This window comes from Variovorax sp. DXTD-1, assembly GCF_003984625.1.
In the GTDB taxonomy this organism is placed as follows: Bacteria; Pseudomonadota; Gammaproteobacteria; order Burkholderiales; family Burkholderiaceae_C; genus Variovorax.
The window spans coordinates 1-56905 of record NZ_RWKH01000026.1; the positions used below are offsets into that span (position 1 = coordinate 1).

Here is a 56905-nt window from a genome sequence, read left to right on the forward strand (position 1 = left end):
CTAGATGCTCAGTCCCGGCATTTGATGGATCGAATCGATGAGTGGCCGCATTGTGCAATGCAGATTTCCAATTACTGGAAACGTTCGACGCGCAAGCGATCGGATCGTGGCAATCAAACAATCGGGGAGTCAGAAAATTCAGCACCGCAGCGGGCCGGGTGAACTTCTTCACGATCTTCGGTGGCCGTTGTGCAAAGCGATCGGTGCGTCATCCCGATTCGGTCATTTCGCACACAAAGCGCCGACCCAGTAGTGATGGCAACGCATATCATCCCGGCCCCGGCTACCACGGCCGTTCGAACAAATAGAGAGCATCTTGAAAACCGCCATCACTGTTACCGTCTTCGGGATTGCTTTGATCCTGATCTCTGCGCTTCCCTCCACAGCACCCTTGTCGGAACCAATAGACTTCACCGCCTCGTCGACGCAGACGCAGACGCAGACGCAGACGCAGACGCAGACGCAGACGCAGACGCAGACGCAGCCGTAGTTGAACGCCGTTGATTGCGCCTGATGTGCCACATCAAACAATATTGTCGATCAGCGGCAGTTCCATGAAGACCCCTTGTGCTCGTTCACGAGAGGGCGTTACTTCGGCAGCAACCAGTGCGATTGAACACTTCGTGCGAAAAATGGAGGGTTCGGTCGCAAGGAGAAAACCTCTTCTATTTCTATCGGCCGCCGGGCTGTGTGGCGTCTTGAGCGGATGTGCTCAGTTGCATCCTGAAGGGGCGAATGTCCAAGCGCAGGTGGCGTTGGCTGATCAAAATAGCCAGAGTGCTGTGGCAAATGCCGTCGTGCCTTCGGTCCAAGACCCTGAGCCGTGCATTGCCCCTCTGCCTGAAGAGGCGGTGTCGCCTCGGGCCGACGTGCAACGCGCAGTGGAATTGAGAACTGCTCAGCGCGGCATCGCCTCATGGTACGGCAGACCATTCCATGGCCGTCGAACAGCGAGCGGGGAGGTTTTCAACATGAATGAGTTGACGGCCGCACATCGCACGCTTCCATTGGGAAGCTATGCCCGCGTATCGACATCGACCGGCGACCAGAAATCGGTGGTGGTTCGAATCAATGATCGCGGGCCATTCATCCGCAATCGCATCATCGACCTGTCGTATGCGGCGGCCTTGTCGCTCGGTCTTCAGCGCGTTGGCACGATGCAGGTGGAGGTTGTTCGTCTTGGCAAGGTGCGGGCTTTGGACTGAAGTTCCTCAGGACGAGTTTCCAAGTCTCGGACCTTGTGCGTGAGAATGCCGATCCGGGCGTTCGACTCCACCATCAATGAGGCCGCGGCATCGCGCTGTGCCTTCAGGTCCCGGATAGTCTCCTGTGCAGTACGGGATCGCTGCCGTTGCTTCAGAAGGCGTTGACGCTCGGACGGAGCTCTTTCGCCGACTTGGTTCTTCACGTATGCCTGGATGTCCGCAACAAGGACGGGAAACTGGGCCTTCTTGAGCGCGGTAGGGTCGCAGCCGCCTCCTTGGCCACATTGTTCTGACTAACGGGCGGTACCCATCGGGACTAGCTTGTCTGCGTCCACCTTGAGGGTGGACGGTTCTCAACTGTTCGTCAGTCCTCAAGAGGTCCGTATCGCAGGCACTCTGCGCAGTTCAGGCTGCGGCTGTGCCATGACATTCGCTCTGGCGTTCTAGGTCGGCGAGATGCCCAGCGGAAGTACACCCTCTCAGCCACCTCATCCAGATGTGGCTGACGCAGTTCGACCGCGGCGAGCTCAGCAACGAGGAGGTCGAGGCGGCTCTTGTGGCTGGCTACGAAGCGAAGATCGCAGCCTTGGAGCGCAAGGTTGGTGAGCTCCGAAAGACAAGAAATCTCGATGTACAGGATCGATTTCACAACCCGTGCGGTGCCATCTTTAACTCCGTGTTCAGATCGACAGATGGCGACAAGGGCTTCGGCGCCAGACGCCTCACGCTGAAGGCCGAGTCGGGCCGCAGGGTGTCGATCGTGGTGTCGGCGTCGGGCCGCGCCAGGGTCTGCAACCCGGATGTCCGCGGTGAGTACGGAAGCGGCGTGTGCGGCAGCGTCGGCAAATGAGCGGGCGCCGTGGCTTGCCGCGACGCCTCTTGATCAAATGTCCCGCAACAGCTGCCTGAATTCGTCCACGTCCTCGAAGCTGCGGTACACCGAAGCAAAGCGCACGTAGGCCACCTTGTCGAGCTTCTTGAGTTCGCGCATGACGAGCTCGCCGACCTTGGTCGAATCGATTTCGCGCAGGCCGCTGGCCAGCAACTTCTGCTCGATGCGCAGCAGTGCGTTGTCGATCTGCTCGATGCTCACCGGCCGCTTGCGCAACGCCAGCATCATCGACGCACGCACCTTGGTCGAGTCGAAGTCGGCGCGGCTGCCGTCCTTCTTTACGACGACCGGAAAGTTGACGTCCGGCCGCTCGTACGTTGTAAAGCGCTTGTCGCAGGCGCTGCACTGGCGGCGCCTGCGCACGAAATCGGCGTCCTCCGAAACGCGGGTCTCGACGACCTGCGTTTCAAGATGACCGCAAAAGGGGCATTTCATGCGGCCAGGTCTTGCGGACGATCAGCGGTAGACAGGGAAGCGGCTCGTGAGCGCGTGCACCTTGGCGCGCACTGCGTCGATGTTGGCGGCATCGCGCGGGTTCTCGAGCACGTCGGCCACCAGGTTCGCCGTGATGCGGGCCTCTTCGTCCTTGAAGCCGCGCGTCGTCATGGCGGGGGTGCCGATGCGCACGCCGCTGGTCACCATCGGCTTTTCGGGGTCGTTGGGGATCGCGTTCTTGTTGATCGTCATGTGGGCGGCGCCCAGCACGGCTTCGGCTTCCTTGCCGGTAATGCCCTTGGAGCGCAGGTCGACCAGCATCACGTGGCTTTCGGTGCGCCCGCTCACGATGCGCAGGCCGCGCTCGGTGAGGGTGTCGGCCACGACCTGGGCGTTCTTGACCACTTGCTGCTGGTAGGCCTTGAACTCGGGCGTCATGGCTTCCTTGAACGCGACGGCCTTGGCGGCAATCACGTGCATCAGCGGGCCGCCCTGCAGGCCTGGGAAGATCGCGCTGTTGATGGCTTTCTCGTGCTGCGCCTTCATCAGGATGATGCCGCCGCGCGGGCCGCGCAGGCTCTTGTGGGTGGTGGACGTCACCACGTCGGCGTGCGGCACGGGGTTGGGGTACACGCCCGCGGCCACAAGGCCGGCGTAGTGGGCAATGTCGACCATGAAGATCGCGCCCACATCCTTGGCCACCTTGGCGAAGCGCTCGAAATCGATGCGCAGCGAATAGGCCGAGGCGCCGGCGATGATGAGCTTGGGCATGTGCTCGTGCGCCTTGCGCTCCATCGCGTCGTAGTCGATGGCTTCGTTGGCGTCCAGGCCGTAGCTCACCACGTTGAACCACTTGCCGCTCATGTTGAGGGGCATGCCGTGCGTGAGGTGGCCGCCTTCGGCCAGGCTCATGCCCATGATGGTGTCGCCGGGCTTGAGGAAGGCCAGCATCACGGCCTCGTTGGCCGAGGCGCCGCAATGCGGCTGCACGTTGGCGGCGTCGGCGCCGAAGATCTGCTTGATGCGCTCGATGGCCAGCTGCTCGGCCACGTCGACATGCTCGCAACCGCCGTAGTAGCGCTTGCCCGGGTAGCCTTCGGCGTATTTGTTGGTGAGCTGCGAGCCCTGTGCGGCCATGACGGCCGGCGAGGCGTAGTTTTCGCTCGCGATGAGCTCGATGTGGTGTTCCTGGCGCGCGTTTTCGGCCTGGATGGCAGCCCAGATTTCGGGATCGGTCTGTTCGACCAGGATATTGCGTTGGTACATGGCAGTCCTTTGAAGACGAGGTCCTTGTTCTTCAACCAAACAAGGGCTGCCCAGGCGAACGGCTGAACGCCTGAATGGATGCCAGGCGGCACGCTTCCCAGTGGTATTCCACGTCAGCGCGTGGCACCTTTGAGGGTGCTGCGCCTATCGCCAGTCGCGTACGGAACGGAGTGTAGCTCACCCCATGGTTTTGCCCATGGGGCAGGGGCTCAGGAAACCTCGGAAAGCAGTGCGACTTTTTGAGGATCGGCGACCACCGGCTCGGCCGCTTGCTCCGGCTTCGGCGGTACAGCGATGGGGATCGGCTGTGCGCGAACGATGGGCGCAGTCGTGGTCGGTAGGTTTCGGCCGTTCGCCACCTGCAGCAGCCGCTCGTGCTCGGCGAGGACCTTGTTGGCATAGCCGCCGTCGTCGTCGAGATTGGCTGCGCCCACGTAGTAGCGCAGGCCGCCTTCGAGCGAGCCGGCGCGGGCGATGCATTCCTGCAGCACTTTCACGCCGACGCGCATGTTGGTCACGGGGTCGAAAGCGGTGAGCGTGCCGCCGGCGCTTTCATATTTGTCGCCGTGAACGCGGGTCATGACCTGCATGAGGCCCTGCGCGCCGACGTGGCTTTGAGCGAACGGGTTGAAGCTCGACTCGACCGCCATGATGGCCAGGATCAGCGTCGGGTCGAGCTTGGTGCGCTTGCCCAGTTGGTACGCCTCTGCGACGAGCACGCTCAACGGCTCGGCCGCCACGCGGTACTTCTTGCTGAGCCAGTAGGCCACTGCGGCCTGCTGCTTGGGCAGGTCGCCGGGGCTTGCGGCCGTGGTGCGCACAATGGCCGTCGGCTCCAGGTCGGTGGGCTCGGGCGCGGGCTTGCGCGACTGGAGCCAGCCCATGAGCTGCTCTTCGCCGGTCTGGCGCAGATCGGGCCGCGCCACCAGGGCGAGAGCCGCAAACACAATAGCCAGGCCGACCAGTGCAAACCCGTTGTGGGTGATCTCAAAAAAGCCGTCTGCCACATCGGACGCAAAGGTCCTTAGCCCGCGGGCTGTGGCATCAAACGCCTTGTTCATCGCTCTTCCTTTCTATGCGGCACCTGATCGCAGCGCCCGGAGGGCGATGGATAAGGCAGCGGCGCTTGATTGGTACGAATCAGGCTCCGCGCATGGAGGTGTAGGGGGTGAGGGCGCGGCGACCTGATCAAGCCGGGGGAATTCGGCAGCGGGTTCAGGGGCCCCTGCTGGGTCTGGGGCAGGCCAGGGGCAGGCGGATTCTAGCTTGGCCAAATACTCGGTCAAGCATAAGGATCTATTTCTTTATATGATTGCATATTTAAACAAATTCAACTTTTTGATTCGAAGCACAAGGGAAATCCCTTGGGGGCAGGCATTGCAATGCAGGCGTGCGGCGCCTAATCTGAATACGCCTGAGTTCTCAGGCGGTTTTCCGAAATCCGGCAGCCCGAGGTGCAAGTCAAGGGCTCGAACGATGGAGGATCCATGGCGGCAATCTCTTGCTGCCAGCACGGCAGGAACCATTGACTTCCGGTCGCGCGAAACGATGGCATGGGTCTTATGCCCGCCATCAAGCCCGGTAATGAGACTTTCGTCGAATTGCCGGGCTTTCTTGTTTCTGGCTTTGCTTCTCTTTGCGGCACACTCCCGCGATGGATGTAGCTTCGCTCAAACAAAACAAATGGACGCGGCGTGGGATCGTCGCCTTGCTGGTTCTTCTGGCGCTGTGGGCCATCGCGTGGCTCGCTGTTCCGCCCATCGCCAAGAGCCAGATCCAGAAGGTCGCAAGCGAGAAGCTCGGCCGGCAGGTCACCGTGGGCAAGATCGACTTCAAGCCCTGGACCCTCGAACTCGCGCTGAACGATCTGAGCATTGCCACGGCCGACGGCAGCCGGCCGCAGGTGGCCATCAAGCGCATCTATGCCGATGCCGAGCTGCAGTCGCTCTTGCGCCTGGCGCCGGTGATCGATGCGGTGTTGGTCGAGTCGCCTGCCATCCTCCTTACGCATCTTGCCGACGGCAAGTACGACATCGACGACATCGTGGCCAAGCTCGCAGCCGGCCCGCCGCCCGATCCCAAGGCCGAGCCGGCGCGCTTTGCGATCTACAACATATCCATCAAGGACGGCGCGGTCGATTTCGACGACCAGACCGTCAAGCGCAAGCACGAGCTGCGCGACTTCGTGCTCAACGTGCCGTTCCTGAGCAACCTGGCTTCCAAGCGCGACATCAACACCGAGCCCAAGCTTGCCTTCACCCTCAACGGCAGCAAGTTCGACTCGGCAGCGCTCACGACGCCGTTCGCCGAAAGCCGCAAGACCGACGCCCATGTGCAGTTCAAGGGGCTCGACCTGGTGCCCTACCTGGGCTACATACCCGGCGGCTTGCCGGTGAAGCTGCAAGCCGGCAGTCTGGACGCAGACCTGAAGATCGACTTTGCCCAGGCTCCCGCGGCCGGCCTGAAGATCACCGGCACCATCGAAGCCCGCGGCGCCAAGCTGGGCGATGCAAGGGGCCGCGACTTGCTGGCGTTCGAGTCGCTCAAGCTGGCGCTGGCCGACGTGCGGCCGCTGGAATCTGTATTCCACCTGAGCGAAGTCGCGCTCTCCAGTCCGCAGCTTGCGGTCGCCCGCGATGCCAAGGGCCAGCTCAACCTGCTGGCCACCGATCCGGCCACCGGGGCTGCCGAAAAAGTAGCGGCCGCTCCCGCTGCCCCGGCAAGTGCTCCGGCCGGCAAGGCACCTGAAAAACCGAAGCTCAAGGTCCAGGTCGACAAGATCGCGCTCAGCGGCGGGCGCATCGGCTGGCGCGACGAAACCGTCAAGCCTGCAGCGGTGGTCGACCTGAGCGCGCTCGGCCTCGATGTGACCGGCGTGACCTGGCCCATGGAAAAGCCGGCCCAGTTCAACGGCAGCACCGCCGTAGCGGGCGCAACGCTCAAGTTCAAGGGCAACGCCACCGACAAGGCGGCCGACGTACAGACCGAAGTCGAGGCGCTGCCGCTGTCGCTGGCGGCTCCTTACCTGGCGCAAAGCCTGGAGCCCACGCTCGACGGCAAGCTCAGCGGACAGATCGACATCGCCTGGGCCCAGCCTGACCTCAAGTTCAAGGCCCGGCGCCTGGCCGCCGACGGCCTGGCGCTCACCCAGGCGAAGACAGCCCTGGCGAGCGTCGGCCGCTCCGAACTGGTCGACGCCGAGGTCGACATGACGAAGCACACGCTGAACGTGGCCTCGTTCACCGCCACCAATCCGAAAGTACATATAGAACGCGACAGCGAAAAGCGCTGGATGTTCGAGCGCTGGCTCAAGACGCCCACCGGCGGCGCGGTGGCAGAGGCCAAGGTGGCCGCGCCCAAGCCGGCGGGCGCCGGGACCGCGGCGACATCGTCCGCCGCCAACACCAAGCCGTGGGTATTGACCATCGGCACGCTCGCGGTCGGCAACGGCACGCTTTCCTATGCGGACAAGGCCAGCGCAACGCCAGTGGCGGTCGAGATCACGGCGCTCAACCTGAACGCGCAGAAGGTCGCGCCCGAGACCAGCACGGCGTCGCCGCTGCAGATTTCAGGCCGCATCGGCTCGCGGCGGGCCGAGCCGGGGCGCTTCGACTACAAGGGCCACGTGGTGCTGAAGCCGCTTTCGGCCGAAGGCCGGCTCGAAGTGGCATCGTTTCCCGCCCACGCCTTCAAGGCTTACTACGCGGATGCCCTCAATGTGGACATCCGCCGCGCGTTCGCGAGCTATCGCGGCACCGTGCGCTACGCAAGCGCACCGGCCGGCATGACGCTTAAGCTCGCCGGGGACACTGCGCTCGACGACTTCCGCGCCAACAGCATCTCGCTTACGCAGTCGCCCGGTTTCGACCGCAACACCAACCAGCTGCTGAGCTGGAAGACCCTGAGCCTGCGAGGCCTGCAGGTGAGCATGGCGCCCAATGCGGCACCGGCCGTGGACGTGCGCGAAACCACCCTGACCGATTTCTTCGCCCGCGTGATCGTCGACCCCACCGGGCGGCTGAACCTGCTGAACCTGACCAAGAAGGGTGAGGCGGAAGCCAATGCCGCCGCGGCAACCAGTGCCGAGGCAAAGACCCGCAGGAACCTGGGCGGAACCAGCACCACCACGGCGCCCCTGCCGCAGTCCGGCGGGGCCCCGGCGTCGGCCGAAGCCATGGTCGGCGGCAGCCCCGAGCCGGCCAGGCCGGCCTCGGCGCCTGCTGCAACGGCGCAGGCCGGAGCCGACGCCGGGCTCAACCCGGTCATCAATTTCGGCCCCATGAGCCTGATCAACGGGCGGATCGACTTCACCGACCTGTTCGTCAAGCCCAACTACTCGGCCGACCTGAGCGAACTGACCGGCAAGCTCAGTTCCTTCTCGTCGAACCCGCCCAAGGGCGAGAGCGGCCGCCCCGCGCTGGCCGACCTGGAACTGCGCGGCAAGGCGCAGCAGACGGCCGCGCTGGAAATCGCCGGCAAGCTCAATCCGCTGGCCAAGCCGCTCGAGCTCGACATCACGGCCAAGATGCGCGATCTCGACTTGGCGCCGCTCTCGCCCTATTCGGTGCGCTATTCGGGCCATGGCATCGAGCGCGGCAAGATGAGCATGGACGTCAACTACAAGATCGCGGCCGACGGCCAGCTCACGGCCACCAACAAGCTGGTGCTCAACCAGCTGCAGTTCGGCGACGAAGTGCAGGGCGCGCCCAACAGCCTGCCGGTAAAGCTCGCGGTGGCGTTGCTGGCAGACCGCAACGGCGTGATCGACGTCGACCTGCCGCTGCGCGGCTCGCTCAACGATCCGCAGTTCAGCATCGGCCCGCTGATCTTCAAGGCCGTCATCAACCTCATCGTCAAGGCGGCGACGTCGCCGTTCAGCCTGCTGACCGGTGGGCTCGGCGGGGGCAGCGGCGAATCGAGCACCATCACCTTCGAGCCCGGCAGCTCGGTGCTCAGCGCGAGCGCCAAGGAAAGTCTGGACAAGGTCGTCAAGGCCCTGGTGGAGCGCCCGACCCTCCAGATGACGGTGGTCGGCACTTCCAGCCTCGAGCAGGAGCGCGACGCCTACCAGCGCCAGCGCCTGCGCCAGCTGGCCCAGGCCGAGAAGCGGCGTGCGGCCGTGCGCGGCGGCCAGGCGGGCACCGACGTGCCGCCGGTCACCGATGCCGAATACCCCGAGCTCCTGACCGCCGTGTACAAGCGCGCCGACATCACCAAGCCGCGCAACATGGTCGGGCTGGCCAAGGACCTGCCGGTGAAGGAAATGGAAAACCTGCTGATCACGAGCATTCCGGTCGATGAAGAGTCGATGCGGCAGTTGGCCGTGGAGCGCGGCGCCGTGGTACGCGACTACCTCCTGGCGCAAAAGCTCCCGAGCGACCGCCTGTTCCTTGGCGCCGTGAAAACCAAGGCAAGCGGCGCTGACTGGAAACCGGGCGCCGAACTCAACTTGGCCATGAAGTAGGGCAGAAGAGCACTTGGTTTTTTGCGCCGGCCCGCTATATATGTAGGCCGCCGCCCGGGCCTTCCGGCAGCTATTTGGCTGCTGTCCCGGCATGGAATTCAACCGCCCGCCACAACTGGGTGAAAATGTCGATGTGCGCCGGCCTTTGCCGGCGCCTTCGCTTTCTCTCTTCAGACAACGATCTCGCGCAAGTGACCTCTACTTCTTCCAAGCCACACGACCTCCAGGCCCTCGACACGCTCACCGGCGGCGCCTTCACCGCGCCAACCTCGGGCGAGCGCGCCGCGCGCATCCGCGACTGGCTCGCGGGCAACCCCGCGCCCGAGCAGATGCAGGAAGTCTTCAAGGAGCTGAGCGGCCGCGACAAGGGCGCGGCGCGCCTCTTGCGCGAAAAGCTCGACGAACTCAAGCGCGCCAAGGGCCAGGAAGCCATTGCCGCCGAATGGGCGCAAAAGGCCGAGGCGTTGTTGGGTCAGTCCAAGCTCAACATTGCCGACGCGCTCGCCTGGCAGCGCGATGCCGCCAAGGCCGGTGCGCCGCTCTCGCGCGAGCCGCTGGCCGGTTTCAAGGTGCAACTCGCCGAGCGCGTGAAGGGCATCGAAGACCTGCAACACCGCGCCCAGGTGCACCGCGAAGCCGCCGTGCTGCTTGCGCAGCGCTTCGAAGTGCTCTCGACCAAGGGCTGGCAGGACGCCCAGGCCGCCGAAGAATCGCTGCGTGCCGACGTGACCCACTGGCAGCAACAGGCCGCCGACATCACGTCCGATGCCAACTGGACCAGCCTGGACGCCAGGTTTGCCCCGCAGCTCGAATCATCGAAGGCCCAATTGCTGGTCGTGTCCGATGCGTTCCATGCGGCGCTGGCCCAGGCGCAAGCCGCGGCTGCAGACCCCGCGGCACCCCTGCCGCCGGTGCCCGTGTGGGCCGACGAGCTGCGCGCCGCGCGCGGTGAGGTGGTGGCGCCCAAGGCCGCACCCGCCAAGCCGGCTGCACCCAAGGTCGACCCCGCAGTGCGCGCAGCTGCGCAAGATGCCGTGCAAGTGGCCCTGGCCAAGCTCGAGCAGGAAACCGCCGAAGGTCACGGCAAGGCCAGCGCAGGTGCGGCCTCCGCGCTGCGTGCGGTGCTGAAGGAACACGGCAAGCTTGTCGATGCCCCGCTCGAAGCACGCGTGCATGCGGCGCTGGTGGCGGCCGGCGAACTCGAAGGCTGGCAGCGCTGGAGCGCTGACAAGCTGCGCGAAGACCTCGTCGCCAAGGCTGAGGGCCTTCTCAAGCGCCCCGAAGGCCAGGCCCTCGGCGGCCGCAAGATGCAGGAAACGCTGCGTTCGCTGCGCGACCAGTGGAAGCAGGCCGACCAGGGCGGCGTGCCCAACCATGCGCTGTGGAAGCGCTTCGACGAAGCCTGCAACGAGGCCCACAAGGTGGTCGAAGCCTGGCTCGAAAAGGTTCGCGCCGATGCGGCCGAGCACCGCGCCCACCGCGTGGCGCTGATCGAAGAGGTCAAGGCCTGGGCGGCCGAGCACGCCGAGCCTTCCGATCTGAAGGCGCACAACCGCGCACTGCACCAGTTCGCCGACCGCTGGCGCGATGCCGGTCACGTGGGCGAGAAGCTCTTTGCCGAGCTGCAGCCGCAGTGGAACGAAGCATTCGGCGCCGCGCGCGCCCCGTTCGAGACTGCGCAAAAGGCCAGCATCGAACGGCGCCAGGCCATGATCGCCGAGGCCGCCGAGCTTGGTGCCCAGCCCATGCTGCGCATCGACGCCGTCAAGGCGCTACAGCAGCGCTGGCAGGCGGAGGCCCAGAGCGTGCCGCTCGACCGCCGCCACGAACAGAAGCTGTGGGACGCCTTCCGCGCACCCATCGACGAAGCCTTCAATCGCAAGACGGCAGAGCGCGAGAAGTCTGCGACCGCGATGAGCGAACACGACCGCCATGTGCTCGAGGCGTCCAAGGCGCTCGACGCTGCCAACGCCGGCGGCGACGTGCAGAAGATTCGCGCCGCCATCGCCCGGCTCGAAGCCGCGCTGCGCGGCGAGGCGCCCCCGCCGGCACCCGCGCCCTCCAGCGACGGACCTTCGGTGGGCGCTACCGAGGTGGTTGCACCTGGGCAGGCCGCGGCCGAATTTGGCGAGAGCGCCGAGCAGGCCCCCGGCTCGAGCGATGCGGAAGCGTTGCCGGGCACGCGTGCCGAATCGGCACCTGCTGCCAATCCCGATCTGGTGGCCCCTGCCGACGGTGCAGATGCATCGGCGCGAGCCGACAGCGCAGCACACGAAGGCAGCGAGCCTGCTGCGGCCGAAGAAGCCAAGGCCCCGCCCGCACCGCCGAAGCCGGCGCCCAAGCCGGTGGTTGCCGTGCGCGGCGACGACCGCCCCGGCAACAGGAAGGCCGAAACAGCCCCGACAGGCCGTGCAGGCGGCAGGTTCGGTGATCGGCGCGATGGCGCCCGTCCGGGCCCGGGCGGCCCTGGTCGCCCGGGCGAGCGTGGAGCGCCTCGTCCCGACGGCCGTGGCGACCGCGGCGATCGCGGCGCACCGGCCGGACGCTTCGGCGACCGTCCGCCGCGCTTCGAAGACCGAGGTCCGCGGCTCGGCGACGCGGCCTTCCGCGCGCAGCGCGAAGCCCTTGAGCGTGCGGACATGGCGCTGCGCAAGCTGGCGGCCCAGGCCCACGGTGAGGCGCTCACGCAAGTGCTCGGCGCATGGGAGCAGCGAGATGCATCCAAGCTGCCCAGCGTTCAGGAGTTGGGCCGCGCGGTCACGCCCGCGGTGCGCAGCGGCTGGTCTCAGGCCATCGGTTCGGCGCCCAAGGCCGCACCCGATGAAGCCGCCGAAGCACTGCTGCGCCTGGAAATGGCCGCCGAAGTGTCGACGCCCGCCGAGCAGCTAGACGCACGCCGTGCGCTGCAGCTCAAGCTGTTGACGAAGCGCGGCGATCCGCCGCCGGCCCAGACATGGGGCCAGGACGCCGGCAAGGTGCTGGCTGCCGCGCACGATGCGGCCAGCGCGCGACGTTTGCAGAACGCGTTGAAGGCGCTGCTGCGAAAGTAGGCGAGTTCTCCCTCATTAAAAAGGCGCCCGGCAGGGCGCTTTTTCTTTTCTATTCGCTCGACGATCAGGACTGGCTGCTTCCGAAGAATTCGTCGAAAAGCCCAAGCACCGAAGGAAAGTCCCGCGCCAAGAACGAGCGATTCACGAAGTAGGCCTCGCAGGCCACCGCGAAAAATTCGCTGATCGATGTCGCACCATAGTCGTCGAGCCATGGCGGCTCGGCGCCGAAGCGGTCGGCAAGGATCGTCTTCTCGCGAAAGTCTTCATACGCGGGCTGCAGCACCGAGAGCCATGCGGCGCGAGCCTCGCGCGCGCTTTTCTTGCCCGCAAAGCCCGGCGGCAGCGGGGGACAGCCGTCGGCATCGCCTCCGCGCATGTCGATCTTGTGGGCGAACTCGTGGATCACGACGTTGTAGCCGCCGCCCGTGGTGATGCCGCTGGCGAGCACGTCCTGCCAACTCAGCATGACCGGGCCGCGGTCCATGGCCTCGCCGGCCACTACCTCGTCGTATTCGTGCACCACCTGCGCTTCGTCGACGATCTTGCGCCGCGCAACGACTTCGGACGGATGCACCACGATGCCGACGAAATCGTCGTACCAGTCCAGGCCGCCCTTCAGGTTCAGAACCGGAAGCACCGCCTGCGCGGCAATCGCCAGCGCGACCTCGTCGGTGATGACGAAGCCCTGCGTGCCATGGAATTCCTTGTCGCGCAGGAATTCGGCGGTGAGGGTGCGCAGACGTTGTTGTGCGGCGTGAGGCAATTCGCCCAGAAAGGCATAGCGCTCGAGCGCTGCCTGCCAGGCAGCCTCCGGAATCGGGGGCAGGGCGCGCAACCGGCGCAGCCACTTGAACATTGCGGTGGTTAGCGCAGATCGACGCGTTGCGCGCCGGCGGGCGAAAGGCACAGCAACTGCGCGCGCGGCGGATGGGCGGCCACGTCCCAGTCGCTCAGCACCATGCGCTGGAGGCCGTCGCCCAGGTCGTGGTCGGCGGGCCGGTGCGTGTGGCCGTGCACCAGCGTGCGTGCGCGCGCCTGCTCAAGCCATTGGCGTGCGGCACCGCCATCCACATCGGCCCAGAGCGCCGCCGGGTTGTGCTTGCGGTCTTCGCTTTGCGTACGCATCGATCGTGCGAGCGCCCGGCGCTCGGCCAGCGGCCTGGCCAGGAACGCAGCCTGCCATTCGGGCGTGCGCACCTGGGCGCGAAACTTGAGGTAGTCGGTGTCTTCCAGGCAAAGAATGTCGCCGTGGCTCAGCAGCCAGCGTTCGCCGTGCAGCACCAGCACCGTGGGATCGTCCAGCAGCGTGAAGCCGCATTGGGCCGCCAGCGCCGGGCCCACGAGGAAGTCGCGGTTGCCGTGCATGAAGTACACCGGCAGCCGTTCGGCCGTGCGGCGCAGCAGCTCGGCGCACTGCGCCTCGAAGCCGGGCGGGGCGGCGGCATCGTCGCCCACCCACACTTCGAGCAGGTCGCCGAGGATGATCAGCGCATCGGTCGGCGTGGTCTGCAAATAGCCCCGCCAGGCCTCGAAGGTGGCGGGCTCGCCGGCCTGCAGATGCAGGTCGGAAATGAGGTCGACGGTGCGCCACGTGGGCGGGGCGAGCAGCTCCTTGAAAGCCGGATTTGCCGCCATGCCGCTGTCGCGCTCCTGCCTGCTCTTGCCGGTCGTTACTCGGAGACGACGACAGCCTTCTCGATCACGACGTCTTCGAGCGGCACGTCGTCGTGGAAGCCCTTGCGGCCGGTTTTCACGGCCTTGATCTGGTCCACCACGTCGGTGCCGCCGGTGACCTTGCCGAACACCGCGTAGCCCCAGCCTTGGGCCGAGGGAGCGGTGTGGTTCAGGAAGCCGTTGTCGGCCACGTTGATGAAGAACTGGGCGGTGGCCGAGTGCGGGGCGCTCGTGCGGGCCATGGCCACGGTGTAGTTGTCGTTCTTGAGGCCGTTGTTGGCTTCGTTCTCGATTTCGGCGCCGGTGGGCTTTTGCTTCATGCCGGGCTCGAAGCCGCCGCCTTGCACCATGAAGCCCGGAATCACGCGATGGAACACCGTGTTGTCGTAGTGACCGTTCTTCACATAGCTGACGAAATTTTCGGCCGACTTGGGGGCCTTGGCGCTGTCGAGCTCGAGCGTGATCACGCCGTAGTTCTTGATGTGCAGTTCGACTTTGGGGTTGCTCATGAGGGAGTCCTTCTTTCGGATGTGTTCGAGAAATTACTTCGCCAGTGTGGCGGACTTGATGATGATGGGCTCGAGCGGCACGTTCTGCATGCCGCCCTTGTTACCGGTTTGAACAGCGCGGATCTTGTCGACCACGTCGGTGCCGGCCACGACGCGGCCGAACACGGTGTAGCCATAGCCGTCCGGGTTGGGCGCGTTGAGCGAGTCGTTGTTCTTCACATTGATGAAGAACTGCGAGGTGGCGGAATTCGGGTTGCCGGTGCGCGCCATGGCAATGGTGTACCTGTCGTTCTTCAGTCCATTGTTGGCTTCGAGGGCAATGGGCGGACGCGTGGGTTTTTGTTGCATCTCGGCCGTGAAGCCGCCGCCCTGGATCATGAAGCCGTCGATCACGCGGTGGAACACGGTGCCGTCGTAGTGCTTGTCGCTGACGTACTGCAGAAAGTTTTCGACGGTCTTGGGTGCCTTGGCCTGGTCGAGCTCGACCAGGATGTCGCCGGCCGAGGTCGCGAGCTTCACGCGAGGCCCGGGCTGCTGGGCATGCACGGCACCGGCAAAGGCGAGGGCGGCGGCCAGCGCGAAGGCACCGCGGCGGCTGAATCGCGTGGACGGGAAATTGAACAAGGCTTGGATCGTCAAGGAAAGCTCCGTGTGCGAATGATGTGGGGTGCGGGCCGAGCAACGCAAGCTGCCGCGGCCAGGGTGGGCGTGCGGCCGGTTACTTGCTCGGGCGGCCGACCGGCTTGCGAACTTCCGCCGGGGGCGGCGGCAGCGTTGCGGCTTGCGCCTCGGACTTCGGGTTGAAGATCTGGCGGATCAGCGAGAGCTTGGGCGCGACGCTGGCGTTGGTGCTGGCGAATTGCTGCGCCCGCACATACTCCTGGGCAGCCAGGCGCGCATACACGTCGCCGAGATTTTCATGCGCGGTGGCGTAGTTGGGGTTAAGCCTGAGCGCTTGTTCCAGCGCGGCGCGCGCCTGGTCGAACTTACTCTGCGCCGCATACAGCGCGGCCAGGTTGTTGTAGGGCTCGGGCAGTTCCGGGAAGTCCTGCGTCAGCTGCGTGAACGCCGCGATGGCCTCGTTCTGCTTCTTCTGCTCGGTGAGGATCACGCCCCGCAGAAAGCGCATCTGCGGATCGCGCGGCTTGCCGGCAATGTAGGCATCGGCCTTGGCGAGTGCCTCGTTCGACTTGCCCTGGCGCAGCAGCGTGTTGACGTCGTCGTAGTCGTTGGCGTACGCGGCGGAACCCCACAGGCTGAAGAGCAGTGCAAAGGCGATGGAGAGTTTGGAGAACGCGACGTGCTTCATGAAGCCTCGGCAAGATTGGGAAGTGCGGGCCTCGAAAACACCCGGAATGTACACGGCAGCAGCCGTTTATACTGCGATGCATTGTAGCCGAGGGGCCATGTCCAACCCCTCGCGGCCACTGTCCCCGTCACCCCTGAAATTCAACGTCGTTCGCCCGTGCCGCACGTGCGCGAAGCGACGCTTTCCGAGCCTCATGAGTCTGCGCATCTACAACACGCTTTCGCGTGAACTGGAGGAGTTCTCCCCATTGCAACCGGGCCGGGTGCGCATGTACGTGTGCGGCATGACGGTCTATGACCTGTGCCACATCGGCCATGCCCGCATGATGATGGCCTTCGACGTGGTGCAGCGCTGGTTGCGAGCGAGCGACTACGCGGTGACCTACGTGCGAAACATCACCGATATCGATGACAAGATCATTGCCCGCGCGGTGCAGCGTGGCATCACGATTCGCCAACTGACCGATGAAGTCATTGCCGCCATGCATGAAGACATCGGCGCGCTTGGCATCGAGCCTCCCACGCTGGAGCCACGCGCGACTGAGTACGTTCCGCAAATGCTCGGCATCATCGAGGCGCTGGAGCGCAAGGGGCTGGCCTATCGCTCTCCCGATGGCGACGTGAACTACGCGGTGCGCAAGTTTCCCGGCTACGGAAAGCTGTCCGGAAAGTCGCTCGACGAGTTGCATGCCGGCGAACGCGTTGCGGTGCTTGAGGGCAAGCAGGACCCCCTCGACTTCGTGCTCTGGAAGGCCGCCAAGCCATCCGAGCCCGACGATGCCAAGTGGGACAGCCCCTTCGGCACCGGCCGTCCGGGTTGGCATATCGAATGCTCTGCTATGAGTTGCGCCACGCTTGGTGAAACCTTCGACATCCACGGTGGCGGGGCGGACCTTCAGTTTCCACACCACGAGAATGAAATTGCGCAAAGCGAGGGCGCCCACGGCAAGCCGCTGTCCCGCTTCTGGGTGCACAACGGCTTCGTGCGCGTGGACAACGAAAAAATGTCCAAGAGCCTGGGCAACTTCTTCACCATCCGCGAGGTGCTCCAGAAGTACGACGCCGAAAGCCTGCGCTTCTTCCTCGTTCGCACGCACTATCGCAGCGCGCTCAACTACAGCGATGCGCATCTGACCGACGCCCGCAACTCGCTCAAACGCCTTTACACGGCGCTGGACCTGGTGACGCCCGCGCCGGTCGCGCTTGACTGGACGAATCCGCACGCGGCTGCTTTCAAGGCTGCGATGGATGAAGACTTCGGCACGCCCGGCGCCATTGCAATCCTGTTTGAGCTGGCCACGGGAGTCCACCGTACGCAGTCCGCGGAAACCGCCGGCCTTCTCAAGCTGCTCGGCGGTACGCTGGGGCTGCTCCAGGGTGATCCCAAGGCGTTCCTGCAAGCAGGCAGCAGTCTCGACGATGCCGCAATCCAGGTGCTGATTGCGCAGCGCGCAGCCGCCAAGGCCGCAAAGAACTTTGCCGAGGCTGACCGCATCCGCAACGACCTTCTGGCGCAGGGCATCGTGCTCAAGGATTCGCCCACCGGCACGACCTGGGCCGCAGCGCAGTGAACGGAACCACCAACCCCATGCCTGCTTCGAAAAATCCGGCGGTCCAGATCTACACGCCCGATTATTGGGAAGAGGCCTGCAAGCACCTCGCCAAGAAAGACCGCGTGATGAAGCGGTTGATTCCGAAGTTCGGCGATGCCTGCCTCGAGTCGCGCGGCGATGCGTTCACCACGCTCGCGCGAAGCATCGTGGGCCAGCAGATTTCGGTGAAAGCCGCGCAAACGGTGTGGGACAAGTTCGCGGTGCTTCCGCGCAAGCTGACCCCGGCCAACGTGCTGAAGCTCAAGGTCGACGATATGCGCGCGGCAGGGCTGTCGGCGCGCAAGGTCGAATACCTGGTTGACCTGGCCATTCACTTCGATTCCGGCGCGGTGCACGTCGACGCCTGGAAGGACATGTCGGACGAGCTCATCATCGAAGAGCTCGTGGCCATTCGCGGCATCGGCCGCTGGACGGCTGAAATGTTCCTCATCTTTCACCTGATGCGGCCCAATGTGCTGCCTGTGGACGACCTGGGCCTGCTCAACGGCATTAGCGTGAACTATTTTTCGGGCGATCCAGTGAGCCGCAGTGATGCCCGCGACGTCGCCGTGGCCTGGGCGCCATTTTGCAGTGTGGCAACTTGGTATATTTGGCGCTCGCTCGACCCGGTACCGGTCGCATACTGAACAACAGGAGAAGACGTTGGCGAAACGAACCTTCCTCGACTTCGAGCAGCCCATTGCTGAACTCGAATCCAAGATCGAAGAACTGCGCTATGTACAGACCGAATCGGCGGTCGACATCTCGGAGGAAATCGACCAGCTGGGAAAGAAAAGCCAGCAACTCACCAAAGACATCTACAGCGACCTGACGCCCTGGCAGATCACCAAGATCGCGCGGCATCCGGAGCGCCCCTACACGCTCGACTACGTCAACGAAATCTTCACCGACTTCGTCGAACTGCACGGCGACCGGCATTTCTCGGACGACCTTTCGATCGTCGGCGGGCTCGCGCGCTTCAATGGCACGCCTTGCATGGTGCTGGGCCACCAGAAGGGGCGCGACACCAAAGAGCGCACCGCGCGCAACTTCGGCATGAGCAAGCCCGAGGGCTACCGCAAGGCATTGCGGCTCATGAAGACGGCCGAGAAATTCAAGCTGCCGGTCTTCACCTTCGTCGATACGCCCGGCGCCTATCCCGGCATCGATGCCGAGGAGCGCGGCCAGTCCGAAGCCATCGGCCGCAACATCTATGAAATGGCGCAGCTCGAAGTGCCGATCATCGTCACCATCATCGGTGAAGGCGGCTCCGGCGGCGCACTCGCGATCTCGGTGGGCGACCAGCTCCTGATGTTGCAGTACTCCATCTACTCGGTCATCAGCCCCGAAGGCTGCGCTTCCATTCTCTGGAAGACCAGCGACAAGGCGCAGGAAGCGGCCGATGCCCTCGGCATTACCGCGCACCGACTGAAGGCCCTGGGCCTGGTCGACAAGATCGTGAACGAGCCGGTCGGCGGCGCGCACCGCGACCACCGCCAGATGGCTGCTTTTCTGAAGCGCGCGCTCAACGACGCCTTCCGCCAGGTCAGCGACCTGAAGCCGAAAGAGCTGCTCGACCGCCGCTACGAACGCCTGCAAAGCTACGGGCGCTTCAACGACACCAAGGCCGACACCGGCAGATAAGCAAGCGCCCCATGAACGAAGCCTTCGAACGCGCGATGGCCGCGTTCGAGCCGGCGCATCTGCCGCTGGCGGTGGGTTTCAGCGGCGGGGCGGATTCCACGGCCTTGCTGGCCGCTTGCGCGTCGGCATGGCCGGGGCAGGTGGCGGCCTTTCACGTACACCACGGGCTGCAAGCCGCGGCCGACGACTTCGAGCGGCATTGCGCCGAGGTGTGCGAGCGGCTGGGCGTGCCGCTGGTGGTGCACCGTGTCGATGCCCGGCATGCGCAGGGCGACAGTCCTGAAGATGCCGCACGGCGTGCGCGCTACGAGGCCTTTGCTGCGATGGCGCGCTCGGGCGAACCGGTTGGCGCTATCAAATCGATAGTTCTCGGGCACCACGCAGACGACCAGGTCGAGACACTGCTGCTCGCCTTGTCCAGGGGTGCGGGGCTGCCCGGCCTTGCGGCCATGCCGGCCCGTGCGCAGCGCCATGGCCTCGACATCTACCGGCCGTTGCTCGCCGTGCCCGGTGCCGATATTCGTTCTTGGCTGAAAGGCCTCGACTTGCCCTGGATCGAGGATCCGACCAACCAGGATGAGCGCTACACCCGCAATCGCATCCGCGCCGTGCTGTTGCCGGCGCTGGCGCAGGCTTTTCCGCAATTCCGCTCCACCTTCACCCGCAGCATCGGCCATGCCGCGCAGGCGCAGGAATTGCTGGGTGAACTGGCGGCGCAAGACTTGGCCACGGTGGGCAATCCGCCGCGCATTGCGGCACTGCAGGCATTTTCGAAAGCGCGCCAAGCCAACGTGCTGCGGCACTGGCTGATGCAGGCGCACGGCTGCGCCCCCAGCACGGCGCAACTCGGCCAGTTGCTGAGCCAGTTGCAAGCCTGCACCACGCGCGGCCATCGCATCCACCTCAAGGTGGCCAACGGTTTCGTCGAGCGGCGGGGCGATTTTCTGCATTGGTACAATTCCAGGCCCTCGCCCAAGGCTTCGCGCTGACGGCTTGCAGGGCGCCGCGTTGGCACTTGGGAGTGCAGCGGCCCTTTCTTTTTCTCTGAATTCACCCATGGCATTGATCGTTCACAAATACGGCGGTACGTCGATGGGCTCGACCGAGCGCATCAAGAATGTCGCCAAGCGCGTTGCCAAGTGGGCGCGCGCCGGCCACCAGATGATTGTGGTCCCGAGTGCCATGAGCGGCGAAACCAATCGCCTGCTCGGCCTGGCCAAGGAGCTGGCCCCGAGCAAACCCGGCGACGCCCACGGGCGCGAACTCGACATGCTCGCCTCGACCGGCGAACAGGCTTCGTCCGCGCTGCTGGCCATTGCACTGCAGGCCGAAGGCATGGAAGCCGTGAGCTACGCGGGCTGGCAGGTGTCGGTGCGCACCGATAACTCGTACACCAAGGCCCGCATCGAGAGCATCGACGACGAACGCGTGCGCGCCGACCTTGACGCCGGCAAGGTGGTCGTCATCACCGGCTTTCAGGGCGTGGACGACAGCGGCAACATCACCACGCTGGGCCGCGGCGGCAGCGACACATCAGCCGTGGCCATTGCGGCCGCCATGAAGGCCCACGAGTGCCTGATCTACACCGACGTGGACGGCGTCTACACCACCGACCCGCGCGTGGAGCCCGATGCGCGCCGCCTCTCGACCGTGAGCTTCGAAGAGATGCTCGAAATGGCGAGCCTGGGCTCCAAGGTGCTGCAGATCCGCTCGGTGGAATTCGCCGGCAAATACAAGGTGCCCCTGCGCGTGCTTTCGAGCTTCACGTCGTGGGACATCGACATCAATGAAGAGGCCAAGTCCGGCACGCTGATCACTTTCGAGGAAGACGAAAACATGGAACAAGCCGTCGTATCCGGCATCGCTTTCAACCGCGACGAAGCCAAGATCTCGGTGCTCGGCGTGCCCGACAAGCCGGGCATCGCGTATCACATCCTCGGTGCCGTGGCGGACGCCAACATCGAAGTCGACGTGATCATCCAGAACCTCAGCAAGGACGGTCGCACCGACTTCAGCTTTACCGTGCACCGCAACGAGTATGCGAAGACGGTCGACCTGCTGCAGTCGAAGGTCATGCCCTCGCTGGGCGCGACCGAGATCGTGGGCGACACCAAGATCTGCAAGGTCAGCATCGTCGGCATCGGCATGCGTAGCCACGTGGGCGTCGCCAGCAAGATGTTCCGCGTGCTGAGCGAAGAAGGCATCAACATCCAGATGATTTCGACCAGCGAGATCAAGACCTCGGTCGTCATCGACGAAAAATATATGGAATTGGCCGTGCGCGCGTTGCACAAAGCCTTCGATCTGGACCAACCTGCCGCCTGACAGTGGCATAATCTCGGCTTCTTTCAGGAACTGTGACCGAGTGGCCGAAGGTGCTCCCCTGCTAAGGGAGTATGGGGTGTAGAGCCTCATCGAGGGTTCGAATCCCTCCGGTTCCGCCAAGCTGATGAAGCCCTGTTGATCTTCGGATTGACAGGGCTTTTTCTTTGGCCATGCACCCGAAGCATTTCGGGGGGGGGGGCGGGCATGCTGCATCCACTGTCGATCGTGACAAATTTCACATCCATTGATGCATAGCCCGTCAATTGTAAATTTTGGTCCTGCCGTATGACCTTCAGCACCTGATGCGACGGACCCTGCGGACCTAAGATCGGCCGCACCCAGCGATTCACCGCCTGGCTTGCGAACGCCGAATCTATGAACGCTATCAAGTCCACATCCCCACCCGAACCCGAGGCGCAGAGCACCGCTCTGCCTCGCGGGATCCTGGTGGTGGACGATCACGACCTTGTGCGCCTGGGCGTACGTGCGCTGGTGCAGGCGCAGCCCACATCGGCGGGCAGGGCCATCGAAGTCTTCGAGGCCGCCAACCTGTCGGACGCCCTGGCGCTCTATGGCCGCGTGCAGCATGACATCGGCCTGGTGCTGCTCGATCTGGCCCTGCCCGACACCCAAGGCCTGAGCGGCCTGGCGGACTTCCGTGCCCGTTACCCCTTCGCACGAATCGTGGTGCTCTCCGGTATCAGCCACGCATCCGCGGCGAAAGATGCATTGGCCCTGGGCGCCAGCGCCTTTCTGCCCAAGTCGGCCGATCTGAAGGAGGTGGTGAGCTTCATCCGCGCCTGCGGATTGCTGGGTGGCGATGCCGTGGACAGACTGCCTTCCGGGCCCAAGGCGGCACCCGGCAGCTTCGTACGGCATGCCTACGCCAACGCCTGGCAGCAACTCACGCCCCGCCAGATGCAGATCCTGGATTGGATGCTGGAGGGAAGGGCCACCAAGGAGATTGCGCAGCTCGCGCACCTCAGCGAAGGCACCGTCAAAAACTACGTCTCGATCATCCTGCTGAGATTCGGCATGCGTTCGCGCGTCCAGTTGATCAGCCGGCTGTGCCGGCCGGAGCCTGAGTGAACCGTCCTGTTGCAGGCACTCATTTCGAGCAGCTTGTGCTGCGTGAGCGCGTGGCCTCGGTCTATTCGACCTATACCGCATCGGTGCTGGCGCACATCTGCTTCGTCTTGCTGCTCGGAGCCGTCATGTACACGCAGTTGCACCATCCGCGTGTGGTGCTGTGGGTGGGCATGCTGCTGCTCTTCGACGCCTGGACACTCTTCACGCCGCGCTGGCATCCTGCCGTGCCTGCGTCGGACAGCCTGTACTGGGCGCGCAAGATCGCCCGTATCCTGACTTTCGTCGGCCTGATTGCAGCGGCCGGCCCCTGGCTTTTCTTTCCTTTTCACAACACCACGGTGACGTCCTTGCTGATGGTCCTGGCCGCAGGCAGTTGCGCCAGGGTTGCGCAGTCGTGCTGGGCGCTCAAGCCGGCGCTGCTTGGGTACTGCGTCCCCGTGATGACGAGCATGATCGCCGCGCTGGCCTGGCAGGGCCCCAACCTGCCGCTGCTCCTTGGCACCATCGGGACGATCTACCTGCTGCTCATGATGCGCGTCGGCCTGCAGGAGCACAAGCTGCTGAGCGATGCCCTGGCGCTGCGTTTCGAGAACGAAGCCCTGACAGCCAAGCTGGACGAGCAAGTCACCGTCATCGAGCGTGCCAGCGCCGAAAAAACCCGCTTCCTGGCCAGCGCCAGCCACGACCTGCGCCAGCCGCTGCATGCGATTGCGTTGTTCGGCGCTGCACTGGAGAACGAACTGCGCGACCGCCCCGAGAGCGAGAACGCCGAACGCCTGATGCGCGCCGTCCATGCATTGGGCGTCTCGCTGGACGCCATGCTCGACATCTCCCGGCTGGACGCCGCCGTGATCACCCCTGAACCACAACCCGTCCAACTCGACGAGTTGTTCCTCTCGCTCAACCTCCTGTTCTCTGCACAGGCCGAGCAGAAAGCGCTGGAACTGCGCATGCGCGCGAGCGGCTTGTGGGTGCGCAGCGACCCGCAACTGCTGATCCGCATGCTGTCCAACCTTATCGACAACGCCTTGAAATACACCCCCAAGGGGCGCGTCACGGTGACGGCGCGTGCGCGCGGCGAGGCCGTGTGGATCGACGTGCGAGACACCGGCATCGGCATCGAGCCCGAACAACTGGAGCGCATCTTCGGTGAGTTCTACCAGGTCGGCAACGCCGGGCGCGATCGCGCCCAGGGCCTGGGCCTCGGCCTCTCGATCGTGCAACGGTTGTCGCGGCTGCTCGATCACCCCGTGCAGGTGCGCTCGCGCCATGGTCGTGGCGCCTGCTTCCGGCTTGTGCTGCCGGCCATCGCGGCGGCGTCCGGCTCACCGGGCGACTTTGCACCATTATCGAATGCCGGGTCGCCCGAGCGGCCGCGCGCTGCGGTTCCAGCGCTGTCCGGACGCATCCTGCTGATCGACGACGATGCGGAAATCCGCAGCGCCATGACAGCCCTGATGCGCTCTTGCGCGATGGAAGTGCAGGCCGTCGCCGACGAGTCCGAAGCCGCCAGGGCCTTGCAGCAGGCCGGCGAACAAGGCCAGCCCTTTGTGCTGTTGATCTGCGACTACCGCCTGTCCGAGGGGGCGGATGGTCTCGAGGTGGGTCTGCGCTTGCGCCAGCGCTTCAACATCGACATTCCCTTGCTGCTGGTGACGGGCGAGACCTCGCCTGAACGTTTGCAGCGTGTGCGCGCCGCCGCCGTGCCTGTTCTCTTCAAGCCCGTGGATGCCACCACGCTGCTCCAAACCGTGACGGAACTCACGGCTGCAAGAGCCACCCCCGCTGTTTCGTAAACGTTCGAGCCCGGGCTGTGACCTTCGGCACATGGTGAGCCGAGGCCATGAAACCTAACCTTCCTGCATGGCTGATGCGTGGTCTTCGCGCATGGATATGCAAAGGAAAAAGGTTAGAACATGAAGTCTGGACTGTGCGTGGTGGGTATCGCTGTTGCCTTGACGGCTTGCGGCGGGGGAGGTGGCGGAGGCGGTAGTTTCGGCGGGTTCCCGGTGGTCGATGCCGGAACAACCCCGGCCCCTGCGCCGGCTCCTTCGCCGGCACCTGCGCCTGCGCCCGTTCCCTCGCCAGCTCCCGCTCCGGCCCCTGTCCCGGTGGTGCGCGCGATGATGTACGAACATCAGGCAAGCACCACCGGCGCCACCGCCGCCAAGTTCCTCGCACTGCTCAATGCCGAAGGCGCCAAGGGCTATCGCTACGTCAGCGACCTCGCCTATTCCACCGAGAACAACGTCACCAAGTCGCTTCTGATCAAGGACGCTGAAACCACCTACACCTACGAACTGCTGGAGGCAACGCCTGCCTCCGAGGCCGACTTCGTGCAGCAGGCCAATGCCCGAGGAGCCCGAGGATTCCAGTACATCGGCATCTACGCCCAGGGGCTCCTCTATCGCAAGAACAACTCGTCAGGGGCAACCTACAGCTACCTCACGAAGCCCAACCAGTTCCCCCGCACCAAGACGCGCGACTACTTTCTCGCGCAAGCCAACGAGCAGGGCGCCGACGGCTACCGCTACGTGCAGGAGTACCTGTTCGACAGCAGCGGCAACACCTCCGCCCTCTATGAGAAAAGCGCGCCCGGCGCCATCTACAGCTACGAAGTACCTGCTGGCACTCCGACCACGGGCGATGCATTCCTGGCCGAACTCAACGCCCAGGGCACGAAAGGTTTTCGGCTCCTGGAACCCTATTTGTTCGACGCCAGTTTTTCGACAGGCAACCACATCTACGTGAAGGACGCATCGCAGTCCACCACCTTCAGCTACCTGTTGCGCGACTACCTGCTACCCAGCGCCGAGATGCTCGCCCAGGCCAATGAAGAAGGTGCCAAAGGCAACGGGCTGCTCTTCGTAGTGCCGATCATGATTCCCGGCAAGAACATCTACTACACCCCTGCCAATTGCAGCGGTCCGTTGTGCGATGTGCACGCCCCGTTCATCAACTAGGCATTTGCTGGGGCGGCCAGTTGCTTTAATTTCGGTGGCCGCCGTTCATAAGTAAATTGATTTCGATAGTTTTTGGTATTTATGATTTTTTTAAAAGGAATGAGAGTATGAAAAAGATAGTGATTGGAGGAGTGATCTTTGTCGCTGCATTGTTGAGTGGGTGTGGCACTCTGGGCGGTAATACAGCGGTTGCCAATGCAACAACTCAGTCTTTAGAGCAACAGCTAAAAAAAGGCGTGACTACAACGGATGATGTTAAGCGCATATTTGGTTCTCCAAATAGCGTTCAAAATTATGCTGATGGGACGGAGTATTGGATCTACGATAGTGGAAGAAACAATCAAACAAGTGCCATTTTCAGCATGATTCCAGGCAGCAGTACCGTCGGTCGAGCAGAGGATATTGCTGGCACCAAATCAAAAAGTATGAGTATCTTCTTTGACTCTCGGAAGCGAGTGGTTCGCCACACATTAACGACGCGTTAACTAAAACGTTCGCGAAGCATCACGGTGAAGACGGGGTCTACCCTCTACCAGTTTCAGTAACCCGCTGTGCAATCTGCACGTCCCCTTTATCAACTAAGCATTTAATGCACTGGCCAGTTGTGCCAATTGCGATGATTGTGCGTAAAAAAGGCCAAGGTGTGCTGCACGCATCTTGGCCCGAACGCTTCAAATCATCAATAAAAAAATGAAAACACATTTCCTCCTTTCATCTCTGCTCGTCGGCGCCTTGAGCTTGACTGGTTGCATACATGCGGGCAGCCCCATTGGGGTGAATTTTCAGAATGGAAAGACGTATGAGCAGCTGGTCGCCGCCATGGGAAGAAATCCGACCAAGATCTATACCAACAAGGCTGGTAACAAGGTCGCGTCGTTTTTCTATTGTCGAAATTGGGAAGTATCGGGAACCTACGGCGGCGGTTATTTCACGCCGCCGTATGCAGAGGCTCGCATGTCGGAAAGCAGGTTCGAATTCAAGTCGGGGGTCGTCATCGATGCAAAACGCTTGGTGGGTGATCCAGTGAGAGGCTCGCCCAATACAGATCAATGCGGGCATTTCGACCACATCGATACGCAAGAATGATGTTGGAAGCAGGTGAGAGAAGACGGACAATTTCCTGCGCAAGAAATTATCAATGAAGATCCACAATTATCCGTATCGCCCGAAGCCGTTGCTCATGGCTTTTTCGGCTCTGCTATTTGGTCTTGCGGCGTACGGCCTGTGGGAGGCAGCCCAAACCAATGATCGCGGGCTTGTCATCAATAGGGTGTTTCGTTTTTCTTCTGGAGAAGCAACGATCATCTACTGGTGCCTGGCGGCGCTCGTTGCGGCACTCGCTGGCTCGGCAATCGCAGCGCTCCTGCGGGGCCAATTTTTCCCCCAGCGCGTCACGCTGACGGAAAATGAGCTTGTGGCGCCCCGTTCGGCGTTCTCCAAGGAGCCCACTCTTTTGAGGCTCTTCGACATCCAGCACATGTCCATCTGGGTGCTCCGGAAGAAGCGCTCCCTCAAGATCGTCCACTTCCAGGGGGAACTCGCCATTCATGAGTCATGGCTCCCCAGCGCGGCTGATTTCGATGAGCTATGTCACGAAATAGAAATTCGTCACTCCGAGATTGTGATTGCAACTCGCCAGAGGATGCAGGCCGAAGCCGCTAGACGCGAATCAGGTGTCCTGCAGTGAGGCGCTATCTTCTTGTTGCAGCAGCAATACTGAGTGCACTGACGACGAGCGCTGCAGCCGAATCAATTCCTGCGGAGCTTGTTGGTGTCTGGGCCAACGATGGTGCGGTCTTGAAGGGTTCACTCTTGTTCGAGGGACAAGCGCTTTACTTGGGCGCAGATGGGATTGGCGCATTGGTTGGCGGCCCGCCGCCAATCGGGATGAAGATACAAGCCGTGTTCGACACGGCCACAAACAGAATCAATTTCGATCTCATCGAGAACGAAAAAGTAATTGGCCATGGGCGTGCCATCTATGACCCTAATCGGAAGACCATTGGCTCCGGCGACGGCAGAAATGGGCTGTTATGGCGTCGCTCTAGAGAATTGACCAGGGAGATAAAAAATTCCCTGGGGCTTCATTGAAAGCCCAACGCTGAAAGCGTAGGGATTTTGGCCGCCTTCTCTCGCTGTCTATTTTTTCGAAAGTAGAGCGCGCCGCTCAAATTCGATTTAAACCACAAGATCCATCGAGACACAAAATCCAAATGAAATCCGCCCTGCCTCAGGAGCCGGCTCCTTCCATCGAGTCGCCCGCATCGCGACCCATTCCCGTCTGGCTGGGCCGCTACGCAGCTTGGGGAATGCCACTTGCCTACATCTTGATTGTCGCTCTCGCTGCGATCGGATTGAAGGTGCCTGCAATTGCGTTCAAGGTCTTCCTTGGAGGCGGAGCGTTCTGGCAACTGCGCGTGCTCCTGAAAAAGGAACCAGGGAATCGATATTTTTTGATTGCACGCAAGGTCGTTGGCATCCAACTGGGACTGATGCTCTGTGTCGAAGTTCTGAGCGGGGTTGCGGTTTTTGCGTTGCCATCGGCGATGTGGCCGATGGCGGGCGGGGCTTCGGTATTTGTGGGCTTCATCCTCCACATTCTGGTCGCCATCTGGGGCTCGTTCCGGTTGAGAGCCGTGGGCTGATGATCGTTTGCCTTGCCCCTGTTGCCCTCTGAAATCGCGAGGTAACTCCATGCCCCGGGTACGACGCATTGTTTTGACGCTTGCTTGGTTGCTTTGCTTGCCAGGCCTCTTTGGCTACTTCATGCTTTCGTTCGGTGCGCTGGCTACCCTTGGCGAGGGAGGGGAGATCGACGCGAAAGACATTCCTGTACACATCCTTGTCTACGCATCGTTCGTTTGCGGTTGGGTTGGATGGGGATGTTTGCTGGAAATGAGTGCGGCATAGGTGACTGATCGGCGACTACCACGTGCTTGGCCCATCGTCGGAACGGTTGCCGCTTTGATCGGCCTCTTGCCGCTGGTTCAGGGACTCCCCCTGCCAGCCGTTCTCGTGTCGCCGGGCATCCTGCTGGCAAGCTACCTGAGTTATTGGCATGTCCGCAAGCCAAACCGCCTTGCACCCCCTCCCTCACGCGACTAGCCGTTCCACCGAGAGGTCGAGGCATCTTTCTCGATGCCCGCGATGCCGTCGGTTGTCGCAGGTGTCAAGCACCAGTGTGTTCTTGTTGCAGGAGTGTTGAGATGCGATCCACTGCCGCGAATGTTTGCCGGCTTCTGGCCGTTGTCCTCTACCTGTCCTCGCTCGTACTGACGCCGTATCACACGAGGGAGCCGGAAATGGAAATGCGGGGGATTCTTGTACTGCTTGTGGGGTGGGCTGTGATTCCCGATACACACGTCTGTGCCTGGATCGCCAATCCGATGGCCATCTTCTGCTTTGTCTGGATGAAAAAGTCTCCTGTGTTGTGCGTGGGCCTCGCTCTGGCGGCACTCGCGCTCGCACACGACTTCAGAAGCGTCGAGACCCTGGGCTTCGATTCGGGCAGAGACATGGACGCGGGAACGGTGGTGGGATTCGGGGCCGGCAGCTATGTGTGGCTGTCCAGTCTGCTCCTGACGCTGATCGCTTCGATCATGAGCTTCATCACTCGCCCGACGATGAAACGCGGTGCGTAGCTGCGACCGGTGGGCTGCATCGAACCGTGCAAGAACTCACGTTTGCAATCTCTGCATCCAAGGTTGTGAATTTTCGATAGGGGGTTGTGACCTTCGGCATATGGCAGGCCGAGGTCGCCAGACCTAACCTCGCGCCCAACAAACTTGCTGGTGCCCATTTCCGCGCAATTGAAGCGGGGCGGGCCGCTGCCTGTGAGATCTTTTCAACATGAAGGAATAACTGAAATGCCCCGTCGATTGGGACCGGCTCGCCGACTGATTCCCCTGCAGGCCTTGCCTGCGCTCGCGCTGTTGTGCGCCCATGTATCGCTTCACCCCGCTTGGGCGGCCGACGGCGTTCCGGCGGCGGAGAAATACGGCTATCGCTGCCTCTATTCGCGCCATATCACCCAAGACCCGTCTAACTGCGTGGTGGGGTACTTCGACAAGAACGGCGTGCGCATCAGCGAAGAGATCACGGAGCGCAACCTTGCGCAAGTCGAGTACTACCGTGTATTGCTGGACAAGGATGCATCCGGAAGGCTCCAGATTGCTTCCTACTACCCCGGGGGAGAAAAGAAGGTGGATGCACTGGCTATCGGCAAGTCGGAGAACATGCTGAGCGAGTCCAATGTGGAAAACCTGGGTGCAGATGGCGTTTACCGAGGCTTTCATGCCAACGGAAAAGCCAAGGAGCTCAGCTCGTTTCGCCAAGGCCGGCTCGTCGGTTCTTCCACCACGTGGTACCCCGACGGCCAGATGCAGTTCAACGCCGACTATTTCGAAGGCGAATTCAATGGACGGGCGGTCACGTACTTTCCCTCCGGCCAGATGGATCAGGAGTCGTACTACGCATTTGGAAAACTCAACGGCGCGGTCAATGCATGGCATGACAACGGGGTGAAGAAGACCGAGGCCCACTACGACAACGGAAAGTCGGTTGGAGATTTCACCACCTGGTATCCGAACGGCAAGAAGCAGTCGCACAGCCAGCGCCTTTTGGGCGCCCTGGATGGCACCTACACCGAGTGGTATGACAACGGCCAGAAGAAGCTGCAGCAGCACTATGTTCGCGGTGTGAGGTCAGGTGAGAAGACACAGTGGTATGCCAATGGCCAACGCATGGAGGCGCTGAATTTCGTGCAGGGCGAGTTGGATGGCTTGTGGCAGTCCTGGTATGACAACGGCCAGATCAAGGGTGAGCGTCAGTACAAGAGCGGCCAGAGAACCGGTCCGTTCACGCATTGGTACTGGAACGGAAAGAAGAAGATCTCGGGTCAGTACGTGAACGGCAAGCTCGACGGCGTGATTACGGCGTACGGGCTTGATGGCACGTCCATCGAACGGGTCTATGAGCTTGGCGTGCAGCGCACCACCACCCGCAACGATGAAGACGCACGGCCCGCGACGTCTCCGCGTAGCGATGAAGATAGTTCCGCCGCATTGCCGGCATCGGAGCCGGAAGTGAAGTGAAAGCTCGAACGAGCCGAAAGGACTCGCGGGGCTAACCAAGTTCGTGCGCCTGCTTCCGGCGCACCCTTATCTAAAACACAGATTGAACCAAATGACGACCATCACCAGACCTACCCTCCTTATCAAGTTTCTATTGGCCAGCGCTGTCGCGCTCGGGCTCTCGGCTTGCGCCGGCAACTCCCAAGGCAGCAGCGCCCCGACCGACCAACCACCGCAGCGTGCAACGCCCACCTCGCAGGCCGCGAGCGATGCGGATGGCATGCTGAAAAAGCGTGCAGGGCAGACCTTGGGCGTCAGCCCTTCGCAAGTGACCATCAGCGACGTCGAGCGGGAGGGAGGCTTGAATGGGCGGATCAATTTCACGGCCCATGTGGGGCGTGCGCGATACGGTTGCTATGTCACCTCCGGCATCGGCGGCACCTCGGACGCCATCTGCACCCGCCCCGGTGGTGGAGGGATGGTCAACAAGAGCAACAACCCGCTGCTCAACGAAGCCAACAAACTAAACAAGAAGTAAAACCAATCGTGGACCAAGAATGCCAGCCGTTGATACGGGAGGAGAGCTGGCCCCGGAATCTGACAGATTGCCCGGTATCCATGACACTTTGAAACGCACCTTCGGGTGCGTTTTTCATTGGGAAGTCTCTTCTGCCTCCCCGGGCGCAACCATCCGCTGCAGCAAGGGCTGGCGCTTCAACACCGCATCGCGCGGCCCGGCGTCGAGCACTCTGCCGGCTTCCATCACAACCACGGTGTCGAAGCGGTCGAGCAGGCTCAGCCGATGGATCGATGCGACCACGCAGGCACGGGGGAATGCGTCGGCAATTCGCTCCAGCACGCGAGATTCGGTGCCGGCGTCCAGCGCGCTGGTGGGTTCGTCGAGCAGCAGCAGCGAGCTGCCCTGCGCCGCGAGCACGCCACGCGCCAGGCAGAGGCGTTGGCGCTGACCGCCCGAGAGGTTGAACCCGCGCTCGGACACGGGCGTGTCCAGGTCTCCGTTGGTCGCCTTGAGCACTTCGTCGAACGCGCTGGCGTGCAGCGCGGCGTGCAATGACTCATCGGTGAACGGCCGGCCGAACGAAAGGTTCTCGCGCACGCTGGCTTCGAACACTTCGGTTTCCTGTGGAATCAGTGTGGCGATGCGGCGCAGTTGCGTCCAATCCGACTGTTGCCCGTCGATGGCGAGCGTGCCTCCGTGCGGCGCGTACAGGCCTGCCAGCACGCGAAGCAAGGTGCTCTTGCCACCACCGCTCGGGCCGACCAGGGCGATGCGCTCCCCGCGCCGAAGGGTCAGCGCGACGGCCTTGAGTCCACCGCGTACTGGCTCTTCGTCGGCCACCGACGCCGGGCCGCGCAGCGCGTAGTTCCACTGCAATCCGTCGACCTGCAGCGTCGCCCACGCCGCATCGGGCGCGATGCGCTCGTGCTCGGGGACTTCATCGGGTGGTGTTTCTGCGGCGCTGCTCTTCGGCGCCTGCCAGATGGGCCCGGCGCTGCTGTAGTCGGTGTGCATGCGCGCAAAGAACGAGAAGTTGGCGGCAACCGATGTCACCACGCCAGCCGCCTGCTGTGCGTACTGGTAGATCATGAACACCGCGCCCAGCATCACCGCCTGCCCTGGGGTACGTGCCTGCCACACATAGATCACCACAAGGCCCCAGGTCAGCGCCAGGCCCATCAGGTCGACGGCAAACCACTTGCCTTCATTCAACACGACGGTGCGCTTGAGCGGCAGCGAGATCGCCGCCATGCGGCGGCGCAACAGCAGGCGCGAGGCGCCCTGCAGGCGCAGCCCGATGACGGTCGAGGCATTGCCCAGAAAGTCGAGCAGGGCGGACACATAGCGCCGGTCGGCGTCGTTCTCGGCGCGGGCCAGGCGCATCAGCGCCTTGTCGATCTGCAGGATGACGATGGCGACGAGCACATAGCCGCCCAAGGCGGTGAGCCCGCTGGTGCGCGAGAGCAGCGCGAGGGCGACCAGCGGCCCGACGAAGTTGACGGCGTTCGTGAGCCAGATGAACTGGTTCTGCGCAAAATCCGACAGCGCCCGGCTGGCCTGGTGCACGCGATGCTGCAGCTCACCCGAATGGTGGCTGTCGTGCCAGACCAGCGGCGCGGCGGCAATGCGGGCATAGAGCCGGTCGGCCAGCGCCTCGCGCACCGTCACGCCCACGTTGCGCTCGAGGATGCGGCCCGGCCCGTGCAGGGCCCACGCGCCGATGTAGACGCCGGCCAGCGTGGCAATCCAGCGGCCGGCTGCGCCGAATTCGTTGCGCTGCAGCGCGTTGATCGCCTGGCCCGCCAGATAGGGCAGGGTGAGCCGGATCAGCTGTGAAACGCCGAGCAGCGCAGTGGCGCCCACCAACTGCCCGCGGGCACCCGCGGCAAAGTGCCAGAGCGCTGCATAGAGTTCGCGGATTGCGTTGCCGGGGTTCGTTGTCTTCATGCGTGGCGCCGCTTCCTTCAAGAGGCCTGTCGGTTCGTGCTGGCATATCGTGGCACGGCTGAAAGCGCCATGAAGCGCGCCGAGCAAAAGGTTTTCCAAAGTATTCAAATTCGCTGCGTCGCCACTTGCGAGCGGGCGCATTGATCTGCCTAGATCAGAAACGAGCGTAAATAAATATCGTCCAACCACCCGAGCCGTAGCAGCTTTGCGACAAAACTGTGGCAAAAGTAACCATCTGTATGGTTAAATCGCCCGAACTATCGCGAAGAGGACGAGGGAATCTCCATGAAGCTGCTGCTGAGCGTCGTGTGCGCCGTTGTTGCATTGGCCGGGTGCGTCAGCACGCCGCCGACACCGACGGCGCCTGGAACAGGGTCGGGGCTTTCCTATGTGCCCATGGTGGCCATGCAAGGCGTCGACAAGGCCCGGTACGACAGCGACGTGGCCGATTGCCGCACCGCGGCGACCCGCATCACTGCACGCAGCGAAACGGGCGACGCCATGTGGCTGGCGCTGGGCCTGGGCCTGATCACCGTGCACGGCCAGGGCATCGTCGCCGCTGCAGCTCAAGGGGGCATCGCGGCCGCCATCATCGACATGTCGTACCGCCCTGATGCGGAGGTGATCGCCGAGCACCAGCAGACGGCCATCGTGCACTGCATGGCAAAGCGCGGCTACCGCAATCTCGACCCGAACGTGCGCGACACGTTCTACGGCCATTCCTTCAATCCCGAAGTTGTGCTGGCGCCGCGCCGCACCGGCGTGGACACCTACAACGCCGAAGTCGTCGCCAAGGCCAGGCAGTGCAGCATCCAGCCGCGGGCAGAGCTGACTGCAAAGGGCCCGGGCTACGAGGCGTACAGCGTGCCGTGCTCGAACGGCGCGCCGTTGGCCGTGCGCTGCGAATTCGGCAAGTGCCGCGCGCTAAGCCAGTCGGCCGTTCGCAGGTCCTGACTCCCGAGGATGCCGGCGCCGCGTGCGCCGACGACCTGCGCCCGCCGATCACTTGATGATCATTCCCTTCAGCGCCGGATCCGCGGGCGGCGCCTTGAGCTTCATTTCGCGCAGGGTCTTCATGAGCAGCTTGGCAATCATGAGATTGCGGTGCCGCTTGTGGTTGGCAGGTATCACGTACCAGGGCGCGTGTTCCGTCGAAGTGGCGCGCAGCGCCTTGTCGTAGGCCTGCTGGTAGGCGCTCCACTTGGTGCGCACCTCGAGGTCGCCCATGCTGAACTTCCATTGCTTGCCGGGCGTATCGATACGGGCCTGGAGCCGTTCGCGCTGTTCGTCCTTGTCGATGTGCAGCATGCACTTGACGACGACCGTGCCCGTTTCAACCAGCAGGCGCTCGAAATCATTGATCTGCGCATAGCGCCGCCTGGTCTCGGCCTTGTCGATCCAGCCTTCGACCGCCGGCACCAGAACGTCTTCGTAATGGCTGCGGTTCCATACCGCGATTTCTCCCGTGCGCGGCACGACCGCGTGGCAGCGCCAGAGGTAGTCGCGCGCGCGTTCATCGTCGCTGGGCGCCTTGAAGGCCGTCACGCGAACGCCCAGCGGCGAGGTGCGTGAAAAGACCCAGCGCACCGTGCCGTCCTTGCCGCTGGTGTCCATGCCTTGCAGCACCAGCAGAACCTTGCGGCGGCCTTCGGCATGCAGCAGGTCCTGCATTTCGTCGAGTTCGCCCGCCAGCTCGTCTATTTCGGCGATTTGCGCGGCTTCGTTGCCCTCGAGAAACGGCGTTTCGCCGGGACTCACCTGCGAGAGTTGGAAACTGCTGCCGACGCGGTATTTTTTAAGGCTGGCCATGAACCGGAGCTCCGTGCAAAAACACGCAGCGTACGCGATCGGCGGTCAGCGGTCGGACTCATCCGGATCGATGGACGCGCTCCAGCGGTTGTCCCAGTCGGCGTGCCGCGCCGCGCCGTCGAGCTCCCGGCGGTCGCGCTTGGTCGGCCGGCCCTGCTCGATGGCCAGTGCCGGCTCGCTGCCCATGCGGCGCTGTTCGCGCGCGGCGGCCTGCGCGGCAATGCTCTCCGCCGTCTCTTCATAGAGCTGCTGCGCCACTGGCGCTGGCCCGCGCTGACCGCTCAGGCCGCGCACCAGCACAGTCCGCGTGACGGCGCCCAGGCGAATGGCCACGGTGTCGCCCGCCTTGACCTCGCGGGACGCCTTGGCGACGTCGCCATTCACCTGCACCCGGTTCTTGCCGATCTCTTCCGCGGCCAGCGACCGCGTCTTGAAGAAGCGGGCGGCCCAAAGCCATTTGTCGATGCGCAAGCGATCCATATTCAGGAATTGTGGTGGTAGACAGGGAGCCGCACGACAGCGTCGAGCCCGACCACCTGTGCGGAATTTTCCTGCACGCCGCGGTTGTCGAGGTTGATGCGCCCGCCGAGCGCCAGCACGATTTCGCGGCAGATGGCCAGGCCCAGCCCGGAGCCGCTGCCGGTGTCGCCGGCGGAAAAGGGCGCAAACAGGCGCTGGCGAAGCTCGGCTGAAATGCCGGGGCCTTCGTCGCGCACCGTCAGCACTGCTTCGCCGCCGGTGGACTGAACCATGACCGACAAGGCGCCGCCCCGGGGGCTCTGCTTGATGGCGTTGTGCAGCAGGTTGCGTGTGAGCTCCTGCAGCATCCAGCGGTGTGCGCGCACCGTCACGGGCTGGTCCACGGCCAGTTCGAAGTCCAGCGCCTTGTCTGCGATGAGCGGCGAGAGGTCCAGCGCAATCTGCCGCACCACTTCGCCGAGCTCGAGAGGAACCGACTCCGGCTGTTGGCGCAATTGCTCCACCTTGGCGAGCGAAAGCATCTGGTTGGCGAGCGTCGTGGCGCGCTCCACGGTCTGGCTGATCTCCCTCAGCGCCTGTTCGGGCGCCACGTCGCCGCGCCGTGCCGATTGCACCTGCGCCTTCAGTACCGCCAGCGGCGTGCGCAACTGATGAGCGCTGTCGCGCACAAAGCGCTTCTGGTGGTCGAGCAAGCGCTGCAGCCGGCCCATGACCTCGGTGGTGGCGTCGACCAGCGGGCGCAGTTCTCGCGGCGCATCGGGCGCATCGATGGGCGAGAGGTCGTCGGCCGCCCGTTTCTCAATGGCCTCGCCGAGCTCGCGCACAGGCCGCGTGGCGCGCTGCACCACAAGCACGGTGACCAGCGCGGTCACGCCCATCAGCAGCAACTGGCGCCACAGCATGTCGGTAAGCAGCTTGCGCACCAGCGTCTCGCGCAGCTCGAGGGTCTCGGCCACCTGCACCACGGCCATGCCGCGGCCCTTGGCGCTGGCAACGGGTTGCAGCAACACGGCCACGCGCACCGGCTGGCCGCGAAAGCGCGCGTCGTAGAAGTCGACCAGCGCCGAATAGGCCCCGCGGTCAGGAATCTGGCCGCGCCAGAACGGCAGTTCGGCAAAGCCCGAAACCATTTCCCCGTCGAGCGCGGAAACCCGGTAGAAAAGCCGGCTGCGGTTGTCGGCCTCGAAGGCTTCGAGCGCGGAATAGGGAACGATGGCGCGCAGTCGCGCCGCTTCGTCGTAGCCTTCCACGTCGAGCTGCTCGCCAATGGTCTTGGCCGAGGCGAGCAGGGTGCGGTCGTAGGCCGTGGTGGCCGCGGCCAGGCTCTGCCGGTACAGGCTCACGCTGTTGATCACGATGAACAGCGCCACCGGCGCGAGAATGCCGAACAGCAGCCTCGCGCGCAGCGACAAGGCCTTCTTCATGGTTCGGCGCGCAGCAGGTAGCCCAGTCCGCGCAGCGTCATCAGCGCCGCGCCGGTGCCCGCCAGCTTTTTGCGAAGTCGATACACCACCACTTCCACGGCTTCGTACTGCACATCGGTTTCGCCGGGGAACACCAGTTCGAACAGGCGCTCCTTGCTCACGGCGTGGCCCGGCTTCATCATCAGTGCCTTGAGCAGCGCCAGCTCGCGCGGCGTCAGTTCCAGGATCCCGCCGCGGTGGTAGACCGCGCCGCTTTCGGGCTCGAAGCGCAGGCCGCCCACCTCCTGGGGGTTCAGGCCAACGTCGGGGCCGGCATTCTGGTGGCGCCGGCGCAGCGCCCGGATGCGCGCTTCGAGTTCGTCGAGGTCGAAGGGCTTGGGCAGGTAGTCGTCGGCCCCGGCATTCAGGCCCATGATGCGGTCGCCCACGGTGCCGCGGGCGGTCAGCAGCAGCACGGGCGTGCGCAGCCCTGCAGCGCGGGCCTGGGCCAGCACCTGGAGGCCGTCCAGGTTGGGCAGGCTCAGGTCGAGCGCCACCACATCGGGCTCCAGCTCGCGCCATTGCTCGACGGCCAGGGCGCCGTCGCCGCAGATGCGCACGTCGATCTTGCTGCGGGCGAGGGCGCGCTGCAGGGTGACCTGCATCGAGGGATCGTCTTCGACCAGCAGCAGCTTCATGGGGGGTGTGTGGCGGGGGAATGGTACTTCGGTGTTTTCCCCAGTCCGGCGGACAGCCAACTGACAGCGGGGCGGCGCATGATAGCGGCTCAGGTCCAAGTCAGGTTTTCTTTAGTTCTCAGGAGACAACGATGCGTCGCGACACCTTTTTGAAGTCATTGGCCGCGCTGGCCGCCGCCGGGGCCCTGCCGTTGTCGGCGCGCGCCGCTGCCAACGTCAAGATGATGATTCCAGCCAACCCGGGCGGTGGCTGGGACACCACGGGCCGCGCGCTGGGCAAGGCACTGACCGACGCCAAGCTGGCCGACACGGTCACCTATGACAACAAGGGCGGCGCCGCCGGGGCCCTGGGCCTGGCCCAGTTCGTGAACGGCTCCAAGGGCGACCCGAACGCGCTCATGGTGATGGGCTCCGTCATGCTCGGCGGCATCATCACCGGCAAGCCGCCGGTCAACCTGTCGCAAGCCACGCCGCTGGTCCGCACCACCACCGAATACAACGTGTTCGTGCTGCCGGCCAACTCGCCCTTCAAGACCATGAAGGACGTGGTCGAGCAGCTCAAGAAAGACCCGGGCAGCGTGAAGTGGGGCGGCGGTTCGCGCGGCTCGACCGAGCACATTGCAGCGGCCATGATCGCGCAGAAGGTCGGCGCCGATCCGTCCAAGATCAACTACGTGGCCTTCCGCGGAGGCGGTGAGGCCACCGCTGCCATCCTGGGCGGCAACGTCACCGTGGGCGGCAGCGGCTACAGCGAATTCGCCGAGTACATTGCCGCCGGCAAGATGAGGGCCATTGCCGTCACCTCCGCCCAGCGCCTGCCGGGCATCAACGTGCCCACGCTCAAGGAGCAGGGCATCGACGTCGAAATCGGCAACTGGCGCGGCGTGTATGGCGCCCCCGGCATTACCGCCGAACAGCGCAAGGCGCTGACCGACATGGTGCTGGCCGCCCTCAAGAGCCCGTCGTGGGCCGAGTCGCTCAAGAAGAACGACTGGACGCCGGCCGTGCTGTCGGGCGAGGCTTTCGCCAAGTTCGTCGACGACGACTTCGCCAGCCTGCGCGCCATCATGGCCAAGTCCGGAATGATCTGAATTTAGCTCGCCCCCAGTCTTCGCGCACTTCGGAGATTGGGGGCTCTTTCGATAGTGGGGCCCTTCAACGGGCCCCATTCCTTTCCCTGACTGTGGGAGAAAAAATGACAACTCCAGAATCCTCGGTCTCGCCGCAACCCGCGGCCACGTGGCCGCAAACCCTGGTCGGGGCGGGTGTGCTGCTGACCGGCCTGGCGCTGGGTTTCGGCGCAATCGGCATTTCTTCAGAAGCCGGCTACGGCGGCGTCGGCCCCAATTTTCTGCCTTGGCTGGTGTCGGGCGTGCTCACCTTGTGCGGCGCCTGGATTCTCTGGGAAGCACGCACCGGCGGCTTTCGTGAACTCGACGCACCCTCGGGCGCCGAGCATGCTTACTGGCCGGGTTTCGTCTGGGTATCGGCCGGCCTGCTGCTCAACGCAGCGCTGATCACCACGCTCGGCTTCATCCTGAGTTGCATGCTGTGCTACCTGCTCGCCGTGCAGGGCCTGCGCCGCGCGAGCGGCCAGCCTTCGGCCAGCTCGCCGCGCACCTGGTCCATCGATCTGCTGACGGGCGCGCTCATCTCGGCCCCCGTGTTCTGGATGTTCACCAAGTTCCTGGCCATCAATCTGCCGGGCCTCACGACCACAGGCTGGCTCTGACATGGAAATCTTCAACGCACTCATGGCGGGTTTCGCCGCGGCGATCACTCCCGTCAATCTGCTCTGGTGTCTGGTGGGCTGTGCATTGGGCACAGCCGTCGGCGTGCTGCCTGGCATCGGCCCGGCCGTTGCGGTGGCCATGCTGCTGCCCATTACCGGCAAGGTCGACATCACGGCCTCGATGATCTTCTTCTCGGGCATCTACTACGGCGCCATGTACGGCGGCTCGACCACGTCGATCCTGCTCAACACGCCGGGTGAAACGGCCAGCATGGTCACCGCGATGGAAGGCAACAAGATGGCCAAGAGCGGCCGTGCGGGCGCTGCGCTTGCCACCGCCGCCATCGGCTCCTTCGTGGCCGGCACCATCGCCACCGTCATCGTCACTTTGTTTGCGCCGTTTGTCGCCGAGTTCGCGGTCAAGCTCGGCCCGCCCGAGTATTTCCTGCTGATGCTGCTGGCCTTCACCACGGTGAGTGCGGTGCTCGGCAAGAGCACGCTGCGCGGCATGACAGCGCTGTTCGTCGGATTGGCGGCGGGCTGCATCGGCCTCGACCAGATCTCGGGCCAGGGCCGCTACACCGGCGGCGTTCCCGAACTGCTCGACGGCATCGAGATCGTGCTCGTGGCAGTGGGCCTCTTCGCGGTGGCCGAGGTGCTGTATGCCGTGCTTTACGAGGGCAGGGTGGTCGAGGGCCAGAACAAGCTGACCCGCGTGCACATGACAGCGCGCGACTGGAAGCGTTCGATTCCCGCATGGCTGCGCGGCACCGCCATCGGCACGCCGTTCGGCTGCATTCCGGCCGGCGGCACCGAGATTCCGACGTTCCTGAGCTACGCGACGGAAAAGAAGCTGGCCAAGGACGCGGACGCGAAGGCCGAGTTCGGCACCAAGGGCGCCATCGAAGGCGTGGCCGGCCCCGAAGCCGCCAACAACGCCACGGTGACCGCGGCGTTGATTCCGCTGCTCACGTTGGGCATTCCGACGTCGAACACCACGGCCATCTTGCTCGGCGCATTCCAGAACTACGGCATTCAGCCTGGGCCGCAGTTGTTTACGACCTCCGCCGCATTGGTCTGGGCGCTGATCGCCTCGCTCTACATCGGCAACGTGATGCTGCTGGTGCTGAACCTGCCGATGGTCGGCCTGTGGGTCAAGCTGCTGAAGATTCCCAAGCCGCAGCTCTACGCGGGCATCCTGATCTTCGCAACGGTGGGTGCCTACGGCATGCGCCAGAGCGCGTTCGACCTGTTCCTGCTCTACGGCATCGGCCTGCTCGGCGTGGTGATGCGCCGCTTCGACTTTCCAACCGCTCCGGTGGTGGTTGGCATGATCCTCGGGCCGCTTGCGGAAGCGCAGTTGCGCAATGCCATGTCGATTGGCGAAGGCAGCGCTTCGGTGTTCTTTCAGCGGCCGATGTCGATCACGCTGGTGGTCATCATCGTGGCGGTGCTGGTGTTGCCGCGCGTTGCCAAGCGGATGAGCGATCGAAAGCTGGCACGGTTGGCGGCCCAGTAATTTTTCTCGGGCGCGGGGGCGTGAATAGTCCCCGTGGCGCTTCGGGGTGCGCACCCGCCGACGGGGTACCTTTCTCCGCGAATGTCCCCCGCCTTCGGCTCCTCCTTTATTTCGCTGCGCAAGGCACCCCGCCAGCGGGTGCGTAGCACAGAGCAGTGGTTGATCAGCGGAACACCACGTGCGTGCCCCGGTGCACAGGGCATCGGGTGCTCCACGCAGCGAAATAAAGGAGGAGGGGCGCAGCCCCGGGGGACATTCGCGGAGGGGAGTACCCGGTGGCCTTTGCACACGCCCTGAACAGCGGCGCCAAAACAGCGGCGCCCCAAACAAAAAACCCGCAAGCAACGGCGTAAAAACCAACGCCCTCCCCGCAGTCAGCACAGGAGAGGGCGCAGCACATTCAAGTCCGTGGTGCCTCGACCAGGTCGTCGTCGATGTGCGGATCAGCCGGCTGCCCCCGCAACTTGCGCACAGTTCGCCGAATCCAGTGCTCGATGTCGTCCACATACGTGAACACAGCCGGCACCACCAAGAGACTCAACACGGTAGAGGTAATCAGCCCCCCGATCACCGCCATTGCCATCGGTGAGCGGAAGCTTGAGTCGGCCGTACCAAGGCCCACCGCAATCGGCAACATGCCCGCGCCCATGGCGAGCGTAGTCATGATGATGGGCCGTGCACGCTTGTGGCAGGCGTCGCGCAGCGCGTCCCAGCGGCTCATGCCGTGGTCGCGCCGCGCCACGATCGCGTATTCGACCAGCAGGATCGAGTTCTTTGTGGCAATGCCCATCAGCATGATCAACCCGATCAGCGACGGCATCGACAGTGCCTTCTGCCCGATCAGCAAACCGACGAACGCCCCGCCCAGTGCCAAGGGCAATGCGCAAAGAATCGTCACCGGATGCAGGAAATCCTTGAACAGCAGCACCAGCACGATGTAGATGCACAGCACGCCCGTGAGCATTGCAAGGCCGAAGCTGGCGAACAGCTCTGTCATCACTTCCGCGTCGCCGATCTCGGTCACGCGCACGCCGGGCGGCAGCTTCTGGATCGATGGCAGCGACGTGACCGCTGTCTTGGCATCGCCCAGGCCCACGCCCGAGAGTTCGATTTCGAAATTGACGTTGCGCGAGCGGTCGTAGCGGTCGATGACGGCCGGGCCGCCTTCCATCGTCAATGACGCCACCTGGCTCAGCATGACCGGGCCGCGTGTACCCGGCACCGAAAGGCGGCCGAGCAGATCGAGGTTCTGGCGCGCCGAATCTTCGAGCTTCACCACGATGGGCACTTGCCGTTGCGCGAGGTTGAGCTTGGCCAGCGCCTGGTCGTAGTCGCCCAGCGTGGCCACGCGCAAGGTCTCGGCAATGGCCGAGCTGGTCACGCCAAGATCCGCGGCGCGTGCGAAGTCGGGCCGCACCGCAATCTCTGGGCGAATCAGGCTCGCGGTGGAGGTGATGTTGCCGAGGCCGGGCACCGTGCGCAGGTCTTTCTCGACCGCGCTGGCCGCACTGGCCAAGGCCGCGGGGTCTTCACCGGTGAGCGCAAGAATGTATTTTTCGCCCGAGCCGCCAAGGCCCACGGTGCTGCGCACGCCGGGCAGCGTTTCGAGCGCGGCGCGAATCTGGTTTTCGATCACCTGCTTGCGCGGCCGGTCGCCGCGGTCGTCCAGCTTGATGGTGAGCGTGGCCTTGCGTGTTTCTGGCGTGCCGAAGTTGGCGAACGGGTCGCCACCCGCGCTGCCGCCCGCCACTGTGGTGTAGACGCTTCTCACGTGCTGGATCTTCATCACGCGGTTTCGCGTTTCTTCCGCGGCGGCGGTGGTCTGCGCGAGCGTGGAGCCGGGCGCGAGAGAGAGATAGATCTGCGTTTGCGAGTTGTCGTCGGGCGGAATGAAGCCGGTCTTCAGCAGCGGAATCATCGCCAGCGAACCGAAGAAGAAGAGGGTGGCGAACACCATCGTCTTGAAGCGGTGGTGCGTGCTCCACTCCACCGCGCGCATGTAGGCCGTGAGCCAGCGCGGCTCTTTTTCGGCGCCGACGACCGGCTTCAGGATGTAGGCAGCCATCATCGGCGTGAGCACCCGCGCGACCACCAGCGACGCGAACACCGCCAGCGAAGCCGTCCACCCGAACTGCTTGAAGAACTTGCCGGCCACGCCGCTCATGAAGGCCGTCGGCAGAAACACCGCAATCAGCGTGAAGGTGGTGGCAATCACCGCCAGGCCGATTTCGTCGGCCGCCTCCATCGCCGCCTCGTACGGCGACTTGCCCATGCGCAGGTGGCGCACGATGTTTTCCACCTCCACGATGGCATCGTCCACCAATATCCCGACCACCAGCGAGAGCGCGAGCAGCGAGATCACGTTGACCGAAAAGCCCAGCAGGTGCATGCCGATGAAGGCCGGAATCACGGACATGGGCAGCGCCACGGCCGAGACAAAAGTGGCGCGCCAGTCGCGCAGGAACAGCCACACCACGATCACGGCCAGGATCGCGCCTTCGTACAGCAGATGCAGCGAACCGTCGTACTCTTCTTCCACCGGGTCGACGAAGTTGAAGGCTTCGGTCAGCTCGATGTCGGGCCGCTGCACGCGCAAATCGGCCAAGGCTTTCTGGATGGCACGGCCTACCTCCACCTCGCTGGCGCCGCGGCTGCGCGCCACTTCGAAGCCGACCACGGGCTTGCCGTTGAGCAACGCCGCGGCGCGCGGCTCCGCAATGGTGTCGCTGATGCGCGCCACCTGGTCGAGCCGGATGCGGCGGCCGTCGGAAAGCGCGATCTGCATGTCGGCGAGCTGGTCCGCCGACTGCACGGTGGCCAGCGTGCGCACCGGCTGCTCGCTGCCGCCCAGGTCGATGCGGCCGCCCGCGCTTTCGGTTTGCACCTGGCGCAACTGGCGCGAGATGTCGGCCGCCGAGGCGCCCAGCGCCTGCAGCTTGGCCGGATCGAGATCGACATGCACCTGGCGCGTGACGCCGCCCACCCGGTTGACCGCACCCACGCCGGGCAGCGCGAGCAGCTTCTTGGTCACGTCGTTGTCGACGAACCAGCTCAGCGCCTCGCTGTCCATGCGCGGCGAGGCGATGGTGAAGGCCAGCACCGGCTGGGCCGCGAAGTCGAGCTTGGTGACGACCGGGTCGCGCACGTCGGCCGGCAGGTCGGCGCGCACGCGCTGCACTGCGGAGCGCACGTCGTCCACGGCTTCTTGCACCGGCTTCTCGAGGCGGAACTCGACGATGAGCGTCGCGGCGCCGTCCTGCACCTTGGTGGTGATGTGCTTCAGGCCTTGCACTGTGGCAATGGAGTTCTCGAGCTTGCGCGCAACGTCGGTCTCCAGCTGAGAAGGCGCGGCGCCGGGCAGCGATGCCGAGACCGTCACGGTCGGCAGGTCGATGTCCGGAAAGTTCTGCACCTTCATCGCGTTGAACGACAGCAGCCCACCAAAGGTGAGCAGCACGAACAGCATCACCGCCGGAATCGGGTTGCGGATGGACCATGCGGAAACGTTCATGGGCGTGCCTTCGTTTCGTTGGTGCCCGCGTTGCCCGCGGGGGCCGATGCAGGCGCAGCGGCTGGCTGAGCCCCTGCGGTGGCCGGTGCGGGCGCCGCCACGACGCGCACGAGGTCGCCGTCGTTCAGGAAGCCGGCCCCTTGCACCACGATCTGCGCGCCTTCGGGCAGGGCGCTGGTGATCTCCACGCGCTCACCGACGCGGCGGCCGGTCTGCACCTTGAGCTGCGCCACGCGGTTGTCGGGCAGCAGCATGAACACGTTGTTGAAGCCGTCGCGCGGAACGATGGAGCTCTGAGGCACGGTGGGTGCCGAGCTGCGTCCGAGTTCGAAGTCGCCGCGCGCGAACATGCCCGCCTTGATGCCGGTGTTCTGCTGCACGTTCGGCAGGTCGACATAGACCAGCGCCGCGCGCGTTTGCGGATCGACCGTGGGCGCGATGCTGCGCACCTTGCCGCGCACCTGCGCGCCGCTTGCGCTGACCACGAAGGCCGTGGTGCCCACTGCGATGCGGCTGAGCTCGGCCGAGGTCACCTCCGCGCGCCATTCGAGCCGGCCCTGGCGGATCAGCCGGAACAGCTCGGTGCCGGCGGCCACCACGCTGCCGACTGTGGCGGTGCGCGAAGAGATCACGCCGTCGTCGGGCGCCAGCACCTGCGTGTTGTGGCCGCGCACTTCCTGCGCCGCCAGCACGGCCTCGGCGGCTTCGACGCGTGCCTTGGCGGTTTGCTCGGCCGTCTGGTACTGGTTGATCTGCTGCTGGCTCAGTGCGCCCGTGGCTTGCAGCGTGCGGGCACGCGCCGCGTTGCCTGCGGCGTCGGCGGCGGTGGCCTTTGCTTCCGCCAGCGAGGCGCGCGATTGCGCGATGTCGGCGCGCACCGTCTCGGGCGAGAACACGGCCAGCACCTGGCCCTTCTTCACCACGTCGCCCACGTTCACGCGCACTTCGGCGAGCTTGAGGCCGCTCGATTCGGAGCCCACGCTGGCCTCTTGCCAGGCCGCCACGTTGCCGTTGGCCGCGAGGGTGAGCGTCAGTTCGGTGGGCTCGGGTTTGGCGACGGTCACCGTCAGGGTCGGCCGGGGCGGCGGTGCGCCGTCCTTGCCCTTGGCGGCCGCGGGGGTGGCGCCGGGCTCGCTCGCGGGTTTGCTGCGCGTCAGCCACAAGGCCGCGGCAACCACGAGGACGAGCGCCAGCAGCGCGATGACGAGGGTAGAGCGTTTGATTCTTTTCATGGCGACGTCGCGACCTTGGCGGTCGGGTTGGAGGTCATAGAGGGCGATTCGGGACGGGCCCATCCGCCGCCCATCGAGCGGTAGAGCGCAACCCAGGCTTCGGTGCGTTCGCGTTGCAGCGAGACGCGCGCGGTTTGCGCCGCAAAGAGCGTGCGGCGCGAATCCTCCAGTTCGAACAGGCTGGCCAGGCCGCTCTGGTAGCGGGCCTGGGTGGCGTCGAACGAGGCCTGGTAGTTCTGCACGGCCGTGTCGGCATCGGTGGCGCGTGCGTTGGTGCTGTCGAGGTTGACCAAGGCTTCTTCCACTTCTCGCACCGCCTGGCGCACGTTGGCCCGGTAGAGCGAGACGGCTTCGGTGTAGCGCGCCTTCGCCGCTTCGGCGTTGGCGGCGCGCGTGCCGCCGTCGAACAGGGGCACTGTCAGGGAAACCGGCCCCACGGTCCAGGTGTCGAGCGATTCGCGGAAGCCACTGGTGCGAATCTGCATGCGGCCGATGGAGCCCGAGAGCGACAGGCGCGGATAGCGCGCGGCCTCGGCCGAACCCACGTCGGCGCTTGCGGCGGCCACGCCCAGTTCGGCGGAATACACATCGGGCCGCTGCGAGATGGCCTGTGCCGGCACGCTGGCAATGCTGCCCACCGCCGGCAGCGCGCGCTGCGCCGGCGAGGCTGCGAGCTTTTGCTCCAGCGTTGTTTCGTCGATGCCGCTGAGCGCCACCAGCGCCTTGCGCTGCACTGCGCACAGTGCGCGTTGCTGGGTCAGGCGGCCGGAGGCGTCGGATGCGCTGGCGCGTGCGAGTGCGGCATCGGCTGGCGCGGTAAAGCCGGCGCGCGCCGAGAGATCGGTGAGCCGCGCGGTTTCTCCGCGCGAGCGTGCGTCCGATTCGGACACGCGCAACTGCTGCTGGCAGGCGCGCTCGGCGAAATAGGCGTTGGCGGTTTCAGCTGCCACTGCAACGCGCGCGTCATGCCACTTGGCATCGGCGCTTTCCTGCCGGTTGCGCGCGGCATCGCGGTCGGCGCGCAGCCGGCCGAACAGGTCGATTTCCCATTGCGATTGAAGGCCCGCCTGCAGCGTGGTAACCGGCGCAAGTGCAGTGGCGCCGCCGCTGCCGGACGACGCGCCTGAAGCGCCCGAGCCAAGCGACGAACCCGAGACACCCCGGCTGCCCGAAAGCGAGCCGTCCAGGTTGGGCAGCAGCGCCGCTCCGGCTGCAATGCGCGTGGAGCGCGCCTCGGCCACGCGCGCCGCGGCGCTCGCAACATTGGGGCTCGCGGCTTCGGCCGCGGCAATGAGCTCGACCAGCAGCGGGTCGTCCAACTGGCGCCACCAGTCGGCCAGCGACGCGAGCGAGCCGCCGTGCGGCAGCGGCGCGTGCCACTGCGCGGGCATCGGCGCTTCCACCGCGGCGGGCGGCCTCATGAAGCCGCAGCCGCTGAGGCCGAGCCCGAGGCCGAGCGGCAGGCATAGCGTGTAAATCAATCGAAGTCTTCTCATGTCTTCTTTCTCCCGGATCGGACTGGTGCGGCCGCGGGCTTGGCGGCGGCCTGGCGGCGCAAGGCTTCGGCCTCGACCAGCGCAAGCGCGTAGCCGGTGAGGCGCTGGGCCCAGGTGTCGACGCTGCGCGGCGTGTTCAGCAAAGAGGGGCGTATGGCCTCGACGAGGTCCTGGCTCACGAAGAGCTGCATGGCCAGGCCGGTAATGGCGAAGGTCAGGCGATGCACGTCGTCGTCAGGCCGCGAAAGGCCGAGCCGGCGGCACAGAATGCCCGCAATGGCCTTGTGCGGCGCCTTGATGTCGCGCTCCATTTCTTCGGCCCACTGGCTGGTGGGCTCGAGCATTTCGCGCAGGTGCAGCTGAATGCATTGCCGCACGACCTCGCCTTGCTTGAGCGGCTCGATCATATGGGTGAAGAAGATGCGCAGCGCTTCTTCGATCGGCATGTCGGGTGCGTCGTAAAGCTGCACGAAGTCTCCGGCATTGCCGCCCATCGGCTCGCCGAAGGTGGCGGCGTACAGGCCGGCCTTGTCGCCGAAGTAGTAGCTGATGGCCGAAATGTTCACACCCGCGTTGCGCGCAATCTCGCGCGTGGAAGTCTTGGCGAAGCCGTTGGCCGCAAAGAGGGCGAGCGCGGCGTAGAGAAGGCGCTGGCGCGCTTCAACGCCGTCGCTTCGAGGGGCGCGGGCGGTAATGGCTTGAAGGGCGGAAGCGCTCATGCCCGCGATTACACCATGCAGGCAATCAAACGATTGATTTAATTAAGGCGAGATGAGGGCTTTAGTCGCACTCCTCGGCTGAATGTGAATTCTGGACAATTCCAGTGCCGCATTGATGTCCGATTTGTTGCGGATTGATGCGCGCTACGATCCGCCCATGCCCGCCGTTCCACCTGTTGCCGCATCCTCCGCATTGCCCCTCGATGCCGAGGGCATCCTCGCGCTGGCGGCGCGGTCGATGTTCCATCTGTTCTCGAGCATCAGCCAGGGCATGTTCCTGGTCGACCGCAGCGGGCGCATCGTGTGGGTGAACGAAGGCTACCGGCGCTTCTTGCCGGCACTGGGTTTTTCGTCGATCGACCAGTTCATGGGGCACATGGTCGAAGACGTGATTCCCAACACGCAGATGCGGCGCGTGCTCGAGACCGGCGAGCCGATATTGGTCGACCTGCTCACCAACAAAGCGGGTACTTTCGTTGTCAGCCGCATTCCGCTGCGCGCCGGGCAAGAGGGGCAAGAGGGGCAGAAGGGCGAGGCAGGCGAGGTGATCGGCGCCATCGGCATCGTGCTGTTCGACCAGCCCGAAACCACGCTGCAGCCGCTCATCAGCAAGTTTGCGCTGCTGCAGCGCGACCTCGACGATGCGCGGCGCGAGCTCGCAACCCAGCGCAACAACCCGCTCTACCTGCATGCGGCCGATGGCCAGCGTCGCTCGAAATACACCTTTGCGAGTTTCATCGGCAGCAGCCCCGCGGCGGTGGAAGTAAAGCGCCATGCACGGCGCGCCGCGCAGTCGACCAGCCCGGTGCTGCTGCTCGGCGAAACCGGCACCGGCAAGGAGCTGCTCGCGCATGCGATCCACGCAGCATCGGCGCGGGCCAAGGGGCAGTTCGTCAGCGTCAACATCGCGGCCGTGCCCGACACGCTGCTGGAGGCCGAGTTCTTCGGCTTTGCCCCCGGCGCCTTCACCGGCGCCGACAGACGCGGGCGCGAGGGCAAGTTCAAGCTGGCCGATGGCGGCAGCCTTTTCCTCGACGAGATCGGCGACATGCCGCTCGGCCTGCAGGCCAAGCTGCTGCGCGCGCTGCAAGAGGGCGAGATAGAACCGCTCGGCTCCAACAAGCTCGTGCCCTTCGATGCGCGCGTGATCGCCGCCACCTCGCGCGACCTGCCGGAGCTGGTGCGCCGCGGCCAGTTCCGCGAAGACCTGTACTACCGGCTCAACGTGCTGCCGCTGCGCGTGCCGCCGCTGCGTGAGCGCCGCAGCGACATTCCGGCGCTGGTCGAAGCACTGGGCGAAGACATGGCGCTGCGCAGCGGCGAGGCGCCGCCAGAGCTCACACCCGATGCACTGGCACTGCTCGCAGGCCAGCATTGGCGCGGCAACATCCGCGAATTGCGCAACGTGCTGGAGCAGGTGACCATGCGCAGCGATTCGCAGCGCATCGATGCCGCGCAGCTGGAGCGCATCCTGCGCGAGGCAGGGCTGGAGCAGATCGAGTTGCCGGCCACGCTGCAGAGTGCGCACGATGCCGACGAGCAGGCGGCGCTGCTCCGGCCGCTTGCACAACAGGTGGCCGAACTGGAGCGCAAGGCAATTGCCGCGGCACTGGCGACCACCGGCGGCAACAAGCTGGCGACCGCGCGCTTGCTCGGCATTTCGCGTGCAACCCTGTATGAGCGGATGACGAGCCAGGAGCGGCAGGCGTGAAGCGCACGCGACCCGGCCTGCTCCGCAAAAACCCTGACTGATTGATAGACACGTGATCAAAATTCAGACACATCAGTTGTTCTGAATTCAGTCGGATGGCGCTTCTTCCAAATGAAGAAGCGTTTGTTATCAATGGGTTAACCGCTGGCACGAAGTGTGCAATATTCAGTCACCTATCAAAGGAGACAAAGAATGAACCGTCGCCACCTCGTTGCCTTGGCCGCACTCGCCGCCTGCGCCGCCGCAGCACCCGCCTGGGCCCAGTCCAACGAAATCCGCATCGCGCACATCTACAGCAAGACCGGTCCGCTCGAGGCCTACGGCAAGCAGACGCAGACCGGCTTCACCATGGGCCTGGACTACGCCACCGGCGGCACGATGACCGTCAACGGCAAGAAGCTCGTGGTCATCGAGAAGGACGACCAGGGCAAGCCAGACCTCGGCAAGTCGCTTCTGGCGGCCGCCTACTCCGACGACAAGGCCGCGCTGGCGGTGGGTCCCACGGCCTCGGGTGTGGCGCTCGCCATGCTGCCGGTGGCCGAGGAGTACAAGAAGATCCTGATCGTGGAGCCCGCGGTGGCCGATTCGATCACCGGCGACAAGTGGAACAAGTACATCTTCCGCACCGGCCGCAATTCGAGCCAGGACGCCATCTCCAACGCAGTGGCCATCGACAAGGCGGGTGTGACCGTTGCCACGCTCGCGCAGGACAACGCCTTCGGCCGCGACGGCGTCAAGGCCTTCGGCGCCGCGCTCAAGAAGGCGAAGCTGGTGCATGAGGAATACCTGCCGCCCGCCACCACCGACTTCACGGCCGGCGCACAGCGGCTGATCGACAAGCTCAAGGACCAGCCTGGCCGCAAGATCATCTGGATCGTGTGGGCCGGCGCGGGCAACCCCTTCAAGATTGTCGACCTGGACCTGAAGCGCTACGGCATCGAGATTGCCACCGGCGGCAACATCCTGCCGGCCATGGCGGCCTACAAGAACCTGCCGGGCATGGAAGGCGCGGCGTACTACTACTTCGGCATTCCGAAGAACCCGGTCAACGAGGCACTGGTGTCGGCGCATTACAAGGAATTCAAGACACCGCCAGACTTCTTCACGGCGGGCGGTTTCTCGGCTGCGATGGCGGTGGTCACGGCGCTCAAGAAGACGGGCGGCGACACCAACAGCAACAAGCTCATCGGCGCCATGGAAGGCATGAGCTTCGACACGCCCAAGGGCAAGATGACCTTCCGCAAGGAAGACCACCAGGCGATGCAGTCGATGTACCACTTCAAGATCAAGGTCGACCCGGCGTTCGCGTGGGGAGTGCCCGAGCTGGTGCGCGAGATCAAGCCTGAAGAGATGAACATCCCGATCAAGAACAAGCGATAAGGGCTCGCCCCCAGTCTGCGCGCACTTCGTGTCGCTTCGCCAACCCCCTACCGGGGGCAACACCAGCGGCCCGGCGAAGCCGGTTCCGCGGTGTTCCTTGAATGTTCAGGGCCCAGGGACACGCCGCTAACTTTTCGCCCCGGGTGGCCGCCGGGCGAAGCGCCAGCTTGCGCCTTGCGGCGCGGGCGCGGCGCCACCAACGGCCGATTCGTCAGCAACCTAGCAAGCGTTCGACACACCTACAACAGAAGGAGACAGCGATGGCAGCGATGCGATGGAACTGGAAGGGATTGGCCGCGGCTGCGGCAACGGCGTTTGGCGCGTATGCCTGCACGGCAACTGCGGCGGTGCCGCTGCCGTCTCTGGGCGCCAACCCGGCGGAGGTGAGCGTGTCAGGCCTCTCGGCGGGCGGCTTCATGGCGGTGCAATTGCACGTGGCCTATTCGGCCACCTTCAAGCGCGGTGCCGGCGTGGTGGCCGGCGGTCCGTACTACTGCGCCGAGGGCTCGGTGCTCAACGCCACCGGGCGCTGCATGACGCACAGCACCAGCATCCCGGTGTCGACGCTCGTGAGCACCACCAACAGCTGGGCCGCCAGCGGCGCGATCGACCCGGTGTCGAACATGACCGCTTCGAAGGTGTACCTGTTCTCCGGCACCTCGGACAACACCGTGAAGCCGGCGGTGATGAACGACCTGAAGACCTATTACCAGAGCTTCGTGCCCGCCGCCAACACGGTCTACAAGGACAACATCGGCGCCGGCCACGCCATGGTGACCGACGACTACGGCGGCGCCTGCGGCACCACCGCCGCGCCCTACATCAACAACTGCGGCTTCGATCTTGCGGGCGACATCCTGCAGCATCTGTATGGCCCGCTGAACCCGCGCAACAACGGCACGCTGGGCGGCACGTTCACCGAGTTCAACCAGTCGGAATTCATCACCGGCCATGGCGTGGCCGCGACCGGGTGGATCTACGTGCCCCAGGCCTGCACCACAGCTTCGTGCCGCGTGCACATGGTGCTGCACGGCTGCAAGCAGAACTACACCGACGTCTCCGACCAGTACGTGCGCAAGACCGGCTACAACCGCTGGGCCGACACCAACAACATCGTGCTGATCTACCCGCAGACCAGCACCGCGGCCACCAACAGCTGCTGGGACTGGTGGGGCTACGACAACGCGAACTACGCGAAGAAGTCGGGCCCGCAGATGGCGGCGCTCAAGGCCATGGTCGACCGCGTGACGGGTTCAGGCGGCGGCTCGTCGCTGCCGGCGCCTACCGGCGTGGGCACCTCGGGCGCGACCAGCAGCAGCATGGTGATCGGCTGGGCCGGCGTCTCGGGTGCAAGCGGCTACAACGTCTACCGCGGCGGCAGCAAGGTCAACGCCGCGCCCGTTGCCGGCACCAACTACACCGACACCGGCCTGGCGGCATCCACCACCTACAGCTGGACCGTGGCGGCGCTGGACGGGAGCAACGCGCAGGGTGCGATGTCGGGCGCGGCCACGGGCACCACGCTGGCCGGCAGCGGTGGCGGCGGCACCTGCTACACCGCCAGCAACTATGCGCACACCGTGGCCGGGCGCGCCTATGCGCTGTGGGGCCTCACGTATGCCTATGGCTCGGCGCAAGCCATGGGGCTGTGGAACATCTACGTGACGATGACGCTGAAGCAGACCGGCCCCAACTACTACGTGATCGGCACCTGTTGAGACCGACCGGTCCCCGACTTTTATTTGCAAATGACCAACGATGCTTGAGACCCGAGATCTGACCATCCGCTTCGGCGGGCACGTGGCCGTCAACAACGTGAGCTGCGCCTTCGCGCCGGGCACGCTGACGGCCATCGTCGGCCCCAACGGCGCGGGCAAGACCACTTATTTCAACCTGATCTCGGGCCAGCTCAAGGCGAGCGCGGGCACGGTGTCGCTCGACGGGCAACTGCTCTCGGGGCTGTCGCCTTCGGCACGCACGCGCGCGGGGTTGGGGAGGGCGTTTCAGCTCACCAACCTGTTCCCGAACCTCACGGTTCTGGAGAACGTGCGCCTTGCGGTGCAGGCCACGCGCGAAGGCGCGCACCGGCGCGGGCTCAACCTGTGGAGCATCTGGAGCGACCACAAGGCGCTGACCGCACGCGCGGACCAGATCCTGGCCGACGTGGCGCTGAAGTCGCGCGAGCACGCCACCGTGGCCAGCCTGCCGCATGGCGACCAGCGCAAGCTGGAGGTGGCGCTGCTGATGGCGCTCGAGCCCAAGGTCTTCATGTTCGACGAACCCACGGCCGGCATGAACGCGGCCGAGGCGCCGGTCATCCTCGATCTGATCCGCAAGCTGAAGCAGGACAAGAGCAAGACCATTCTTTTGGTCGAACACAAGATGGACGTGGTGCGCGAGCTTGCCGACCGCATCATCGTGCTGCACAACGGCACGCTGGTGGCCGACGGCGAGCCGGCCGAGGTGATCGCCTCGCCGGTGGTGCAAGAGGCCTACCTGGGCATTGCGAAGGAGGCCGCATGAACCTGCTCGAACTACAAGGCGTGCAAACGCACATCGGGGCCTATCACATCCTCCACGGCGTCGATCTCGTGGTGCCCAAGGGCCAGCTCACCATGCTGCTGGGCCGCAACGGTGCGGGCAAGACGACCACACTGCGGACCATCATGGGCCTGTGGCATGCGTCGGAGGGCAGGGTGCGCTTCGACGACAAGGACATCACCGCCATGCACACGCCGCAGATCGCCGGGCTCGGCATTGCCTACGTGCCCGAGAACATGGGCATCTTCTCCGACCTCACGGTGAAGGAGAACATGCTGCTCGCCGCGCGCGGCGCGAAGAACGCCGAACAGATGGACGACACGCGCCTGAAGTGGATCTTCAAGCTCTTCCCCGCCGTGGAGAAGTTCTGGAACCACCCGGCCGGCAAGCTGTCGGGCGGGCAGAAGCAGATGCTGGCGGTGTCGCGTGCCATCGTCGAGCCGCGCGAGCTGCTGATTGTCGACGAGCCCAGCAAGGGGCTCGCGCCGGCCATCATCAACAACATGATCGATGCGTTCGGCGAACTCAAGCGCAGCGGCGTGACGATCCTGCTGGTGGAGCAGAACATCAACTTCGCCCAGCGCCTGGGCGACACCGTCGCGGTGATGGACAACGGCCGCGTGGTGCACAGCGGCGGCATGGCGGAGTTCTCCGCGGATGCGCAATTGCAGCAATCTCTTTTGGGTCTGGCTCTATGAAATTCGACTTCGACTGGAAGCCGCTGCTTCTCGCCCCCATCCTCGCGGCGGTGGCGCTGCCGCTCACCGGCTCGTTCTCGACCTGGCTCACGCTCACCGTGGCGGGCCTGGCCATGGGCATGATCATTTTCATCATCGCCTCCGGCCTCACGCTGGTGTTCGGGCTGATGGACGTGCTCAACTTCGGCCACGGCGTGTTCATCGCGCTGGGCGCCTTCGTGGCGAGCAGCGTGCTCGGCCTGATGGGCGACTGGACCGGGTCGCAGGAGCTGTGGCGCAACCTCGTCGCCGTGTTCCCGGCCATGCTGGTCGCGATGGCCGTGGCGGGCGCGGTGGGGCTGGCCTTCGAGCGCTTCATCGTGCGGCCCGTGTACGGCCAGCACCTGAAGCAGATTCTCATCACCATGGGCGGCATGATCATCGGCGAGGAGCTCATCAAGGTGATCTGGGGCCCCGCGCAGGTGCCGCTGCCATTGCCCGAAGCCCTGCGCGGCTCGCTGCTGATCGGCGATGCGGCCATCAGCAAGTACCGGCTGCTCGCGGTGGCCGTGGGCGTGGTGGTGTTCGGCCTGCTCGCATGGACGCTGGGCCGCACCAAGATCGGCCTCCTGATCCGCGCCGGCGTGCAGGACCGGGAAATGGTCGAGTCGCTCGGCTACCGCATCGGCCGGCTGTTCGTCGGCGTGTTCGTGGTGGGCAGCGCGCTGGCCGGCCTGGGCGGCGTGATGTGGGGGCTGTTCCAGCAGAACCTGGTGCCGCAGATGGGCGCGCAGGTCAACGTGCTGATCTTCATCGTGATCATCATCGGCGGGCTCGGCTCGACGGGCGGGGCGCTCATCGGCGCGCTGCTCGTGGGGCTCATGACGAACTACATCGGCTTCCTGCTGCCCACGCTCACGCAGTTCGCGAGCATCCTGCTGATGGTGGCGGTGCTGCTCTGGCGCCCGCAGGGCGTGTACCCCGTGGCGAACCGTTGAGAAGGAAGCCGCCATGTTCCTGAAACGACTGCTCTCCAACGACATGCCCCGAAGCCGCCTGCTGGCGCTGCTGCTGGTGGCGTTGTTCATCGCGCTGGCGTTCGCGCCGTTCCTCTTTCCGGGCGTGAAGGCGCTCAGCGTCGCGGCCAAGATCCTGGTGTTCGTGGTGCTGGTCGCGAGCTTCGACCTGCTGCTGGGCTACACCGGCATCGTGAGCTTCGCGCACACCATGTTCTTCGGCATCGGCGCCTATGGCATTGCCATTTCGGCCTCGCGGCTCGGGCCCAGCTGGGGCGCGGTGCTGCTCGGGCTGGGGGCATCGCTGGCGATATCGCTCGTGCTCTCGTTCGCCATCGGGCTGTTTTCGCTCAGGGTGCGCGCGATCTTCTTCGCGATGATCACGCTGGCCGTGGCCTCGGCCTTCCAGACGCTGGCTTCGCAGCTCTCGGATTTCACGGGCGGCGAAGACGGGCTGACCTTCAGGCTGCCCGAGCTGATCTCGCCGAGCTTCGAGTTCTCCGAAGAACCCTTCCTCGGCGTATCGCTCGACGGCAGGCTGCTGTGCTACTACCTGCTGTTCGTGGTTGCCGTGGTGCTGATGCTGTCACTGCTGCGCATTGTGAATTCGCCGTTCGGCCGCGTGCTGCAGGCCATCCGCGAGAACGAATTCCGCGCCGAAGCCATCGGCTACCGCGTGGTGGTGTACCGCACCACGGCGGCCGTGCTGTCGGCGCTGTTCGCCACGCTGGCCGGCGCCATGCTCGCGATCTGGCTGCGCTACAACGGGCCCGACACGTCGCTGAGCTTCGAGATCATGATCGACGTGCTGTTGATCGTGGTGATCGGCGGCATGGGCACGATGTACGGCGCGGCCATCGGCGCGGTGCTGTTCGTGCTGGCGCAAAGCTACCTGCAGGACCTGTTGCGCGTGGGCAGCGAGGCCGCGAGCGGAATGCCGTGGCTCGCAGCTCTGCTGTCGCCCGATCGCTGGCTGCTGTGGCTGGGGGTGCTGTTCGTGCTCTCGGTGTATTACTTTCCGACCGGCATCGTCGGCAGGCTGCGGGCGAGGGCTGCGCGATGAGCAACGATCTTCCCGTGCCGGCTTCCTGCTACGCCCAACTCGCGGGCCGCGAAATCCACTGGCTCGACTGGGGCGCGCCCGATGCGCCGGTGATCATTGCCTGGCACGGCCTGGCGCGCACCTGCCGCGACATGGACGAGCTGGCGCAGCACTTTGCCGCGCGCGGCTTCCGCGTGATCTGCCCCGACACCATCGGCCGGGGCCTGAGCCAGTGGAGCCCGCTGCCCGATGAGGAATACCGGCTCTCGTTCTATGCACGCATTGCCGCCGCGTTGTGCGATGAGCTTCGCCTGGGGCGCGTGCATTGGGTCGGCACCTCGATGGGCGGCGCGATCGGGACGGTGTGCGCATCGGGCCTGTTCGAGCCGCGCATGCGGGCGCGCATTGCCAGCCTCACGCTCAACGACAACGCGCCGCAGCTCGCGCAGGCTGCGATCGAGCGCATCCGCGCCTATGCCGGCGAGCCGCCTGCGTTCGACACCGTGGCCGAACTCGAGCTTTTCTTCCGCACCGTCTACAAGCCCTACGGATGGCTCAGCGATGCGCAGTGGCGCCGGCTGACCGAAAGCTCCACGCGGCGCCTGCCCGACGGCCGCGTGACGCCGCACTACGACCCGGCGATGGTCCGGCAGTTCAGCGTGCATGACAACGACTACCTGATCTGGCCGCACTACGACGTCATCGAGGCACCGGTGCTGTGCCTGCGCGGCGCGGAATCGGACCTGGTGCTGCCCGAGGTCACGCAGCAGATGCAGCAAAGAGGCCCGGGCGCTGCGGGCTTGCTCGAGGTGGTCGAAATCCAGGGGTGCGGCCACGCGCCCGCGCTCAACGTGCCGGAACAACTGGAGCTCATTGAGGGGTTTATCCGGGCCGCCGGTCGCTAGGGGCGAGTCGGCGGGACAATCGCCGCCGACTCCAACCACAAGGATTTACGCCATGGCGCTTTCGATGTACGACCTGTCC

At 64.6% G+C, this 56905-nt stretch carries 50 protein-coding genes, 1 tRNA gene and 1 riboswitch (1 of these 52 cut by a window edge); of the genes, 34 read left to right on the forward strand and 17 right to left on the reverse strand.

The features are described from left to right. The first annotated feature begins 554 nt into the window (after positions 1–554). Positions 555–1205, forward strand: a complete 651-nt coding sequence (locus EJI00_RS21440; protein WP_260590809.1) for a septal ring lytic transglycosylase RlpA family protein — start codon at positions 555–557, stop codon at positions 1203–1205. Positions 1206–1701: 496 nt separating this feature from the next. Then, positions 1702–2055 (forward strand): hypothetical protein, encoded by a 354-nt coding sequence (locus EJI00_RS25465; RefSeq protein ID WP_260590810.1) that lies wholly within the window; start codon positions 1702–1704, stop codon positions 2053–2055. Between the two features lie 33 nt (positions 2056–2088). Here EJI00_RS25465 and nrdR read toward each other — a convergent pair whose 3' ends face one another. The 3 genes from nrdR to EJI00_RS21460 form a co-directional block, all read right to left on the reverse strand. Further along, the gene (nrdR, locus tag EJI00_RS21450) at positions 2089–2532 is read right to left on the reverse strand and encodes a transcriptional regulator NrdR (protein ID WP_007836918.1); all 444 of its coding nucleotides are present in this window, start codon (positions 2530–2532) and stop codon (positions 2089–2091) included. Between the two features lie 21 nt (positions 2533–2553). Continuing rightward, the gene (gene glyA / locus EJI00_RS21455) at positions 2554–3798 is read right to left on the reverse strand and encodes a serine hydroxymethyltransferase (protein ID WP_126749504.1); all 1245 of its coding nucleotides are present in this window, start codon (positions 3796–3798) and stop codon (positions 2554–2556) included. Positions 3799–3839: 41 nt separating this feature from the next. Beyond that, a riboswitch (ZMP/ZTP riboswitch) is annotated at positions 3840–3966 on the reverse strand. A gap of 41 nt (positions 3967–4007) precedes the next feature. Beyond that, positions 4008–4859, reverse strand: coding sequence for a lytic transglycosylase domain-containing protein (locus EJI00_RS21460; RefSeq protein WP_126749505.1), 852 nt, complete (start codon positions 4857–4859; stop codon positions 4008–4010). 593 nt (positions 4860–5452) lie between these two features. Between EJI00_RS21460 and EJI00_RS21465 the strand changes: the two genes are divergently transcribed. Both EJI00_RS21465 and EJI00_RS21470 read left to right on the forward strand, forming a co-directional pair. Continuing rightward, positions 5453–9262: a DUF748 domain-containing protein gene (locus tag EJI00_RS21465; protein WP_126749506.1), complete on the forward strand. Its 3810-nt coding sequence runs from the start codon at positions 5453–5455 to the stop codon at positions 9260–9262. A gap of 131 nt (positions 9263–9393) precedes the next feature. Continuing rightward, positions 9394–12312: a DUF349 domain-containing protein gene (locus tag EJI00_RS21470; RefSeq protein ID WP_409514039.1), complete on the forward strand. Its 2919-nt coding sequence runs from the start codon at positions 9394–9396 to the stop codon at positions 12310–12312. A gap of 64 nt (positions 12313–12376) precedes the next feature. Here the strand turns inward: EJI00_RS21470 and EJI00_RS21475 are convergent, their stop codons facing one another. The 5 genes from EJI00_RS21475 to EJI00_RS21495 form a co-directional block, all read right to left on the reverse strand. After that, the gene (locus EJI00_RS21475) at positions 12377–13168 is read right to left on the reverse strand and encodes a zinc-dependent peptidase (protein ID WP_126749508.1); all 792 of its coding nucleotides are present in this window, start codon (positions 13166–13168) and stop codon (positions 12377–12379) included. Positions 13169–13176: 8 nt separating this feature from the next. Beyond that, a complete protein-coding gene (locus tag EJI00_RS21480) occupies positions 13177–13947 on the reverse strand; it encodes a UDP-2,3-diacylglucosamine diphosphatase (protein ID WP_126749509.1) in 771 nt (256 codons plus the stop codon). Between the two features lie 35 nt (positions 13948–13982). Beyond that, positions 13983–14495, reverse strand: coding sequence for a peptidylprolyl isomerase (locus EJI00_RS21485; RefSeq protein WP_126749510.1), 513 nt, complete (start codon positions 14493–14495; stop codon positions 13983–13985). 33 nt (positions 14496–14528) lie between these two features. Then, positions 14529–15134: a peptidylprolyl isomerase gene (locus tag EJI00_RS21490; protein ID WP_126749511.1), complete on the reverse strand. Its 606-nt coding sequence runs from the start codon at positions 15132–15134 to the stop codon at positions 14529–14531. A 79-nt stretch (positions 15135–15213) separates the two neighbouring features. After that, positions 15214–15804 (reverse strand): tetratricopeptide repeat protein, encoded by a 591-nt coding sequence (locus tag EJI00_RS21495; RefSeq protein WP_126749512.1) that lies wholly within the window; start codon positions 15802–15804, stop codon positions 15214–15216. Between the two features lie 193 nt (positions 15805–15997). Between EJI00_RS21495 and cysS the strand changes: the two genes are divergently transcribed. The 17 genes from cysS (at position 15998) to EJI00_RS21580 (ending at position 31026) form a co-directional block, all read left to right on the forward strand. Further along, positions 15998–17374, forward strand: a complete 1377-nt coding sequence (gene cysS, locus EJI00_RS21500; protein WP_126749513.1) for a cysteine--tRNA ligase — start codon at positions 15998–16000, stop codon at positions 17372–17374. A 17-nt stretch (positions 17375–17391) separates the two neighbouring features. Then, on the forward strand, positions 17392–18042 hold the full coding sequence (locus EJI00_RS21505) for a DNA-3-methyladenine glycosylase family protein (protein ID WP_126749514.1): 651 nt from the start codon (positions 17392–17394) through the stop codon (positions 18040–18042). Positions 18043–18058: 16 nt separating this feature from the next. Continuing rightward, positions 18059–19039, forward strand: coding sequence for an acetyl-CoA carboxylase carboxyltransferase subunit alpha (locus tag EJI00_RS21510; RefSeq protein WP_126749515.1), 981 nt, complete (start codon positions 18059–18061; stop codon positions 19037–19039). Between the two features lie 11 nt (positions 19040–19050). After that, positions 19051–20028: a tRNA lysidine(34) synthetase TilS gene (gene tilS, locus EJI00_RS21515; RefSeq protein ID WP_126749516.1), complete on the forward strand. Its 978-nt coding sequence runs from the start codon at positions 19051–19053 to the stop codon at positions 20026–20028. Positions 20029–20095: 67 nt separating this feature from the next. Continuing rightward, complete coding sequence (locus EJI00_RS21520) at positions 20096–21364, forward strand: aspartate kinase (RefSeq protein ID WP_126749517.1); 1269 nt, start codon at positions 20096–20098, stop codon at positions 21362–21364. A gap of 26 nt (positions 21365–21390) precedes the next feature. Next, positions 21391–21483 (forward strand) — tRNA-Ser (locus tag EJI00_RS21525). A gap of 256 nt (positions 21484–21739) precedes the next feature. Further along, positions 21740–22453: a response regulator transcription factor gene (locus EJI00_RS21530; protein ID WP_126749518.1), complete on the forward strand. Its 714-nt coding sequence runs from the start codon at positions 21740–21742 to the stop codon at positions 22451–22453. Beyond that, positions 22450–24249: a hybrid sensor histidine kinase/response regulator gene (locus EJI00_RS21535; protein ID WP_126749519.1), complete on the forward strand. Its 1800-nt coding sequence runs from the start codon at positions 22450–22452 to the stop codon at positions 24247–24249. The genes EJI00_RS21530 and EJI00_RS21535 overlap by 4 nt, the downstream gene beginning before the upstream one ends. 327 nt (positions 24250–24576) lie before the next feature. After that, entirely contained in the window at positions 24577–25416 is an 840-nt protein-coding gene (locus tag EJI00_RS21540) for a hypothetical protein (RefSeq protein WP_126749520.1), read from the forward strand. Positions 25417–25523: 107 nt separating this feature from the next. Further along, entirely contained in the window at positions 25524–25901 is a 378-nt protein-coding gene (gene bamE / locus EJI00_RS21545) for an outer membrane protein assembly factor BamE (RefSeq protein WP_126749521.1), read from the forward strand. Positions 25902–26106: 205 nt separating this feature from the next. Beyond that, positions 26107–26502 (forward strand): hypothetical protein, encoded by a 396-nt coding sequence (locus tag EJI00_RS21550; RefSeq protein WP_126749522.1) that lies wholly within the window; start codon positions 26107–26109, stop codon positions 26500–26502. 52 nt (positions 26503–26554) lie between these two features. Beyond that, entirely contained in the window at positions 26555–27103 is a 549-nt protein-coding gene (locus EJI00_RS21555; RefSeq protein ID WP_126749523.1) for a hypothetical protein, read from the forward strand. After that, entirely contained in the window at positions 27100–27507 is a 408-nt protein-coding gene (locus EJI00_RS21560) for a hypothetical protein (protein ID WP_126749524.1), read from the forward strand. Before EJI00_RS21555 ends, EJI00_RS21560 begins: the two co-directional genes overlap by 4 nt. Before the next feature lie 122 nt (positions 27508–27629). After that, entirely contained in the window at positions 27630–28061 is a 432-nt protein-coding gene (locus tag EJI00_RS21565; protein WP_126749525.1) for a hypothetical protein, read from the forward strand. Positions 28062–28622: 561 nt separating this feature from the next. Beyond that, positions 28623–29057 (forward strand): hypothetical protein, encoded by a 435-nt coding sequence (locus tag EJI00_RS21570; RefSeq protein WP_126749526.1) that lies wholly within the window; start codon positions 28623–28625, stop codon positions 29055–29057. 225 nt (positions 29058–29282) lie between these two features. Then, entirely contained in the window at positions 29283–30509 is a 1227-nt protein-coding gene (locus EJI00_RS21575; RefSeq protein ID WP_126749527.1) for a toxin-antitoxin system YwqK family antitoxin, read from the forward strand. 91 nt (positions 30510–30600) lie between these two features. Next, entirely contained in the window at positions 30601–31026 is a 426-nt protein-coding gene (locus tag EJI00_RS21580) for a hypothetical protein (RefSeq protein WP_126749528.1), read from the forward strand. Positions 31027–31140: 114 nt separating this feature from the next. On the opposite strand, the gene EJI00_RS21585 is transcribed toward EJI00_RS21580, so the two are convergent. Beyond that, a complete protein-coding gene (locus tag EJI00_RS21585; RefSeq protein WP_126749529.1) occupies positions 31141–32955 on the reverse strand; it encodes an ABC transporter ATP-binding protein in 1815 nt (604 codons plus the stop codon). Positions 32956–33240: 285 nt separating this feature from the next. Here EJI00_RS21585 and EJI00_RS21590 point away from each other — a divergent pair, with 285 nt between their 5' ends. Beyond that, positions 33241–33909, forward strand: coding sequence for a hypothetical protein (locus EJI00_RS21590; RefSeq protein WP_126749530.1), 669 nt, complete (start codon positions 33241–33243; stop codon positions 33907–33909). 48 nt (positions 33910–33957) lie between these two features. On the opposite strand, the gene EJI00_RS21595 is transcribed toward EJI00_RS21590, so the two are convergent. Genes EJI00_RS21595 through EJI00_RS21610 form a run of 4 tightly spaced genes read right to left on the reverse strand, consistent with a single transcriptional unit; the run spans position 33958 to position 37345 of the window. Next, a complete protein-coding gene (locus tag EJI00_RS21595) occupies positions 33958–34764 on the reverse strand; it encodes a PPK2 family polyphosphate kinase (RefSeq protein ID WP_126749531.1) in 807 nt (268 codons plus the stop codon). A gap of 45 nt (positions 34765–34809) precedes the next feature. Continuing rightward, complete coding sequence (locus tag EJI00_RS21600) at positions 34810–35244, reverse strand: RNA-binding S4 domain-containing protein (RefSeq protein WP_126749532.1); 435 nt, start codon at positions 35242–35244, stop codon at positions 34810–34812. 2 nt (positions 35245–35246) lie between these two features. Continuing rightward, entirely contained in the window at positions 35247–36668 is a 1422-nt protein-coding gene (locus tag EJI00_RS21605) for a sensor histidine kinase (protein ID WP_126749533.1), read from the reverse strand. Beyond that, complete coding sequence (locus EJI00_RS21610) at positions 36665–37345, reverse strand: response regulator transcription factor (protein ID WP_126749534.1); 681 nt, start codon at positions 37343–37345, stop codon at positions 36665–36667. The genes EJI00_RS21605 and EJI00_RS21610 overlap by 4 nt, the downstream gene beginning before the upstream one ends. Before the next feature lie 131 nt (positions 37346–37476). On the opposite strand from EJI00_RS21610, the gene EJI00_RS21615 reads away from it, so the two are divergent. The 3 genes from EJI00_RS21615 to EJI00_RS21625 all read left to right on the forward strand — a co-directional run bounded on the left by EJI00_RS21615 (position 37477) and on the right by EJI00_RS21625 (position 40596). Beyond that, positions 37477–38436, forward strand: a complete 960-nt coding sequence (locus EJI00_RS21615) for a Bug family tripartite tricarboxylate transporter substrate binding protein (protein WP_126749535.1) — start codon at positions 37477–37479, stop codon at positions 38434–38436. Between the two features lie 104 nt (positions 38437–38540). After that, the gene (locus EJI00_RS21620) at positions 38541–39077 is read left to right on the forward strand and encodes a tripartite tricarboxylate transporter TctB family protein (RefSeq protein ID WP_126749536.1); all 537 of its coding nucleotides are present in this window, start codon (positions 38541–38543) and stop codon (positions 39075–39077) included. 1 nt (position 39078) lies between these two features. Then, positions 39079–40596 carry a tripartite tricarboxylate transporter permease gene (locus EJI00_RS21625; protein WP_126749537.1) on the forward strand — a complete coding sequence of 506 codons (1518 nt, stop codon included), beginning with the start codon at positions 39079–39081 and terminating at the stop codon, positions 40594–40596. Positions 40597–40996: 400 nt separating this feature from the next. Here EJI00_RS21625 and EJI00_RS21630 read toward each other — a convergent pair whose 3' ends face one another. From EJI00_RS21630 to EJI00_RS21645, 4 genes are read right to left on the reverse strand one after another with little or no spacing between them, the layout of a single operon-like run. Then, positions 40997–44107: an efflux RND transporter permease subunit gene (locus EJI00_RS21630; RefSeq protein ID WP_126749538.1), complete on the reverse strand. Its 3111-nt coding sequence runs from the start codon at positions 44105–44107 to the stop codon at positions 40997–40999. Continuing rightward, a complete protein-coding gene (locus EJI00_RS21635) occupies positions 44104–45339 on the reverse strand; it encodes an efflux RND transporter periplasmic adaptor subunit (protein ID WP_126749539.1) in 1236 nt (411 codons plus the stop codon). Before EJI00_RS21635 ends, EJI00_RS21630 begins: the two co-directional genes overlap by 4 nt. Beyond that, the gene (locus EJI00_RS21640; RefSeq protein ID WP_126749540.1) at positions 45336–46835 is read right to left on the reverse strand and encodes an efflux transporter outer membrane subunit; all 1500 of its coding nucleotides are present in this window, start codon (positions 46833–46835) and stop codon (positions 45336–45338) included. The genes EJI00_RS21635 and EJI00_RS21640 overlap by 4 nt, the downstream gene beginning before the upstream one ends. Further along, positions 46832–47554, reverse strand: a complete 723-nt coding sequence (locus EJI00_RS21645; protein WP_126749541.1) for a CerR family C-terminal domain-containing protein — start codon at positions 47552–47554, stop codon at positions 46832–46834. The genes EJI00_RS21640 and EJI00_RS21645 overlap by 4 nt, the downstream gene beginning before the upstream one ends. 157 nt (positions 47555–47711) lie before the next feature. Between EJI00_RS21645 and EJI00_RS21650 the strand changes: the two genes are divergently transcribed. The 9 genes from EJI00_RS21650 to EJI00_RS21690 all read left to right on the forward strand — a co-directional run. Then, the gene (locus tag EJI00_RS21650) at positions 47712–49265 is read left to right on the forward strand and encodes a sigma-54 interaction domain-containing protein (protein ID WP_126749542.1); all 1554 of its coding nucleotides are present in this window, start codon (positions 47712–47714) and stop codon (positions 49263–49265) included. Positions 49266–49457: 192 nt separating this feature from the next. Beyond that, positions 49458–50645: a substrate-binding domain-containing protein gene (locus tag EJI00_RS21655; protein ID WP_126749543.1), complete on the forward strand. Its 1188-nt coding sequence runs from the start codon at positions 49458–49460 to the stop codon at positions 50643–50645. A 260-nt stretch (positions 50646–50905) separates the two neighbouring features. Next, a complete protein-coding gene (locus EJI00_RS21660) occupies positions 50906–52363 on the forward strand; it encodes a PHB depolymerase family esterase (RefSeq protein ID WP_126749544.1) in 1458 nt (485 codons plus the stop codon). A 40-nt stretch (positions 52364–52403) separates the two neighbouring features. Then, complete coding sequence (locus EJI00_RS21665) at positions 52404–53168, forward strand: ABC transporter ATP-binding protein (RefSeq protein ID WP_126749545.1); 765 nt, start codon at positions 52404–52406, stop codon at positions 53166–53168. Further along, positions 53165–53884 carry an ABC transporter ATP-binding protein gene (locus EJI00_RS21670; protein WP_126749546.1) on the forward strand — a complete coding sequence of 240 codons (720 nt, stop codon included), beginning with the start codon at positions 53165–53167 and terminating at the stop codon, positions 53882–53884. Before EJI00_RS21665 ends, EJI00_RS21670 begins: the two co-directional genes overlap by 4 nt. Then, positions 53881–54861, forward strand: coding sequence for a branched-chain amino acid ABC transporter permease (locus EJI00_RS21675; protein WP_126749547.1), 981 nt, complete (start codon positions 53881–53883; stop codon positions 54859–54861). Before EJI00_RS21670 ends, EJI00_RS21675 begins: the two co-directional genes overlap by 4 nt. 13 nt (positions 54862–54874) lie before the next feature. Beyond that, positions 54875–55942 (forward strand): branched-chain amino acid ABC transporter permease, encoded by a 1068-nt coding sequence (locus tag EJI00_RS21680; RefSeq protein WP_126749548.1) that lies wholly within the window; start codon positions 54875–54877, stop codon positions 55940–55942. Further along, entirely contained in the window at positions 55939–56826 is an 888-nt protein-coding gene (locus EJI00_RS21685) for an alpha/beta fold hydrolase (RefSeq protein WP_126749549.1), read from the forward strand. Before EJI00_RS21680 ends, EJI00_RS21685 begins: the two co-directional genes overlap by 4 nt. Before the next feature lie 52 nt (positions 56827–56878). Then, positions 56879–56905: the beginning of a DUF1993 family protein gene (locus EJI00_RS21690; RefSeq protein WP_126749550.1), read on the forward strand. It continues 480 nt past the right edge of the window; the window shows 27 of its 507 coding nt (coding positions 1–27); its start codon is at positions 56879–56881; its stop codon lies off the right edge, out of view.

Coding starts and splice junctions, on each gene's coding strand:
- EJI00_RS21440 (WP_260590809.1), top strand. CDS start 555: ATGAAGACCCCTTGTGCTCGTTCACGAGAGGGCGTTACTTCGGCAGCA.
- EJI00_RS25465 (WP_260590810.1), top strand. CDS start 1,702: ATGTGGCTGACGCAGTTCGACCGCGGCGAGCTCAGCAACGAGGAGGTC.
- nrdR (WP_007836918.1), bottom strand. CDS start 2,532: ATGAAATGCCCCTTTTGCGGTCATCTTGAAACGCAGGTCGTCGAGACC.
- glyA (WP_126749504.1), bottom strand. CDS start 3,798: ATGTACCAACGCAATATCCTGGTCGAACAGACCGATCCCGAAATCTGG.
- EJI00_RS21460 (WP_126749505.1), bottom strand. CDS start 4,859: ATGAACAAGGCGTTTGATGCCACAGCCCGCGGGCTAAGGACCTTTGCG.
- EJI00_RS21465 (WP_126749506.1), top strand. CDS start 5,453: ATGGATGTAGCTTCGCTCAAACAAAACAAATGGACGCGGCGTGGGATC.
- EJI00_RS21470 (WP_409514039.1), top strand. CDS start 9,394: ATGTGCGCCGGCCTTTGCCGGCGCCTTCGCTTTCTCTCTTCAGACAAC.
- EJI00_RS21475 (WP_126749508.1), bottom strand. CDS start 13,168: ATGTTCAAGTGGCTGCGCCGGTTGCGCGCCCTGCCCCCGATTCCGGAG.
- EJI00_RS21480 (WP_126749509.1), bottom strand. CDS start 13,947: ATGGCGGCAAATCCGGCTTTCAAGGAGCTGCTCGCCCCGCCCACGTGG.
- EJI00_RS21485 (WP_126749510.1), bottom strand. CDS start 14,495: ATGAGCAACCCCAAAGTCGAACTGCACATCAAGAACTACGGCGTGATC.
- EJI00_RS21495 (WP_126749512.1), bottom strand. CDS start 15,804: ATGAAGCACGTCGCGTTCTCCAAACTCTCCATCGCCTTTGCACTGCTC.
- cysS (WP_126749513.1), top strand. CDS start 15,998: ATGAGTCTGCGCATCTACAACACGCTTTCGCGTGAACTGGAGGAGTTC.
- EJI00_RS21505 (WP_126749514.1), top strand. CDS start 17,392: ATGCCTGCTTCGAAAAATCCGGCGGTCCAGATCTACACGCCCGATTAT.
- tilS (WP_126749516.1), top strand. CDS start 19,051: ATGAACGAAGCCTTCGAACGCGCGATGGCCGCGTTCGAGCCGGCGCAT.
- EJI00_RS21520 (WP_126749517.1), top strand. CDS start 20,096: ATGGCATTGATCGTTCACAAATACGGCGGTACGTCGATGGGCTCGACC.
- EJI00_RS21530 (WP_126749518.1), top strand. CDS start 21,740: ATGAACGCTATCAAGTCCACATCCCCACCCGAACCCGAGGCGCAGAGC.
- EJI00_RS21540 (WP_126749520.1), top strand. CDS start 24,577: ATGATGTACGAACATCAGGCAAGCACCACCGGCGCCACCGCCGCCAAG.
- bamE (WP_126749521.1), top strand. CDS start 25,524: ATGAAAAAGATAGTGATTGGAGGAGTGATCTTTGTCGCTGCATTGTTG.
- EJI00_RS21550 (WP_126749522.1), top strand. CDS start 26,107: ATGAAAACACATTTCCTCCTTTCATCTCTGCTCGTCGGCGCCTTGAGC.
- EJI00_RS21555 (WP_126749523.1), top strand. CDS start 26,555: ATGAAGATCCACAATTATCCGTATCGCCCGAAGCCGTTGCTCATGGCT.
- EJI00_RS21565 (WP_126749525.1), top strand. CDS start 27,630: ATGAAATCCGCCCTGCCTCAGGAGCCGGCTCCTTCCATCGAGTCGCCC.
- EJI00_RS21570 (WP_126749526.1), top strand. CDS start 28,623: ATGCGATCCACTGCCGCGAATGTTTGCCGGCTTCTGGCCGTTGTCCTC.
- EJI00_RS21575 (WP_126749527.1), top strand. CDS start 29,283: ATGCCCCGTCGATTGGGACCGGCTCGCCGACTGATTCCCCTGCAGGCC.
- EJI00_RS21580 (WP_126749528.1), top strand. CDS start 30,601: ATGACGACCATCACCAGACCTACCCTCCTTATCAAGTTTCTATTGGCC.
- EJI00_RS21585 (WP_126749529.1), bottom strand. CDS start 32,955: ATGAAGACAACGAACCCCGGCAACGCAATCCGCGAACTCTATGCAGCG.
- EJI00_RS21590 (WP_126749530.1), top strand. CDS start 33,241: ATGAAGCTGCTGCTGAGCGTCGTGTGCGCCGTTGTTGCATTGGCCGGG.
- EJI00_RS21595 (WP_126749531.1), bottom strand. CDS start 34,764: ATGGCCAGCCTTAAAAAATACCGCGTCGGCAGCAGTTTCCAACTCTCG.
- EJI00_RS21600 (WP_126749532.1), bottom strand. CDS start 35,244: ATGGATCGCTTGCGCATCGACAAATGGCTTTGGGCCGCCCGCTTCTTC.
- EJI00_RS21605 (WP_126749533.1), bottom strand. CDS start 36,668: ATGAAGAAGGCCTTGTCGCTGCGCGCGAGGCTGCTGTTCGGCATTCTC.
- EJI00_RS21610 (WP_126749534.1), bottom strand. CDS start 37,345: ATGAAGCTGCTGCTGGTCGAAGACGATCCCTCGATGCAGGTCACCCTG.
- EJI00_RS21615 (WP_126749535.1), top strand. CDS start 37,477: ATGCGTCGCGACACCTTTTTGAAGTCATTGGCCGCGCTGGCCGCCGCC.
- EJI00_RS21620 (WP_126749536.1), top strand. CDS start 38,541: ATGACAACTCCAGAATCCTCGGTCTCGCCGCAACCCGCGGCCACGTGG.
- EJI00_RS21625 (WP_126749537.1), top strand. CDS start 39,079: ATGGAAATCTTCAACGCACTCATGGCGGGTTTCGCCGCGGCGATCACT.
- EJI00_RS21630 (WP_126749538.1), bottom strand. CDS start 44,107: ATGAACGTTTCCGCATGGTCCATCCGCAACCCGATTCCGGCGGTGATG.
- EJI00_RS21635 (WP_126749539.1), bottom strand. CDS start 45,339: ATGAAAAGAATCAAACGCTCTACCCTCGTCATCGCGCTGCTGGCGCTC.
- EJI00_RS21640 (WP_126749540.1), bottom strand. CDS start 46,835: ATGAGAAGACTTCGATTGATTTACACGCTATGCCTGCCGCTCGGCCTC.
- EJI00_RS21645 (WP_126749541.1), bottom strand. CDS start 47,554: ATGAGCGCTTCCGCCCTTCAAGCCATTACCGCCCGCGCCCCTCGAAGC.
- EJI00_RS21650 (WP_126749542.1), top strand. CDS start 47,712: ATGCCCGCCGTTCCACCTGTTGCCGCATCCTCCGCATTGCCCCTCGAT.
- EJI00_RS21655 (WP_126749543.1), top strand. CDS start 49,458: ATGAACCGTCGCCACCTCGTTGCCTTGGCCGCACTCGCCGCCTGCGCC.
- EJI00_RS21660 (WP_126749544.1), top strand. CDS start 50,906: ATGGCAGCGATGCGATGGAACTGGAAGGGATTGGCCGCGGCTGCGGCA.
- EJI00_RS21665 (WP_126749545.1), top strand. CDS start 52,404: ATGCTTGAGACCCGAGATCTGACCATCCGCTTCGGCGGGCACGTGGCC.
- EJI00_RS21670 (WP_126749546.1), top strand. CDS start 53,165: ATGAACCTGCTCGAACTACAAGGCGTGCAAACGCACATCGGGGCCTAT.
- EJI00_RS21675 (WP_126749547.1), top strand. CDS start 53,881: ATGAAATTCGACTTCGACTGGAAGCCGCTGCTTCTCGCCCCCATCCTC.
- EJI00_RS21680 (WP_126749548.1), top strand. CDS start 54,875: ATGTTCCTGAAACGACTGCTCTCCAACGACATGCCCCGAAGCCGCCTG.
- EJI00_RS21685 (WP_126749549.1), top strand. CDS start 55,939: ATGAGCAACGATCTTCCCGTGCCGGCTTCCTGCTACGCCCAACTCGCG.